44 protein-coding genes and 1 tRNA gene (1 of these 45 running past the window's edge) are annotated in these 57,671 nt (G+C 61.3%); 13 read left to right on the forward strand and 32 right to left on the reverse strand.

Annotated elements, in window-relative coordinates; translation table 11 throughout:
• Positions 1-262 precede the first annotated feature (262 nt).
• From ACEXKH_RS05705 to ACEXKH_RS05750, 10 genes are all read right to left on the reverse strand, one after another.
• A complete protein-coding gene (locus ACEXKH_RS05705) occupies positions 263-730 on the reverse strand; it encodes a YfcE family phosphodiesterase (protein ID WP_373573413.1) in 468 nt (155 codons plus the stop codon).
• A gap of 90 nt (positions 731-820) precedes the next feature.
• Positions 821-1,537 (reverse strand): LytR/AlgR family response regulator transcription factor, encoded by a 717-nt coding sequence (locus ACEXKH_RS05710; RefSeq protein ID WP_099432562.1) that lies wholly within the window; start codon positions 1,535-1,537, stop codon positions 821-823.
• A 72-nt stretch (positions 1,538-1,609) separates the two neighbouring features.
• Positions 1,610-2,953, reverse strand: coding sequence for a histidine kinase (locus ACEXKH_RS05715; protein WP_373573414.1), 1,344 nt, complete (start codon positions 2,951-2,953; stop codon positions 1,610-1,612).
• Positions 2,950-4,137 (reverse strand): glycosyltransferase, encoded by a 1,188-nt coding sequence (locus ACEXKH_RS05720; protein ID WP_373573415.1) that lies wholly within the window; start codon positions 4,135-4,137, stop codon positions 2,950-2,952. The genes ACEXKH_RS05715 and ACEXKH_RS05720 overlap by 4 nt, the downstream gene beginning before the upstream one ends.
• A 182-nt stretch (positions 4,138-4,319) precedes the next feature.
• A complete protein-coding gene (locus ACEXKH_RS05725) occupies positions 4,320-5,570 on the reverse strand; it encodes an MFS transporter (protein WP_373573416.1) in 1,251 nt (416 codons plus the stop codon).
• A gap of 101 nt (positions 5,571-5,671) precedes the next feature.
• Positions 5,672-6,616, reverse strand: coding sequence for a zinc dependent phospholipase C family protein (locus ACEXKH_RS05730; RefSeq protein ID WP_373573417.1), 945 nt, complete (start codon positions 6,614-6,616; stop codon positions 5,672-5,674).
• A gap of 92 nt (positions 6,617-6,708) precedes the next feature.
• A complete protein-coding gene (locus tag ACEXKH_RS05735; protein WP_373573418.1) occupies positions 6,709-7,443 on the reverse strand; it encodes a LytR/AlgR family response regulator transcription factor in 735 nt (244 codons plus the stop codon).
• Positions 7,444-7,481: 38 nt separating this feature from the next.
• A complete protein-coding gene (locus ACEXKH_RS05740; protein WP_373573419.1) occupies positions 7,482-8,867 on the reverse strand; it encodes a sensor histidine kinase in 1,386 nt (461 codons plus the stop codon).
• A 117-nt stretch (positions 8,868-8,984) separates the two neighbouring features.
• On the reverse strand, positions 8,985-10,262 hold the full coding sequence (locus ACEXKH_RS05745; protein ID WP_055310078.1) for a metal-dependent hydrolase family protein: 1,278 nt from the start codon (positions 10,260-10,262) through the stop codon (positions 8,985-8,987).
• A gap of 131 nt (positions 10,263-10,393) precedes the next feature.
• Positions 10,394-11,845 carry an APC family permease gene (locus tag ACEXKH_RS05750; protein WP_373573420.1) on the reverse strand — a complete coding sequence of 484 codons (1,452 nt, stop codon included), beginning with the start codon at positions 11,843-11,845 and terminating at the stop codon, positions 10,394-10,396.
• 564 nt (positions 11,846-12,409) lie between these two features.
• Between ACEXKH_RS05750 and ACEXKH_RS05755 the strand changes: the two genes are divergently transcribed.
• Entirely contained in the window at positions 12,410-13,240 is an 831-nt protein-coding gene (locus ACEXKH_RS05755; RefSeq protein WP_373573421.1) for a C39 family peptidase, read from the forward strand.
• Between the two features lie 384 nt (positions 13,241-13,624).
• Here the strand turns inward: ACEXKH_RS05755 and arcC are convergent, their stop codons facing one another.
• The 7 genes from arcC to ACEXKH_RS05790 form a co-directional block, all read right to left on the reverse strand.
• Positions 13,625-14,587 (reverse strand): carbamate kinase, encoded by a 963-nt coding sequence (gene arcC / locus ACEXKH_RS05760; RefSeq protein WP_006235166.1) that lies wholly within the window; start codon positions 14,585-14,587, stop codon positions 13,625-13,627.
• Positions 14,588-15,272: 685 nt separating this feature from the next.
• A complete protein-coding gene (gene nifJ / locus ACEXKH_RS05765) occupies positions 15,273-18,812 on the reverse strand; it encodes a pyruvate:ferredoxin (flavodoxin) oxidoreductase (RefSeq protein ID WP_373573422.1) in 3,540 nt (1,179 codons plus the stop codon).
• A gap of 479 nt (positions 18,813-19,291) precedes the next feature.
• Positions 19,292-20,230, reverse strand: a complete 939-nt coding sequence (locus ACEXKH_RS05770; protein WP_373573423.1) for an FHA domain-containing protein — start codon at positions 20,228-20,230, stop codon at positions 19,292-19,294.
• A gap of 3 nt (positions 20,231-20,233) precedes the next feature.
• Positions 20,234-22,075 carry a serine/threonine protein kinase gene (locus tag ACEXKH_RS05775; protein WP_373573424.1) on the reverse strand — a complete coding sequence of 614 codons (1,842 nt, stop codon included), beginning with the start codon at positions 22,073-22,075 and terminating at the stop codon, positions 20,234-20,236.
• Positions 22,072-22,980, reverse strand: coding sequence for a hypothetical protein (locus ACEXKH_RS05780; protein WP_373573425.1), 909 nt, complete (start codon positions 22,978-22,980; stop codon positions 22,072-22,074). Before ACEXKH_RS05780 ends, ACEXKH_RS05775 begins: the two co-directional genes overlap by 4 nt.
• Positions 22,981-23,224: 244 nt before the next feature.
• Complete coding sequence (gene recR / locus ACEXKH_RS05785) at positions 23,225-23,821, reverse strand: recombination mediator RecR (RefSeq protein ID WP_006235173.1); 597 nt, start codon at positions 23,819-23,821, stop codon at positions 23,225-23,227.
• Positions 23,822-23,834: 13 nt separating this feature from the next.
• Entirely contained in the window at positions 23,835-24,155 is a 321-nt protein-coding gene (locus ACEXKH_RS05790) for a YbaB/EbfC family nucleoid-associated protein (RefSeq protein ID WP_006235174.1), read from the reverse strand.
• A gap of 340 nt (positions 24,156-24,495) precedes the next feature.
• Between ACEXKH_RS05790 and ACEXKH_RS05795 the strand changes: the two genes are divergently transcribed.
• Entirely contained in the window at positions 24,496-25,005 is a 510-nt protein-coding gene (locus tag ACEXKH_RS05795) for a hypothetical protein (RefSeq protein WP_373573426.1), read from the forward strand.
• Here ACEXKH_RS05795 and ACEXKH_RS05800 read toward each other — a convergent pair.
• Genes ACEXKH_RS05800 through dnaX form a run of 3 tightly spaced genes read right to left on the reverse strand, consistent with a single transcriptional unit; the run spans position 24,996 to position 27,999 of the window.
• The gene (locus ACEXKH_RS05800) at positions 24,996-25,331 is read right to left on the reverse strand and encodes a DUF4160 domain-containing protein (RefSeq protein WP_373573427.1); all 336 of its coding nucleotides are present in this window, start codon (positions 25,329-25,331) and stop codon (positions 24,996-24,998) included. The genes ACEXKH_RS05795 and ACEXKH_RS05800 overlap by 10 nt on opposite strands.
• Complete coding sequence (locus ACEXKH_RS05805) at positions 25,261-25,521, reverse strand: hypothetical protein (protein ID WP_373573428.1); 261 nt, start codon at positions 25,519-25,521, stop codon at positions 25,261-25,263. The genes ACEXKH_RS05800 and ACEXKH_RS05805 overlap by 71 nt, the downstream gene beginning before the upstream one ends.
• 54 nt (positions 25,522-25,575) lie before the next feature.
• Complete coding sequence (gene dnaX / locus ACEXKH_RS05810) at positions 25,576-27,999, reverse strand: DNA polymerase III subunit gamma/tau (RefSeq protein WP_373573429.1); 2,424 nt, start codon at positions 27,997-27,999, stop codon at positions 25,576-25,578.
• A gap of 115 nt (positions 28,000-28,114) precedes the next feature.
• Here dnaX and ACEXKH_RS05815 point away from each other — a divergent pair, with 115 nt between their 5' ends.
• From ACEXKH_RS05815 to pknB, 7 genes are all read left to right on the forward strand, one after another.
• Positions 28,115-28,831 carry a hypothetical protein gene (locus tag ACEXKH_RS05815; protein ID WP_373573430.1) on the forward strand — a complete coding sequence of 239 codons (717 nt, stop codon included), beginning with the start codon at positions 28,115-28,117 and terminating at the stop codon, positions 28,829-28,831.
• Positions 28,832-28,972: 141 nt separating this feature from the next.
• The gene (locus ACEXKH_RS05820; protein ID WP_373573431.1) at positions 28,973-30,826 is read left to right on the forward strand and encodes a serine/threonine-protein kinase; all 1,854 of its coding nucleotides are present in this window, start codon (positions 28,973-28,975) and stop codon (positions 30,824-30,826) included.
• On the forward strand, positions 30,823-31,833 hold the full coding sequence (locus tag ACEXKH_RS05825) for an FhaA domain-containing protein (RefSeq protein ID WP_373573432.1): 1,011 nt from the start codon (positions 30,823-30,825) through the stop codon (positions 31,831-31,833). The genes ACEXKH_RS05820 and ACEXKH_RS05825 overlap by 4 nt, the downstream gene beginning before the upstream one ends.
• 6 nt (positions 31,834-31,839) lie before the next feature.
• Positions 31,840-32,256 (forward strand): FHA domain-containing protein, encoded by a 417-nt coding sequence (locus ACEXKH_RS05830; RefSeq protein WP_006235180.1) that lies wholly within the window; start codon positions 31,840-31,842, stop codon positions 32,254-32,256.
• Positions 32,253-34,151, forward strand: a complete 1,899-nt coding sequence (locus ACEXKH_RS05835; protein WP_373573433.1) for a Stp1/IreP family PP2C-type Ser/Thr phosphatase — start codon at positions 32,253-32,255, stop codon at positions 34,149-34,151. Before ACEXKH_RS05830 ends, ACEXKH_RS05835 begins: the two co-directional genes overlap by 4 nt.
• 16 nt (positions 34,152-34,167) lie before the next feature.
• Positions 34,168-37,038, forward strand: a complete 2,871-nt coding sequence (locus ACEXKH_RS05840; protein ID WP_373573434.1) for an FtsW/RodA/SpoVE family cell cycle protein — start codon at positions 34,168-34,170, stop codon at positions 37,036-37,038.
• 132 nt (positions 37,039-37,170) lie between these two features.
• Entirely contained in the window at positions 37,171-39,108 is a 1,938-nt protein-coding gene (gene pknB / locus ACEXKH_RS05845) for a Stk1 family PASTA domain-containing Ser/Thr kinase (protein WP_368141516.1), read from the forward strand.
• Between the two features lie 545 nt (positions 39,109-39,653).
• On the opposite strand, the gene ACEXKH_RS05850 is transcribed toward pknB, so the two are convergent.
• The 8 genes from ACEXKH_RS05850 to ACEXKH_RS05885 all read right to left on the reverse strand — a co-directional run bounded on the left by ACEXKH_RS05850 (position 39,654) and on the right by ACEXKH_RS05885 (position 47,410).
• Positions 39,654-39,779 carry a hypothetical protein gene (locus ACEXKH_RS05850; protein ID WP_255413117.1) on the reverse strand — a complete coding sequence of 42 codons (126 nt, stop codon included), beginning with the start codon at positions 39,777-39,779 and terminating at the stop codon, positions 39,654-39,656.
• Positions 39,780-40,265: 486 nt separating this feature from the next.
• Positions 40,266-40,341, reverse strand: a tRNA-Arg gene (locus ACEXKH_RS05855).
• A 114-nt stretch (positions 40,342-40,455) separates the two neighbouring features.
• Complete coding sequence (locus tag ACEXKH_RS05860; RefSeq protein ID WP_238022763.1) at positions 40,456-40,854, reverse strand: DUF956 family protein; 399 nt, start codon at positions 40,852-40,854, stop codon at positions 40,456-40,458.
• Positions 40,855-40,974: 120 nt separating this feature from the next.
• The gene (locus tag ACEXKH_RS05865; protein WP_271739910.1) at positions 40,975-41,895 is read right to left on the reverse strand and encodes a PTS system mannose/fructose/sorbose family transporter subunit IID; all 921 of its coding nucleotides are present in this window, start codon (positions 41,893-41,895) and stop codon (positions 40,975-40,977) included.
• Between the two features lie 16 nt (positions 41,896-41,911).
• Positions 41,912-42,730 carry a PTS mannose/fructose/sorbose transporter subunit IIC gene (locus ACEXKH_RS05870; RefSeq protein WP_271739911.1) on the reverse strand — a complete coding sequence of 273 codons (819 nt, stop codon included), beginning with the start codon at positions 42,728-42,730 and terminating at the stop codon, positions 41,912-41,914.
• 18 nt (positions 42,731-42,748) lie between these two features.
• Positions 42,749-43,738 carry a PTS sugar transporter subunit IIB gene (locus ACEXKH_RS05875; RefSeq protein ID WP_006235196.1) on the reverse strand — a complete coding sequence of 330 codons (990 nt, stop codon included), beginning with the start codon at positions 43,736-43,738 and terminating at the stop codon, positions 42,749-42,751.
• 375 nt (positions 43,739-44,113) lie between these two features.
• A complete protein-coding gene (locus tag ACEXKH_RS05880; protein ID WP_373573435.1) occupies positions 44,114-44,542 on the reverse strand; it encodes a hydrogenase maturation nickel metallochaperone HypA in 429 nt (142 codons plus the stop codon).
• A gap of 90 nt (positions 44,543-44,632) precedes the next feature.
• Positions 44,633-47,410: an FAD-dependent oxidoreductase gene (locus ACEXKH_RS05885; protein ID WP_373573436.1), complete on the reverse strand. Its 2,778-nt coding sequence runs from the start codon at positions 47,408-47,410 to the stop codon at positions 44,633-44,635.
• A gap of 189 nt (positions 47,411-47,599) precedes the next feature.
• Here ACEXKH_RS05885 and ACEXKH_RS05890 point away from each other — a divergent pair, with 189 nt between their 5' ends.
• The 3 genes from ACEXKH_RS05890 to ACEXKH_RS05900 all read left to right on the forward strand — a co-directional run bounded on the left by ACEXKH_RS05890 (position 47,600) and on the right by ACEXKH_RS05900 (position 51,069).
• Positions 47,600-48,262: a TetR/AcrR family transcriptional regulator gene (locus ACEXKH_RS05890; RefSeq protein WP_373573437.1), complete on the forward strand. Its 663-nt coding sequence runs from the start codon at positions 47,600-47,602 to the stop codon at positions 48,260-48,262.
• A gap of 63 nt (positions 48,263-48,325) precedes the next feature.
• Positions 48,326-49,333, forward strand: a complete 1,008-nt coding sequence (locus ACEXKH_RS05895) for a DUF5692 family protein (RefSeq protein ID WP_373573438.1) — start codon at positions 48,326-48,328, stop codon at positions 49,331-49,333.
• A gap of 233 nt (positions 49,334-49,566) precedes the next feature.
• On the forward strand, positions 49,567-51,069 hold the full coding sequence (locus ACEXKH_RS05900; protein ID WP_373573439.1) for a hypothetical protein: 1,503 nt from the start codon (positions 49,567-49,569) through the stop codon (positions 51,067-51,069).
• Positions 51,070-51,201: 132 nt separating this feature from the next.
• Here ACEXKH_RS05900 and ACEXKH_RS05905 read toward each other — a convergent pair whose 3' ends face one another.
• From ACEXKH_RS05905 to ACEXKH_RS05915, 3 genes are all read right to left on the reverse strand, one after another.
• Positions 51,202-51,408: a hypothetical protein gene (locus ACEXKH_RS05905; RefSeq protein ID WP_373573440.1), complete on the reverse strand. Its 207-nt coding sequence runs from the start codon at positions 51,406-51,408 to the stop codon at positions 51,202-51,204.
• Between the two features lie 133 nt (positions 51,409-51,541).
• The gene (gene clpB, locus ACEXKH_RS05910; protein WP_373573441.1) at positions 51,542-54,169 is read right to left on the reverse strand and encodes an ATP-dependent chaperone ClpB; all 2,628 of its coding nucleotides are present in this window, start codon (positions 54,167-54,169) and stop codon (positions 51,542-51,544) included.
• Between the two features lie 367 nt (positions 54,170-54,536).
• A complete protein-coding gene (locus tag ACEXKH_RS05915; protein WP_373573442.1) occupies positions 54,537-55,208 on the reverse strand; it encodes a hypothetical protein in 672 nt (223 codons plus the stop codon).
• 532 nt (positions 55,209-55,740) lie between these two features.
• Between ACEXKH_RS05915 and ACEXKH_RS05920 the strand changes: the two genes are divergently transcribed.
• Positions 55,741-56,388 carry a hypothetical protein gene (locus tag ACEXKH_RS05920; protein WP_373573443.1) on the forward strand — a complete coding sequence of 216 codons (648 nt, stop codon included), beginning with the start codon at positions 55,741-55,743 and terminating at the stop codon, positions 56,386-56,388.
• Between the two features lie 451 nt (positions 56,389-56,839).
• Here ACEXKH_RS05920 and ACEXKH_RS05925 read toward each other — a convergent pair whose 3' ends face one another.
• Positions 56,840-57,671: the final stretch of a hydratase gene (locus ACEXKH_RS05925; RefSeq protein WP_373573444.1), read on the reverse strand. 1,469 nt of this gene lie beyond the right edge of the window; only the last 832 of its 2,301 coding nucleotides appear in the window; the start codon falls outside the window, past its right edge; it ends in the stop codon at positions 56,840-56,842.

Below are 57,671 nucleotides of genomic sequence, written 5' to 3' on the forward strand. Positions count from 1 at the left end.
TGCTCTACAGTCCTGCGCAAGACGGAAAGCACATTAAGTGCTTTCCTTTGCGTGCGGAACTCGCGACAAACTTAACCCCCGCCCCCAGCCCCGGAGACCCTCCCTGCCGTCACTTTGTTCGAGTCGTTGTTGTTCCTCGCCGCTTCCGCGGCTCGAGGTCCCCGTTCTCCTCGGCGGGGTTGTCTAAGGTTGTCGCTGAAGCTCTGCCTTTGGCTCAAAGAAAAACGGGAGATGCAATCTGCATCCCCCGTTTTTGTTGCGGTTACTCCAAGTCAATAAACTTGGTGCTTATAATCTTGCCGTCTTTTACGAGCATTCTGGCCATGGTGGGGCCTCGGCTGCCTCTGGGGTAGCTGGCGCTGCCGGGATTGAGGACCAGGCAGCGGCCTACTTGGGCCTCTTTGGTTACGTGGGTGTGACCGTTGATGGCTACGTCTACGGATCCCACGGGTAGGTCTTCGCGGTAGTGGGCTACGGCGAATTTGAGGCCTTCGTAGGTGAAGAGGGCCAGACGGTCTACATCCGGGCCGTAGTCGCGGTAGTAGTCGTTGTTTCCTAGGACCGCTCGCACGGGGGCGATGGTGCATAGATGCTCGTAATCCATCTCTGAAGTGAGGTCTCCGGCGTGGATGATCAGATCTGCACCCTTGAGCTCGTCCAGAAGCGCGGGCGAAAGATAGCCGTGGGTGTCCGAGATGATGTCGATGCGCTTGGCGCTTGCACTGTTCATGGGATCCCTTCTTCAAAACCGATTCGACGTATATACAAAAAGCCCCACGGCTCCGCAGACAATTGTCTACAGGGCTGCGGGGCCAGCGTGCTAGAGGCTCAGGGCCTTCTTGAGCGGCACAACGCGGCGGCGCGAGACCGGCACGCGTTCGTCGACGCCCGTAATGCCCAACTGGATAGCGCCCGAGGGCACCGTCTCGACATCTGTGACGCACGCCAAGTTGACGATATAGCGGCGATGAACGCGAAAGAAGCCAAAGTCGCAAAGCTTGGCCTCGAACTGCGCCAGCGAAGTCGTCGATAGAAAACGATCATCGACGGTATAGATACAGGAGTAATCGTCCTTGGCCATGATGAAGCGAATGTCATCCACGGGAATGAGGACCTTGCGGCCGCCCTTTTCCACCGGAATGCGCTCGATGGTGGCCTTGCTGTCCGTGACGGGCTTGGCGCGCTGCATGACCTTCTCGATCGCGCGATCCAGGCGTGCCTCCTCAACCGGCTTCATTAGGTAATCGACGGCATCTACGTCGAACGCCTCGACAGCATGATCACTATACGCGGTCACAAACACAATCGCCGGCGGATTCTTAAGCTTATGCAGTGCCTCGGCAAGCTGCAGGCCAGAAGCGCCGGGCATCGAGATATCGAGAAATACGACATCGACGCGGCTTTCCATCAACATCTCAATGGCGGAGCGGACGCTCGACGCCTCAGTGATCGTGCCGATCTTGCCCGTCTGCTCGAGCAAGAAGCGAAGTTCCGAACGGGCCGGGGCCTCATCATCCACAATCATCGCACGCAGCATAGGGATTAAACCTTTCGTCAACAAACTAGGCTGGGCATCCGCCGCTTGGCGTTGAGCCCATAGCCTTTTATTTTACTCTTGAATGTCAAAGATGCTCTCTGACAAATCAAGATGCAGGAGCACTTTGGTGCCCTTGCCCGGCGCCGATTCGACGCGCGTATAAGAGTGCGGTCCATAAAAGCGATGGATGCGCTCAGAAATATTGTGCATGGCCACGCCGGCGCCGCCGCCTTGCGGGGAACTGGCATCGGGGCGGGCGGAGCGCTCATCAAACAGCCTGGCGGCGGTGCCCTCGTCCATGCCCACGCCGTTGTCGGCCACGGCAATCAGGATTGCGTCGTCGCCGTCTTGATGGACGGTCACATCGATCCGCAGGGCATCGTCATCGCCCATGCCATGCCGCACGGCGTTCTCGACGATGGGCTGGATTACAAAGGCCGGGACCAATGTGTCCTCGATATCCTCGGAGACATCGAAGGTCGCCAGTACGCGGTCCTCGCCAAAGCGCGCCTTCTCAAACGTCAGGTAGCGCTTGGTCTGGGCAACCTCGCGCGAGACCGGGATAAGCGACCCCGAGTTGTCGAGCGTGGCGCGATAGAACGAGGAGAATTCGCGCAGCAGCTCGCGGGCACGTAGCGGATCGGTGCGCGTAAACGACGCGATGGTGTTGAGCGTGTTGAACAGAAAGTGCGGATTGATCTGCGCTTGCAGGGCACGAACCTCGGCACGGGCCGTGAGTTCCTTTTGCACCTCGAGCTCGTGGATGGCGAGCTGCGTGGACAGAATCTCGGCAAAACCCGAGGCGAGCGCATACTGGGTACGGTCGACGGCGCGCGGGGTCTTGTAGTAGAACTTGAGCGTACCGACGGTGCGGTCGCCCACCTTGATGGGCGCGATGATACCGGCGGGGACATGGTTGTGCGAACCATCCGAACCCACCACGTCCACCACGCGGTTGAACGACTGCACGATGCCGTGCTCAATGACGTAGCGCGTGGCAAGCGTGTGGATGGGCGAGTCGGGCAGCAGCTTTTCCTCGAACTCGCCCGCGCAGGCCAGCACGTTGCTCTCATCGGTGATGGCAACGGTCATGGCACGTGTCTCGGGCAGGATACGCCGGCACACCAAAAGCGCCGATTCCTGCGTCAGACCGCCCTTAATGTCCTCGAGCATGGCCGAGGCAACCGAGAGCGTCTCCTCGGTGTACTGGGAGCGTACCGAATCGGGATTGAGCGTCAAATAGATAAAGATGCACAGGAAGATGCACAGCAGCGCACAGGCGATCACCGTGGCAATCGGCTCAATGCCAGTCGCCAGGGCAAAGATAAAGTACGCCAACACGCAAACGGCGCAGACAACGGCGATGATGCGAAAGATTGAAATTGAATTATCGCGCTGGGCGCGGCGGTCGATCATTCAGCCCCCTCCAGGATGCTAATCAGTTGTGCGTCGCGCCAAAGTTCGTCCATAATCTTGGGCCAGAAACTCTGAAAACGCAGGTAGCTTGCGGCGTTTTGGCGGGCATAGGTCTTGGCCTCGTCAATACCGTGACGCCAGATGCGCAGATACCCCTCGTGCTCGCGGGTAAACATGCTGCGAACCATGGCGGTCTTGCGCACGCGGTCGTCGAGCTCGCGCGAGATCCACGGACCCGGATAGGGCATGAGTGATGCGGCCGTAACCGGAATGAGCTCCTTTTGGTGCGCAGCGAACGTCAGCTTGGCCCGCTCGTAGTACCAACGGTACACGTCCTGCATAAAGCGCGGCGAGCGCTTCTCGGACTCGGGCGGCAGGTGGCGCACAGTCCACTCGTTATCGAACCACACGTCATAGCCGAACATTCGCATGTTAAACAGGTAGTCCAGATCCTCGCCGCGGGTGATAAACGGGTCGAAGGCCACGCGCGTAAAGGCGCGGGCGTGCAGGGCCATCAGGCCGCCGCACACGTAATTGGAGCGCGAGATGCGGGTACCCGAGAGCGCCTTTTTCATCCAGCGATTGAACTCGATACGCTTGGTCCACCAGCGATGGCAAATGCCCGCTTTGTCCGTGGGAGCCAGCGGCGACCCGTCGCGATCGTAAAAGTATCCGCTCTTGACTAAAATCGGCAGGCCCTGACGCGTCTGTTGGCCCAGTGCATAGGTCGCACGCTTCATAAAGTCGGCATCGATGACGGTCTCGTCGTCATCCAAAAACACAACCGCGTCGTGCCCCAGCACCGCCGCGCAGGCAAGACCCATGTTGCGGATGGCGCCGTAGCCGCGCAGGCTCACGCACTCGCCCGAGCCTTTAGGCGCAATCTGTGCCACGCGGTCGGCAACACGCGAAGCCTGAGTATTGGTAACAACGGTGACCTTAAGTGTGGGATGCGCATTAACGATTTCGTGCACGCGATGGGATACGTCGGCCGTGGCAGAAACCGGACAGACCACCAAGAGAATGATACGCGGAATGTCGCGCACCTGTTCGAGCGAAGTCAGGCAGCGATCGAGTTCCGGGTTGGCGGCATTGAGCGACGTCGAGTGATCGTAGGTGCCGGGAGCGTTTGCTTGGGTATCATCGCCCGCCCAATATGTTGGGATCACAACCGTGGCGTTCATACCTTTACCCTCCTTGCAACACAAAAACGGGGCGCCGCCAAACACAGGCGACGCCCCGCGACCTAGCTGATTCCATCATACCCACTTGGGCTAAACATTGCTCGGAAGTCAGAATGATTTATGCGGCTACTTCCAAAAGAGTACTGCAGATAGGCACAGTTGCTGTACTGAGCCCGGTTGCCCTACGCCGCCGTCTGAGCCATGCGGGACAGACGGACCAGCAGCATAAAGCCAACGATCAGCAGCACGCCAATGGAAAGGACGCCCAGCGACGGGTTGCCGGTCAGCGAGGTGACAACCGACACCAGAAAGGTGCCCATAACGCTTGCGTAACGGCCAAAGATATCGAAGAAGCCGTAGTACTCGTTGGACTTTTCCTTGGGGATGATGCGACCAAAATAGCTGCGGCTGAGCGCCTGCACGCCACCCTGGAACAGGCCGACCAAAATGGCAAGCACCCAGAACTCAAAGGCAGTCTTTAAGAAAAACGCGGCAAAGAGCACGATGCCCATGTAGGCGGCGACGGCCACCATGATCATGTTGAGCGTACCCACGCGACTGGAGAGCTTGCCGTAGATGATGGCGGACGGGAAGGCCACAAACTGCGTAACGAGCAGCGCCAGCACCAGCTGGGTCGAATCGATACCCAGAGCCGAGCCGTAGCTGGTTGCCATGGAAATAACCGTGTGCACACCGTCGATGTAGAAGAAGAACGCGATCATGTAGACCAGCACGGTCTTGTTGTGGGCGATCTCGCGCATAGTGTGTCCGACCTCGGAGAACACGCCGCCCACGATGTGGCCGATGGTGTCCTGGGGACCGCGCTCGCGACCGTACTTTTGCTTATAGGTGCGAATAAGCGGCAGGGTAAAGATGAGCCACCAGGCACCGGTGATGATAAACGACAGACGCGTTGCCAGCATGGTAGGGACGCCAAGAGCGGGGCCACCCATGATAAGCGCCAGGCAGATGATGAACGGCACGGTGGAACCGATGTAGCCCCAGGCATAGCCCGAGCTGGACACGGCGTCCATGCGCTCGTCGGTGGTAATGTCGGGCAGCATGGCGTCGTAGAACGTCATAGAAGAGTTAAGGCCGATGGTGCACAGCACGTACACGGTCAAAAATGCCATGGCGGACATGGGGATAGCCTGCGCCAGGCAAAGAACCAGGCCCGTGAGGAAGAAGCCCAAGAAGAACTTGATCTTGTTGCCGGCGTAATCGGCAAGCGCGCCCAGAATGGGCATGAGCATGGCAATGACCAGCGAGGCAATCGTCTGCGCGTTGCCCCAGGCGACCACCAGGTCTGCCGAGGAAGCACCGGTATTGATGGCGTTAAAGTAGATGGGCACCACCGAGGTATTGAGCAGCACGAGGGCCGAGTTGCCCACATCGTACATAACCCAGTTACGCTCGAGCTTGGTGTATTTCATGGACAGGGCCCCTTCGTATTCGCCCGATATGCAGTTAGTTCATCGTACCCCAATTGTCCAGAGGCGCCGGTAAGGATTCGGCAAAGGGGCACGCACGAGCCCTACTCCTCGCGGTCGAACTCTTCGTCGGCGCCGAGCACGCGACCGCTGTAATTGACGTGGTTGGTCACGGCTTCCATATTGCCGGTCTCGATAAAGCGGGCGACGGTGAGCTCGTAATCGAGCAGTGCGCGATCAAAGACCTCGGGGAAGCTCTCGGTCGAGACCTCGTCGGTAAAGGGGCTCTTCCATGCCAAGTGGCCCAGGTTGCCGGTACGCTCGGGCAGCTCGGTCGTCACGCGGTGCGCAAGGCCGTCGAGCAGCGAATAATCGTGCACCAAGCCCTCGAGCAGGGCAATCGCGCGCGTCTTGGCCGAACCGGCCGGCTCGATAGTGCGGTAGAGCAGCTGCATGTCGGCTACGGCGCCGGCGTACTCTCCCACCGGGATATCGATGCCGTACACGCGCCCGGCGACGTAGCTCATCAGCACACCGGCAACGCGATTGATGCGGTCGGTAGTGACGATCTCGCCCGCCGGCGGATAATCCTCGACCGTGGCCCCGTCACGTTTAAGCTGCAGCATCAGCACGTCCAGGTCGCTTTCGAGCACGGCGTGAACTTGACTGCCCGAAGCCTCGAGCTCGGGATCGGACTCGACAATGCCAAACTGCTGCTCGTAGACAAAGGGATGGGCATTGCGATCGAGCACATAGTGTGACAACAGGCCCAGCGCAAAGGCGCGACCCAGATTGGCATCGCGCGGCTGCAGGTGCGACACGCCGTCGCGCAGGCACGAGAACTGGCGCGACATGCGCGAGCGGTGCATGACCTGAGCAAGCGACATACAGTCGGAAATGCGCGGCGTGAGCATGTGGAAGAAGAACGGGTCGGGACCCTGGTTGCCCAGGATAAAGGCGATGCGCTCCTCGTCGGACGCGATAACGCCCTGCGGAAGACGGTCGATGCTTTCCTCGCCAAACAGATGATGCGTAATGAGCGCGGGCATATTGTTCCTTTCGATTTCATTCGATGCCACCCATTATGCCCACCGCACGGCCATGCCAAACCTACGCCGGTAAACGTTGGCATGCGAACCGTCTACGCAAGCCCCAGGTGCGCCTTAACCTCGGCAGCACGACGACGCGATACGGGCACCGTCGAGTTCACACGGTCGAGTCTGAGCTCCATCAGGCCCGTGGAGCCGATCTCGACATTGTGCACGTCTTCCAAATTGACCAGATAGCTGCGGTGGACACGGATAAAGCCCTCGGAGGCCAAGCGACGCTCGAGCGAGGAAATCGACTCATTGATCAGATACGTCCCCTCGGCGCAGACGGCGTTGCAAAAATCGGCGCGCGCCTCAAAGTAGCAGACATCCGCCACGGGAATGAACACCTTTTTGCCCCCGCGATCCACCGTCAGGCGCAAAGGCTGGCGCGGAGCATGGACAACACGGCGAGCACCCAGGGCAGTCTCGATCTTGTCGAGTGCCTTTGACAAGCGGGCATCCTCGACCGGTTTGACGACGTAATCGACAGCGTCGAGGTTATAGGCATCGGCCGCATACTCGGCAAATGCCGTCACAAACACCACGACCGGCGGCGTCTTTAGGTTCTGCAGCGTCTCGGCAAGCTCAATTCCCGAGCGACCGGGCATGGTAATGTCTAAAAACAGCACGTCGGGCTTGTTCGACAGAATCGACTCCACGGCTTCGGTGACATTGCCCGCCTCGGCAATCTGACCCACACGCGTATCCTTTTCCAACAGATAGCGTAGCTCAGCCCTAATTGGAGGCTCGTCATCAACCACCAAGATGTTCCAGCCTTCGGACATATGCGCTTCCCCTCTTTTTCTCTCAATCCAACCGCGTGCTACACCGTCAACGGCGCCGGCTCATGTGGCTCGCCGTTCAACTCAACGATGACCTGCGTTCCCACGCCCTCCTGGGACTTCACGCGCATGCCGGAATCTTCTCCGTAAAAGAAATGGATGCGCTGAAGCACGTTGAAGAGCGCCAGGCCGCAACCTCGCTTGACGGAGCCGTCGGCGGTAATGCTCTCGGGCTCCTCTCGGCGATGCTGCTCAAACAGATGCGCGCAGACTTCTTCGCTCATCCCGATGCCATCATCTTCGACGATGATCTCCAAGCCGTCATCGGTCTCAAAAGCCCTAACACGAATAGAAAGCGGCTCGGTCTCGCGCTGCGCGTGCTTGATGCAGTTTTCGAGCAGCGGCTGCAAGATAAACGGCGGTACCAGGCTGTCGCGCACCTCAAAGTCGATGTCGACCGAGACGCGCAGACGGCCGTCGCCATACCGGGCCTGCATAAGATTGATATAACGAGTGCCCTGTTCCACCTCGTGCTCGAGCGTGGTGAGCGTATCGGAGTCAGAAAGCGTCTGACGATAGTAGTTGGAAAAGTCGATGAGCAACGATCGCGCCTTGTCGGGCTCGGTTCGAACGAGCGACACGATGGTGCTGATGGTATTGAATAGAAAATGCGGGTCGACCTGCGACTGCAGGGCGCGAAGCTCAACGCGGGCCGTGAGTTCGTCCTGGCGCTCGAGCTCAAAGCTGGCGAGCTGCGTGGAGATGAGATCGGCAAAGCCCGAGGCAAGGGCCGTCTGGCGCATATCGATGCTGCTTAGGCGGGGATAGTACAGTTCGAGCGTACCTACGCAATGCCCGCGCACGGTAAGCGGCGCAACGATGCCGGCGCGCAGACGGGGAAAATAGCCGCCCGTCTCATTGGAGGCGTCGCGCGAAAATACACTCTGTTCGCCGGACTCGATCACGTTGAGCGTGGTCTTGAGCACGACCGGGGTGCCGGCAGGGCACTTTGCCGAGTCCTCGCCCCAGCTTGCCAACACCTGTCTGCCATCGGTAAAGCAGATGGCCGAGGCGATGGTCTCGGACAGGATAATTTTAGAGGCGCCCAGGGCCGCTTCGGGCGTAAGGCCGCGCGACGTGTAGGCGAATATTTTTGATGCGATGGCAAGCGTACGGTCGGTTGCGCTCGACGTGAGGTCGTCGGGGACCACAAAGACATACGAGAAAAAGAAGCACAGCATGACCATGCCGGCAATAACGACAACGCCCGGAACGGGATTGGGATTATCGGTTAAATCCCAGATAAGCAGCAGGATAAGCGCCGGAACGACAACACCGAGCAGGATGGCCTGGACCACATGCTGAGCCGTACGAAAGACCTTGGTAGAGTTGTAGCTCTTGCCCAGAATCAGCCTGTTTAAATCCACCGTCATCCCCTTTTATCTATCGCACCCATAGCAATAAAGAGGGCCGCAAGCGACCCTCTCCATTGCATTATGCAATCAAAAACTGTGTTTTACATCCAGTCGTCGATGAACGGTAGTTTAGGCGCTGTATTTGTTGGCCTCGCCAAAGGTGCCAGCCTCGACGATCCAGCCGTCCTTCATGATAACGTCCATGTTGTCGGTGTTGAGCACGTGAATGTCGGCGGCGACGTCACCGTTGACGACCAGCAGGTCGGCGCACTTGCCGGCCTCGATAGAACCGGTCTCGTCCTCGATGTGGCACATCTTGGCACCGTTGAGGGTGGCGCAGGTGATGGTCTCGACCGGGGTGAAGCCGATCTTGTCGACGAACTCGTACATCTCCTCGATGGAGCAGGTGCCGTACGGGGTGACGAAGGAGAAGGAGTCGGAGCCGATCGTCATGACGACGCCGCGCTTCTTGGCCTCGCGCAGGCAGTCGTAGTTGCGCTGCAGCTCCTTCTCGACCAGGGTGCCCTCGTACTTGTCGTGCAGCTCGGGGACGTAGACGGGCGGATAGGTGGCGTACCAGGTGGGCAGGAAGGCGATCGTCGGGGTGAAGAAGGTGCCCTGCTCGGCCATGAGGTCCATGGTGCGCTCATCGATATCGAAACCGTGAATCAGCTGCTCGCAGCCAAAGCGAACGGAATCGTAGGCAGCGGCGTGGTTGTTGTAGCAGTGGCTCCATACGGGGATGCCGACCATCTTTGCCTCTTCGACCACGGCCTGAATCTCCTCGGAGCAATAGTGCTGGTCGCGACCGGAGTCCCAGCGCCAGATGCCGCCACCGGTAGCCCAGATCTTGATGGCATCGGGGTTCTCACGCAGGCGACGACGAACGGCCTTGCGCAGATCCCAAGGGCCGTCGACCTGGTCGCCCCAGGGATGGGATTCCTTGTTGAGCTCCTGGGTGCAGTGGTGGGAGTCACCGTGGCCGGCAACGCGGCAGAAGCCGAGGCCGGTGGCCAGAACGCGCGGGCCCTTAAAGACGCCCTTGTCGATGCAGTCACGGATCTGGATACCAAAGCGGCCGATCTCGCAGACGGTGGTGAGGCCGTGGGTGAGGCAGTCGTAGGCCTGCTTGACGGCGACGGCCTGCTTCTCGAGGAGCGGCTGCATGACCCAATCGGTATCATCGTCGGTCAGGTTGCCCGAGAAGTGCAGATGGGTGTCGATCAGGCCGGGAAGGACGGTCTTGCCGGCGGCGTCGATGACCTCAACGCCCTCGGGAAGGTCCTGCATAGTGCCGGCGTACTCGATCTTGCCGTTGTCGTCGACGAGAACGAGGGAGTTCTCGACCGGCTCGGCACCGGTACCGTCGATGAGCTTGCCGCCAACGATTGCATACTTAGTGGACATGGTTCCTCCTTATGGATCCATATAGTGGGCGAGGCCGTGTTGGGTTAAGGCCTCACAAAGCTACCCAAGTGGTGCCGGGTTCGGTGCGCGGGAGAGAGGGCCCCGCGCACCCGATCCGCCCCGGCTAGGCGTTACTTTTTGCGGGAATTGGTGAAAGCCATGAGGGCCAGGCCAATAGCCAACCAGCCGATCACGATGCTCCACTCCACCATGTTGAGGGAGGCGGGAGAGAACGGAATCACGAGCAGGCCGATGATGATGGCGCAGGCAGCGATAGCGAGGCCGATGCCAAACTTGCCGCCGGGCACCTCGTAGGGACGAGGCAGGTCGGGCTCGGTGAAGCGCATGCGCAGGCAGGCGAGGGCGACCATACCGCAGGAGAAGATGAAGGCGAGGGCCGACACGTTGGTCAGAGGAATGAGCATGTTCTTGCCCAGGAACGGACCGATGACGGTGATGACGCCCAGCACGACGCAGGCGAGCTTGGGAGCGCCGGACTTGGGGTCGACCTCGGCGAATTTCTCGGGCAGCTGGCCCTTGCGGCCCATGGCAAGCATGATGCGGCTCGTGGCGCCGTAGAAGGAGTTCATCGGGCCCATGGGTCCAAGCGTGGCGATGACGAGCATGGCCAGGTACAGAAGCATGTTGATGCCCTTGAGGCAGGCAAGCGCGGGAACCGGGCTCTTAACAAACTCATGCCAGTCGAGGATGGTGCCGAACGAGTAGATGCAGACCATGTAGAAGCCGCCGGCGGCCAGCAGGGCCAGGGAGATGATCTTGCCGAACTTGTTCCAGTTGAGGCCCTCGGCCGCTTCCTCAGCCTGCTGAGGAATGGTGTCGAAACCGGCGTAGAAGAACGGGGTCAGAACCAGGACCGACACGATACCGGCGAACAGGCTGGTGCTCTCGGTAGCGGCCTTGCCGCCGCCAGCGCCGGTGACCTGGGAGAACACAGGCATGGCATTGTCCGGCGAGCCAGTGAACAGCGAGACGCCCATGGCGAGCAGCATGCCGCAGAGCAGGGCTTTGGTCAGGAAGGCCTGGAGCTTGGCGGCCGAGCTGGCACCACGGAAGTTGAGGAAGATGACGTAGACTGCAAAGCCGAGCGCGATCAGCGTCGGGAACAGGTAAACGTCGGCACCCAGGATGGTGTAGAGCTTGACGGCACGCAGCCACTCAAGACCGGGCAGGCTGCCGAACATCTCGGACACGAGGGTCGAGATGGCGATTGCCTCCCACGGGCACAGGATGCCGTTGCCCAGGGCCAGGAGCCAACCGGTGATGTAGCTCAGCGTACGGCCAAAGCTACGATCGACATACTCGACGATGCCGCCCGAGATGGGGATAGCAGCCGTGAGCTCACCGAAAACAGCTCCGACGGGCACGAGGAAGATTGCACCCAAGAGGAATGCGATCATAGCGGGAACGGGACCGCCGCCCACGACCATCCAGTCGCCGACCTGCAGAACCCAACCGGTACCGATGATGGCACCGAAACCGATGGTGAAGAAGTTCCAGAGCGAAAGCGTTTTCTTCATGCCACCGTTACCTTCGACTGCAACTTCTGCGTTCTTGTCCGCCATTGTTCCCCTCCTTTCCTTATTGACGCCCCTTGACGTCACCCCTTGCGCGGTCTGTTTTGCCGCGCGCTTTTATTTCGTGGCTTTAAGATACGGCCTTGGCACAGCAGCGCCGCTTGTGGCTCGACCGAAGGCAGAACTGCAAAACGAGCGGCGCCGTTTTTGGGACGAACGGCACGGTTTGCCACTCATTGTTGCCGCCCGCCCGACGGGCGTACGCTCATCGGACGCATATAGAGATGTTTTTGAGGCCGTGTGTTTTGCGCCTTTCGTACCGTTTACCGAGCTTTTGACGCGCAGACCCCTTTGTTGCACATCTTTTTTGTAGGATAGACAGGTTATACATGAGACAAGGCGGTACGAATGGCATACGGATACAACGACGGTGATCAACGGCGACAAAGTGTTCGCCTTGCTGGCCGTACCACGCCGACGCCCAGAAGGGCCACGAGCAGCAATCCGCAACGCCCTCAAGAGCAACCCAGACCTTCGTCTCGGCAGCAGACAAGCAGAGCACGGCAGAGCGGCCGTCCGAGTACGGCCACAAGCGCGCAGCAAGATAGCCGCTTGGGCGCGCGCACTCGACAGCGTCAGGCCGAGGTTCCGCAACTGCGCCGCAACGGCGCACGTCAGCCCGGCATCCATATCAACCGCTTCTTTTCGCATCCCCAAGGCGGACGCGACGGCAAGCCTTACCGCTCGACATCGTACGTGAATGCCCCCGCCCTGTCAGCTCGTCGACTTCGCCTCGCACTGTGCTCTATCCTCACCTGTCTGGTCTTTGTGCTTATGAGCTCCTGTATCTCCCACGGCTCGGCCGGTCTCGAGCCCACCGCCGAGGACAAGCTGCTCAAGGCCCCCGTCGCACCCGGTTATTCTTTCGCCTTTTCGACCCCACGCTCGCAATGGCAAGCCGGCACGATGCCCCATATCTATCAGATCGACCCTGCGTGGTCGGAGCTGCCTTACGCCGGCGGCACCATCCGCCAAAATGCCTGCGGGCCTACGTGCCTCACCATGGTCTACATCTTTAAGACGGGACGCACCGATATGACCCCCGTCGATATGTGCGCGCTTTCCGAGGCGGGCAATTACGCCCCCACCGGTGCAACCGAATGGTCGTTTATGACGAGCGGCGCGTGGCAGTTGGGACTTAACGGAACTGAGCTCCATATCGATCGCGACTCGATGACTCAGGCGCTGCGTTCGGGAGCGCCCGTCATCGCCGCCGTTCGGCCGGGCACCTTTACCAGCGTTGGACACTACATTGTGCTTTACGGTATTGACGACGCCGATCAGATTGGAGTCTTCGATCCCAACTCGGCCAGCCGCAGCGCCCGCCGCTGGGGCGTCGTAGAGGTCCTTAACGAAGTCGAAGCCATGTGGGCCTACTACTAGTCATTGGGGACTCATTGGGGACAGACTTAAATGAGTGGTCTCTGGCTGTCCGGAACTGCTGGCACGGAAATTGCACCCCGCTTTGAAGTTCGATAGCGGGATGCAATTTCCGTTAGCGGCCTGTTTGGGAAACTGGAGGCCACTTTTCGGCCAAATTCCGGGATGTACTTTCCGGTTGAGGGCCCCGGGGAAACTGTGCCCCGTTTTGGATGCTCATTCTGGGATGCATTTTCCGCAGTTGATTGGTGCTACTCATTTAAGTCTGTCCCCAATGACTACCGATAGCAAAAGCCCCGCAGTCGGAGCGGACCGCGGGGCTCATGAAGAGAGGCTAGTTTGTGGGCGTCTTGCCTGGCGCCCACGAGAGAGGCAATGGAGTAGAGACTACTCGTGGATGCGGGTACCGGAGAGACCGGCCATGGTCTCGGCGGCCTTGTCCAGAGCACCGATGATGCAGGTGCGGCCCTTGCGGGAACGGGCGAACTTGATGGCAGCGCGGACCTTGGGCTCCATGGAACCCTTGCCGAACTGGCCCTCGTCGGCCAGGCGCTCGGCCTCGTCGGCGGTGAGGTCCTCGAGCTCCTCCTGGTTGGGCTTGCCAAAGTTGATGGCGACATGCTCAACGGCGGTCAGCAGGAACAGAACGTCGGCGTCGCAATCCTCGGCCAGCAGCTCGCCGCCCAGGTCCTTGTCGATGACGGCAGGAACGCCCTTGTAGCAGCCCTTGTTCTCGTAGTCGCGGACGACGGGGATGCCGCCGCCACCGCAAGCGATGACGATGAACTCGTTGTCGAGCAGGTTGAGGATGGAGTCAGCCTCGACGATCTTCTTGGGATCGGGGGAAGCGACGACGCGACGCCAGCCGCGACCGGAATCCTCGACGAAGACCTTGGAGGGATCCTCGGCCATGAACTCCTTGGCCTGTTCCTCGGTGTAGAAGGGGCCGATCGGCTTGGTCGGGTTCTTGAACGCGGGATCGTCCGGGTCGCACTCGATCTGGGTGACGACGGTTGCGGCGTGCCAACGCTTATAGCGCTTGTGCATCTCGCGGCCGATGCCCTGCTGCAGGTGATAGCCGATGTAGCCCTGGGACATGGCGCCGCACTCGGGCAGCGGCATCTCGGGGGTGCCGATGGCGTCGTGGGCGGCGGCGAAGGCGTTCTGGATCATGCCGACCTGCGGGCCGTTGCCGTGGGTGATGATGATCTCGTTACCCTGCTCGATCAGGCCGAGAAGAGCGTGAGCGGTGTTGCTCACGGCCTCGATCTGCTCAACGGGGTTGTTGCCGAGGGCGTTGCCGCCAAGGGCGACGACAATACGATCGGGCTTGCCAAGAGGCTTAGACATTGCTGGAATCCTTTCTGTAAAAGGCCTACAACCCATTAATAACCCGCGTCCGTGCAATACGCGAGTTTATTAAGGTTTATATTCTCTTTATCGCTCATTTTATTCATTTTGAAAATAGTTGAACGGTGAACGGTCGTTTTTATCCGCTCAGCGTAAAGAATGCCAGCTCAGATATGTTTACGCCATTTACGTGCGACTTTATTTAAATGGAGCGAGGATTAGGCTGGATTATGCAAACTATATCTTTGCTAAACACAAATCAGATAGCGCAAAATCTTACTCGCACTATACGAGATTCTATGCACTTATTGAACGAGTATGCAACCCTGCAATAACATGGCGTTTTTCATCCAACTTAAGGAATATAGATGAGCTCCGAAAAGGCAACCAGCCCCAAAGCACGGGGGCAAAAGACGGCAGCAACCCTGTCCTCCCCCGCATCCCAAAGCAGCGCGAGGTTTCGCGGCAAAGCCGCGAAACAGCGAAGGGGACGGAATACCCGACCAACTACGTCCTTCATTCAGCCCCACAATCCGAGGACGTAGTCGTAGCAGGATCTGAGGGCTGACCTTCGCGGACACTCCGCAGGACGAAAGAACCCCCGCCGCACGTAGTGCGCAGCGGGGGTTCTTTCATGTCCGAGGACGTCCGCGAAGGTCAGCCCTCAGATCCTGCGGTGGGAGACCTAGGCCTCGTTGTACACCGTCTTGAGCTTCAGCAGGTGAGCGTAGCGGTCCATGGCAGCCTGCTCGTTCTCCTTGAAGAGCTCCTCGGCGCGCTCGGGGAAGGAACGCGTCAGCGAAGCGTAACGGGCCTCGTTCATCAGGAACTCCTGATAACCGCCCGCGGGCTCCTTGGAATCGAGCGAGAACTTCTTGCCGGCAGCAGCCTCGGGGTTGAAGCGGAAGAGGTTCCAGTAACCGCACTCGACAGCCTTCTTCATCTCGGCCTGGCAGTTCTGCATGCCGCCCTTCTTGATGGAGTGCATCTCGCAGGGGCTGTAGCCGATGATGAGGGACGGGCCGTCGTAGGCCTCGGCCTCGTGGATGGCCTTGAGGGTCTGAGCCGGGTTGGCGCCCATGGCGACCTGCGCCACATAGACGTAGCCGTAGCTCATGGCAATCTCGGCCAGGGACTTCTTCTTGGTCACCTTACCGGCAGCGGCGAACTGAGCGACCTGGCCCAGGTTCGAGGCCTTGGAGGCCTGACCACCGGTGTTGGAGTAAACCTCGGTGTCGAAGACGAAGACGTTGATATTGTGGCCGGAAGCCAGGACGTGGTCCAGGCCACCGAAGCCGATGTCGTAGGCCCAACCGTCGCCACCGAAGACCCAGAAGGACTTCTTGGTGAGGTAGGCCTTGTCGGCGAGGATCGCCTTGGAAGCATCGCAGCCGCACTTCTCGAGCTCGGCAACGTAGGCAGCGGCAGCGGTCTTGGAAGCCTCGACATCGTTGACGGAGTCGAGCCAAGCCTGGCCGGCGGCCTTGAGCTCATCGGACGGACCGTCAGCGGCGATGATCTCCTGAGTAGCGGCGATCAGCTTGCGCTGAACGGCCTCGTAACCGACGGCCATGCCCAGACCGTGCTCGGCATTGTCCTCGAACAGGGAGTTGTTCCACGCCGGGCCGTGACCGTCCTTGTCCTTGCAGTAAGGAGCGGTGGCAGCGGGGTTGCCCCAAATGGAGGAGCAGCCGGTGGCGTTGGAGATGAACATACGGTCGCCGGCGACCTGGGTCACCAGACGTGCATAGGCGGTCTCGGCGCAGCCGGCGCAGGAGCCAGAGAACTCCAGGTAAGGCTGCTTAAACTGGCTGCCCTTGACGTTGGCCGCGATGAGCTCCTTCTTCTCGGAGACGTTCTCGACCATGTAGTCCCAAACGGGCTGCTGGTTCATCTCCTGCTCGGTGGGAACCATCTCGAGGGCGCCCTTGGGGCAGACCTTGACGCAGTTGGTGCAGCCCATGCAGTCGAGCGGGGACACGGCCATGGTGAACTTCATGCCCTTGGCCTTGGGACCCATGGCGTCGAGCGTGCGAGTAGCCTCGGGCGCGGCGGCAGCCTCGTCCTCGGTCATCGCGAACGGACGGATGGTGGCATGCGGGCACACATAGGCGCACTGGTTGCACTGGATGCACTTGGTCTCGTCCCAGTGGGGAACGACCACGGCGACGCCGCGCTTCTCGTATGCGGAGGCACCCAGCTCAAACTGGCCGTCGGCGCAATCGACAAAGGCGGAAACGGGCAGGCTGTCGCCATCCATGCGATCGATGGGCTCGAGCAGGTTCTTGACCTGCTGGGCGATGGCGGACTTGGTCTCCTCGGAGAGCTCGACGGGGGCGGCATCCTCGGCAGTTGCCCAGTCGGCCGGAACCTCGAACTTGCGGAAGGCGGTAGCGCCGGCATCGATAGCCTTGTGGTTGGCGTCGACGATGGCCTGGCCCTTCTTCATGTAGGACTTGGTGGCCGCGTCCTTCATGTACTGCAGGGCGTCCTCGGCGGGCAGGACCTTGGCCAGTGCGAAGAAGGCGGACTGGAGCACCGTGTTGGTGCGCTTGCCCATGCCGACCTTGGCAGCCAGGTCGATAGCGTCGATCAGGTAGACGTTGACGTTGTTGTTCGCGATGTAGCGCTTGGCCACGGCGGGCATGTGCTCGGCGAACTCCTCGTCGCTCCACTGGCAGTTGACCAGGAAGGTGCCGCCCGGCTTGACGTCGCGGACCATCTTGAAGCCCTTGACGATGTAGCTGGGGTTGTGGCAGGCGACAAAGTCGGCCTTGGTCACGTAGTACGGCGAGCGGATCGGAGAATCACCAAAGCGCAGGTGCGAGACGGTGACGCCGCCGGTCTTCTTGGAGTCGTACTGGAAGTAGGCCTGAACGTACTTGTCGGTGTGGTCGCCGATGATCTTGATCGAGTTCTTGTTGGCGCCGACGGTACCGTCGCCACCCAGACCCCAGAACTTGCACTCGATGGTGCCGGGGGCTGCGGTGTTGGGCGCATCCTCGGCCTCGGGCAGGCTCAGGTTGGTCACGTCATCGACAATGCCGATGGTGAACTCGCGCTTGGGCTCGTCCTTCTTAAGCTCCTCGAAGACAGCAAACGCGGACGCGGGAGGCGTGTCCTTGCTGCCCAGGCCGTAACGGCCGCCGACGACCTTGATGCCCGTCTTGCCGGCCTCGTAGAGAGCGGAGACGACGTCCTGGTAGAGCGGCTCGCCGATGGAACCCGGCTCCTTGGTGCGGTCCATGACGGCGATCTTTTTGACGGTCTCGGGGAGAACGTCGACAAAGTGCTTGATGGAGAACGGACGGAACAGGCGAACCTTGACCAGGCCGACCTTCTCGCCGTGAGCGTTGAGGTAGTCGATGACTTCCTCGAGCACGTCGCAGAAGGAGCCCATGCACACGACGACACGATCGGCATCGGGAGCGCCGTAGTAGTTGAACAGGCCGTAATCGGTGCCGAGCTTTTCGTTGATCTTCTTCATGTAGCCCTCGACGACGGCGGGAAGCTCGTCGTAGACCTTGTTGCAGGCCTCGCGGTTCTGGAAGAAGATGTCGCCGTTCTCGTGGCTGCCGCGGGTATGCGGGTGCTCAGGGTTGAGCGCGTGATCGCGGAAAGCCTGGACGGCGTCCATGTCGCACATCTCGGCCAGATCCTTGTAGTCCCACATGGCGACCTTCTGGATCTCGTGGCTGGTGCGGAAGCCGTCGAAGAAGTTAAGGAACGGGGTCTTGCCCTCGATGGCGGCAAGGTGAGCCACCGGCGAAAGGTCCATGACCTCCTGGACGTTGCCCTCGGCAAGCATGGCGAAACCGGTCTGGCGGCAGGCCATGACGTCGGAATGATCGCCAAAGATGTTCAGGGCGTGGGAAGCGACGCAACGCGCGGAGACGTGGAAGACGCCCGGGAGCTGCTCGCCCGCGATTTTGTACATGTTCGGGATCATCAGGAGCAGGCCCTGAGAAGCCGTGTAGGTGGTGGTCAGAGCACCGGCGCCCAGCGAACCGTGAACGGTACCGGCTGCACCTGCCTCGGACTCCATCTCGACGACCTTGACCGGGGTGCCGAAGATGTTCTTGCGACCCTGGGCCGCCCACTGGTCGACATGGTCGGCCATCGGGCTGGACGGCGTAATGGGATAAATTCCCGCTACCTCGGTGTACGCATACGAAACATATGCGGCCGCCTCGTTGCCGTCCATAGACTTAAACTTACGCGCCATATACCCCTCTCCTCTCATATAGGTATACAGGCCCCGGCGATCGCCGGGATGTTGGCGTGATGGGATTTTCGCTGTTGCTTCCAATCATCTGGCAGGCGAACTCAGCAGCAGGTACATGGCGTGGAGAGAAGGCATGCCGAGGCGAGGAGGGCTGCACGCGCTCCACAGGCCCAGCTACCCGTCTTGCACATGACCGAGCGCCGCAAAGGCCGCATGCCGGATGCTCCCGGGCACGCCCCGGCGATGGGAAGCGCCCGCAACGGAAATCCGCATGCGGGTTTATTGTACCCCGCCGTCAAGTGTAATTTCGGCAAATATAGGTGGCCGGTAAAGGTTTACCTCGGGTGACTATTGTGCGCCCGGCACCGACGGGCACAGTCCCCTGGAACCCCACAGCAGTTGCGGTGAAATAGGGAGTGTTTTTGCTGTTAACGGCCTTAATCAGTCCCTATTTCACCGCAACTCATTGAGGGGATGAGTTAGAGGGCGCCGAGGAGGATGGCGTAGGTGGTGGATTCGCCGAGTTTGAGCTCGTCGCCGGGGTTGAGCTGGGCGGAGCGACCGGGCTCTACTTGAACACACACACTCGTGGCCCCGTTTACCACCACGGTGCCGTTGGTGGACGCCAGGTCCTCGACAAACCATGTGCCAGAATCATCGCACCAGATATGGGCATGGCGGGCCGAGACGTCGTCGCCGACGTCGGTGATGTCGCCCTCCCCCGTGGCCAGCGCGCCGATCTCGACGCCCTCCTCGCTCGGTTGAATCCAGCGCGGGGCGCTCACCACGTAGCCGTTTTGCACGCGCAGCAGTCCCAGCGGATGCGCCGGCGAAGCCTCGTGCTCGCCCGCGACCGAAGATGTGCTCAGCGAGCGCGGCGTCGACGTGGCGCCGCCACAGGTCGCATGAGCGTAGTCGATGGCATAGGTCACCGACGAGCGGACATCTGCCGAACAGCCTACGGCGACGAACAGCACCAGGATGGCCTCGGCGCGCTCGGCGGGCATGAGCTCAGCCGCCTGCGACAGGCGCTCGAGCGCATTGCGATAGAGATTCGTGTCCTGATGGCATTCCTCGAGTGCCCGCACCATGGGCTCGCCAGCCGGACCGCACACCATATTGGTCACGGCCGCGGCGTCCATGGGATTGCGACGGCGCAGGGCCAGCTGCGACATAATGCGCGCGGCCGAGGTGCCGTAATCGGCAAAATAACGTTCCTGCAGCGTGCCGACCGGCGCGCGCACGATAAAGCGCGAAACCCAGGAGCGATCGGCGGCACGGCTCTGCGGACTACGGCCGTCGGCGAGCGGGCGGCTCGAGAGCACCAGGCCGCACAGTTCGATATGGCTCAGGTGCGCTGCGCGCTTAAAGATGTCAAACATTGCCCCGCACGGGGTGAGCTCAGCTTGAGAAGCCATGGCTTAGCCCTCCTTGGTCGCAGAGATAGTGTCGGATACTTCGGCCGGCCCGCCAAAGGCGCGGGCAGCCGCGGCTCCGCCGGCAAGCGGCGTCGCCATGGGAATTTTCGCACGTCGTGCTGACACGACGGGAAGCTCAAAGGCAAACCCCATCGCCAGCAAAAACCACGTGAGCGCATAGGTTGCAATTATGGCGGCCACCAGGCCACCCGCCACGGCATGCTGGGAAAACACAGCGCATGCAAGTGCGGCCAGAGCCGGGACCTCGCAGGCGGAAAGGGCCAACACGCCCTGCAGGAATCCCGCACGGCGATCGCGCGCCAAGGCCCCGGCGGCAATGCCCGCCACGCCCGGCAGCGCCAACGCCAGCGCGGCGATAATGGCCGGCAGCTTCCCGGACCACATAAGCGGTCCCACGACGAGCGTCACATGGGCGCCCGACGCCAACAGTGCCGTTGATACCACGACCACAGCCCAAAGCACGCCGCATACCACCGTCGACGCAATCATCGCCGCGCGCCGGGCTGTGTGCCCCGATACCTCCATCGGGCACGGCATGAGCGGCTCGGCGCGAAGCGAGCGGGCGACATTTTGCGCATAGTGGTCGCAAAATGCCGAGAGCGCCGCCTCCACCGCAGCCGGCTCGGGACGATCTTCCTGATGGCAGGACAGGCAGGCCATCACCACATCGAACAGCTGAGCGTCGACAAACGCCAGCGCATCGCGCAGATCCTCGGAATTTGGATCGAGCCCCAGTTGCTGAGCCTGCTCGGCCGCGGCAAGTGCCACATCGGGCTCGCGTCGCAGCAGTTGCGTCAAGTCGCAGCCGGGCGCGTGGGCGCCGACGGGATAATCGGGCAGCGTATCCATCTTGAGGCGATAAGGGCTGGCGATATCGCGCGTCTTTTCGCGCGATCCCGAAGTACCCGACGCACCCGGCGCTACTTCGTACGGCGCGACACCGGCGATGAGCTCGTAGACCGTACTCGCCGCCGCATAGACATCGATTGCCGACGACATGCGAAGCATGCGCAGGTCGGGAATATCGTCGGTGAGCATCTCGGGCGGGGCGTAGGCCACCGTCGCGCGACGCAACGTGGCATAGCGCTCGGTAAACGACGCCTTGCCGCCGGTACCGGCCACCGCAGAGGCGGGCTCGAGCGCCAGCGACGAGCCAAAGTCGATCAAGCACAGGTCGAAGGTGCCTTCGGCAAGCTGTCGGTCGAGCGGCAGGCGCGCCGTGCGCACCATAATATTAGAGGGCGAGATATCGCGATGGACGAACCCCTCGCCTACCAAGCTCATGCGGCAGAGCAGATCGAACAGGTCGCGACCCAGACGCGCCGCCACGAGCGGCGACAGACGCCCGGCATCGTCCACGGCAAGGCGCGAGCGCAGGCGAGCGAGCGTCTCGCCCTCGACCCACTCCATGACAATCGCGGGCACGCCATCGACCTCGCCCCACCCGTATAGGCGGGGAAAGCCCTTAAGGCCCGAAAGGGCACGATGGCATTCATATTCCTCGCGAAACGCCGCCTTGAACTTGGTGACCAGCGCCTCGTGGGCGACATCGTCATCAAATTCGTCGCGCGCCGGCAAGATGAGCTGCTTGAGCGCCACGGCCTCGCCCTGGGCGTTGACGGCACGCGTCACACGGCCGATACCGCCGCGGCGCATGGTGGCATCATCGGCAAACAGCATCGTAAAACGGCGCAGGTAGGCGGGAAGCTCGTCCGTGCCCAGGGCGACGGCCGGCTCAAACCCGTCGACGCGCGCCAGGCGCAGGCCCACCATGGGATCACGGTTGAGCGACTGGGCTGCCGTAGAAGCGAGGTCGTTCGTCATAGGGCGATCGCCGCCACATTGTTATTGAAATTACTGAGCGCGACGTCGTCGTTGCCGTAGTGCCCAACCCATTGACACAGGTTGGTATAGCAGCCCCACAGATTGGCATACTGCCGATACCATTTTGATTTGGTCGAAAACCTTTGTCGGCCGAACTCGGCGCGGATAACAAACATGTCATTCGCCAGGGTGTCGCACGGTCCGGTATCGCCCGTAGCGTTATAGGTCGAAACCACGCTATTGGCGCGGGCGACATAGCCATCGAGCATGTTGTATTTGGTCACGAGCCAGCTGTGGATACTCTCCTCCTCGGCAGCCGAGAGGCCACCCGAGCCCGTGTCGCCGCCGGCGCCGCCATCCGTCGAGCCACCACTCGAAGATCCACCGCCAGAGGCGGAGCCCGAACCGGAACCGCCGTCCGAGCCCGCCGAACCGGTGCCAGAACCGGACCCGTCCGAGCCGCCGGGCTTACCCGCCTGCTGCGTATCCTGCTCCTTCTGCTGCTCTGCCTTGTTAACGACAGAAGCCACGCTGTTATTGGAAAGCTTCGTGATGATCTTGGTGTTGGTGAGCACGATGGTCTTGCCGTTTGCCAGCGTAACCTCGTTGTCCGATGTTTCGGGACTGTCCGCATCGTCGCCACCGAACACAACATGCGAGACCACACTCGCCCACGCATATCCAGTTGTCGTTCCCAAGTCGCTTTTGGCCTTGCGCCCAATATGCAGCTCGCGCGCAGCATGCGCCTGCACCATGGACGGCACCGTCATGCCATAAGCCGAAACACCGGCTATGACCAGCACGAGCGAGCAAGACAGCAGCACATACGCCCGAGGCGCCAGCCCCAACCGGCGTCGCATGCGCACCGCGGCGCCACGCTTTGTCTGAGTGCCCCCGGGCCGCATGCGTTCTCCTCCAACAAAAACACGCCGCTTAAAAGCGGCGCATTCTTTCATATCCACATTTCGAGTGTATCAGCGAACCCAAAAGGTTGCGCAACGAATGGGCAAATACGAGGTGCGAGCGGACCCATCCACGCGATAAGCGGATGAAAAGCAGGTTTGTTGCACAACAAATAAATGAACGCGCGCCCAATTATGAGTGCCCCGTGCGGCAGGCCGACGGAACATGCCGCGGAGCTGACACCGCCTAGATCGCGCGGCGGGCCTCGATAGCGCGGCCAAGCGTAAGCTCGTCGGCATACTCCAAGTCGCCGCCCACGGGAAGGCCGCTCGCAAGACGCGATACCTCAACGCCCAATGGCTTGATGGTGCGAGCAAGGTAGCTCGCCGTGGTCTCGCCCTCAATGTTGGGATTGGTGGCGATAATGACCTCGTGGATGTCCTCGTGGCCCAGGCGCGCCAGCAGCTCGCGGATATGCAGCTGCTCGGGACCGATCTTGTCCATGGGGCTGATCACGCCGCCCAGCACATGGTACAGGCCATGGTAGCTGCCCGTACGCTCAATCGCCTGGACGTCGCGCGGCTCGCCCACCACGCAAATGCGAGTGGTATCGCGCATCGGGTCCTGGCAGATGGAGCACTCGTCGGCCGTGGCGTAGTTAAAGCAACGGCTACAAAAGTGGACCTCCTGCTTGACCTCCAGGATGGCCTCGGCCAGGCGGCGGGCCTCCTCGGCATCGGCCTCGAGCAGGTAATAGGCTATGCGCTGGGCCGACTTGGGACCAATGCCCGGCAGACGGCCCAGCTCATCGAGCAGTTTTTGCAGACTGTGATTCGCACTCATATATATGCGTGTCTTAGAACGGCATGCCCGGGATGTTGAGGCCGCCGGTGATGGCGCCCATCTGCTTGTTGGCGAGCTCGTTGACGCCGCGGACGGCCTCGTTGACAGCAGCCATGATCATGTCCTGCAGCATATCGACGTCCTCGGGATCGAGGGCATCGGGATCGATGGTGAGGTTGACGAGCTCCATCTCGCCGTTGACGGTCACCTTGACCATGCCGCCGCCGGCAGAGGCGTCGACGGTCTGGGACTTGAGGTTCTCCTGCGCGGCGGCAAGCTGCTCCTGCATCTTGCGAGCCTGCTTCATCATCTGCTGCATGTTCATACCGGCCATAATGGCTCCTTTGCGTGCGGCCGCGCAACGAGCTGCAAGGGCAGCCGGGACGCGGCGGGACTTTCAAACTCAAAAATCGTACCACGGCGCGCGGCCAGCGAGCGGGGCAGACACGCTACCTCAGTCGATATACATGCCCTGGAGTGCAAGCCGCACCCAAAGATTATGCAAAGTTGAATAATTCGCGTCTGCATAATATCGAAAGCTAAATCTTGTGGAGCCGGAATCCAACATTTTATGCGTACCACTAAATGGCTAAATGCCGAACCGCTGCTCGAGGTGGCGCGCATGACGGCAGGGTATAATTTGATTGTCACAGACAGCAATTTGGAGGTGCCCCATGAACGCCCCCGACGTGCTCCAAAACATCCGCTCAAAACACCCCGTTGCATATGTGGTTCTCTATCTCTTTGTCGGCTGGGCATTGCTGGTTGTCATCACCCATGTCATAGCCTTTGGAGCAGAACTGCTGGTAGCCAGCTCGGACCAGCCCGTCGTCAAATGGGAAGCGACCGATGAGTGCACCGATGGAACCCGAACTGTTTACTACAACAGCCCGTCCCTCTACCAAGAGTTCAAGGTCAAGATAAAGGACTTCAAGATTGTCGATGCCAAACCGGGCTCTTTATTTACAATCGGGGCAACCATCAACGCCGAGCAAGTCGAGTACACGGACAGCCACGCGACGTATCGCATCGACCTCAGCATCCTAGGCCGACCGTCACGCACCTGTCTGCTCGAATGCGATATACGCGACACCACACTACACATGTCCGAAATACAGATGTGCCCGGACAAAACCCCTGAAGAGCTAGGAGTCCTAAGCCCGGCGAGCGATTCTCAGCAGTAGAACGATAGCCCGCCGGTTGTTTCTTTCCAACGTTTGCAAATCAGCGCATGGTTAGATGAAACAAACTGCATGATATCGCGTAAATCCCGAGCAGGAATATCGCCCTTGTTATGGGCCAGCTTGCATCCGCCGGAGCGAGTAAGCCATATCTTGGTCGCCTCGGCAGTGGGGCGCTTGACCGCTATATGAACATGGACGGGTTCACCGTTCTCCCCTGTCCAGAAAAAGATGACGTACGGCCCGAGTCGGAAGAGACTAGGCATAGACTCGTCCGCCTTCGTAAGCAAAACGCAAGATAAGCGGGGCGTTATTACGCACAAAATCATCGAGTTCTTTGAGGTCCGCTTCGCTAAAGCCCTCGTGCGACACCCAATTGAATGCCGGCAAGATACATTCCGCCGTGTCAAAGCCCCAATCGCGTGGGCGCTCCACAACGATCTTCACCGTGTTGTCCTCGCGGACTTCGGAATACGAGATTTGCGTATCGTCCTCAAGACGGACATATTCCCACATCATAAGCTCGCTCCGTTCAAAGAGATCTCTTCTTGAGCAGTATACCCGCCCGCGCAGCTACTCCACCGGTTTGAAGATGGTGGACTGGCCGAAGACACTGCGGATGAGGGCTTTGGCCTCGTCCTCGGTCTGCGGAATGCTTGGAGCTGCGCCTTGATGGCCGAAGGGGCTGCCCGCGCCGGGGTTGGACTCCCAGGGAGCCACAGGAGCGTCCTGATCTTTGGGGACAGTTGCAGCGGGCTTGGACGCGGGCGCCGCACCCGGCACGTCGAACGGGGGCAGATCGTCCCCGCCGGCATCGACAGCAAAACCGCCGACCATGGCGTCGTCATAGGGCACCTGCTCGGATTCCCACGGCGCAGACGGCGCGGCGGGCTGAGCCTTGGGGGCGGACGCGCGCTCGGGCGCTCGGGGTGCAGGCTCGGTCGGGAGCTTGCCCGTGGCAGGAGCGCCAGCGGGGTTGTCGGAGCGCAGCCAGGGGGCCTTGGCCAGGTCGGATGACTTGGGCGCAGGCGCGGCGGCGGGCTTGGGCGCGGGAACCGGAGCAGCCGGTTTGGGCGCAACGGGTTCAGGCGCCGACGGGGTCGGTGCCGCTACCGGTGCCGCTTTTGGCTGCGTCGCGCTGACGCTCGAGGATGCAGGGGCCGCCGAGGACACGGGTTGCGGGTCCGCAGATGCCGCAGCCCGTGCAGATGGAGAATGCTCCTCATGTTGAGGAGCCGGCGTGCCACCCCCATCCAAGACATAGTCGACGGTACGACGACCGAAGACCGCACTGACTGTCGGCAGGACTACCGACTGCGTGTCGGCGCGTCCGAGCATCTTGATGGCAAAGGTCGAGCCCGCGGGGAACGAAACCGTGAGCTTGGAGCCGTCATCTGCTGTGGCGCGGGCGTTGAGCAAAAGCCCTGCGTAGGAGGCCTGACGAGCCTTGACGCGTTCGACGACCTCGGCCCATTTGCGCTGGAGCTCACCGGCATCCTCGACCGCGGGGGTCTCGGCGGCGCCGGCGGCAGCAACCCGAGCGGCAGTGTTGGGCTTGGACACCGGCACGGTCGATGCAGCAGGCGCGGGAGCCGGAGCCGTGGACTTGGGCGCAGGCTGGGCTGCCGGAACAGCAGCGCCGCGGTCCCAAGGCATGCCACCCTGATGCGCGGACGTAGCAGCGGGTGCGGCGGTCGCCGCAGGAGTAGCAGCTCGGGCACCCGAGATCAGCGTCGGTTGTTGTGTCGGCGCGGGTGCAGCCGCGACAGCCGCAGGCGCACTCGCTTGAGCAGCAGCCACGCTCGCCGGCACGGCGCCGTTGGCAACCATGGCCTCCAGACGCGCCACGCGCTCGGCCAGAGCCTCAATGGTCAGATCGGCCTCGGGACGTGCCAGACGCGTGCAGGCGATCTCGAGCACCAGGCGCACATCGCTCGCACCCCTCATCTCCAAGGCGGCATCGTCGAGCACCGTCAGCACGCGGGCCAGACGGTCGGCAGGATGCTCGCCAAAGGCAGCGGCCTCGGCAGCGAGTGCCTCGGCCTGCTCGGCACCGCCCTCAAACAACTCGGCACGGGCACCGGCAACGCAGGCAACATACACATCGCGCACATGCGCCACCAGGTCGCGCGTCAGCTCAAGCAGGTCATTACCTTCCTCGACCTGTGCGCGAATAAGCCCATACAGCTCGGCGACATCACGATCAGCAATGGCGCGCGCAAACTCGCCCAGAATCTGGTCCGAAACTTCGCCCAAAAGCGAGCGGGCATCGTCCGCATGCACGGTGCCGTTGCCGAAGACGCTCAGCTGCTCCAGCGTGGAGAGCGCGTCGCGCATGCCGCCCTTGGCATGGCGAGCCACGATGGCAAGCGCCTCGTCGTCGTAGTCGAAGCCCTCCTGCTCGCACACGTATGCCAGACGGCGCTCGATATCCTCGTTACCGATGCGGTGGAAATCGAAGCGCTGGCAGCGCGAGAGGATTGTCTCCAGAATCTTTTGCGGGTCGGTGGTGCACAGCACAAAGATCACGTGCGCCGGCGGCTCCTCGAGCGTCTTGAGCAGCGCGTTAAACGCCGCCGTCGTGAGCATGTGGACCTCGTCGATGATATAGATCTTGTACTTGCCGCGCACCGGGGCAAAGTTAACGGAGTTGATGATCTCCTCGCGCACATTGTCTACGCCGGTACGGCTTGCGGCATCGAGCTCGTAGACGTCTGGGTGGTTGCCCTCGGCGATGAGCTCGCATTCCTCACAGGTGCCGTCGGGCATGCAGCCGCTCGCACCCTCGCCGCGCGCCGCCTCGGCATTGCGGCAGAGCAGCGCCTTGGCTAGAATACGCGCCATGGTGGTCTTGCCCGTGCCGCGCGGACCGCAAAACAGGTACGCGTGGGACAGGCGCCCCTCGGTAATGGCGTGTTCGAGCGTCGAGACGATATGTTGCTGGCCCACCACGGAGTCGAAGGTGAGCGGGCGATACTTTCGATACAACGATTCCATGGGTGCTCCCCCGGGTATACTGAGTCTTGTTGCCGCGGCGGCCATGCGGTCGCACGGCATACTGCATCCATAATAACCCGTACGGCGAGCCCGCCGCGATAGGAGTCCAAAGAGCATGGCAGACGCAGAGCCCAACCTCGTCCCCTCCGAAGCAGCCGACCAGGTCGAGGTCGCGCTCGAGACGCAGGCAGCAGCCGATGACGGCATCCTGTACCTCAACGAGTATCAGTACGAAAACGACCTCGTCACCGACTTCGCGCGCCTGGTCGCCTCGCCCAGGCGCCGTGGCTCCCTGTACGTCGCCGCTGGGATTGCCGCGCTCATCGGCATCGGCATGCTGGTGGCCGGCGGCAACTGGATCAAGTTCGGCGTCGTCCTGATCGTATTCGGCGCCTTTTTGGCCTGGTGGAGCAAAAATCTGCACCATACGCTCGCACGCGACTTTATCGAAGCCGTCGAGGCCGACGAGTCCATGGGCGGCCGCTACCGCCGCGTCGCCGCCAACGAGGACGGCCTGATGGTCTGGGGCAAGAGCGGCAAGTCGCAGTTCTTCCCGTTTGAGAAGCTCGACCACGTACTCGACGGCGAGCGCATCTTTGTGGCCATGTTCGCCGACCAGGGCGTGACGATTCCTAAGGACACCTTTGTACGTGGTGATGCCGAGCAGTTTGGCTCCTTCCTCAAAGCGCGCATCAACAAAAAACTGCGCATCGAGACCAAACGCAAGAAGATGAAGGCCGAAAAGGCCGCTGCCAAAGCCAAACAGGGCGACCAGCCCAAAAAGGACGCTCCCAGGCAACGTAAGCAGAAGAAGAACAAGAAGAAGCGCTAAGGCCAAGTCAGACAGGCCACCTCGCCCCGCTACCTTCACCATGCGCCCGAGCGTGCTAAACTAGCAGCATCTATGCCACCGCGAACGGCTTGACTCCGGCCCGCCGCTCGCAAACGAACTTTAAACGCACGAGGGTTGGCCATGCCGCTTTTCTCGCAACATACCGCCCGGTTCTCGCCGGACGCTCCCTTGGAGGGCACCAGCTCTCGCGAGCTGCTCAAGCGGTACCAGCCGCTCGAGACGCTTGCGACCGGCGGTTTTGGCTCCATCGAGATTTGCCGCGACACGCACCTGCGCCGTCGCGTCGCCATTAAGCGCATCCCCCTTATCAACGGTGCCGGCATGCCCGCCAGCGACATCATGGATGTCCTGCGCGAGGCGCACACTGCCGCCATGCTTCAACATCCCAATATCGTGCAGGTTATCGACTTTACGCACGATACCGCCTATGCCTACCTGGTCATGGAGTATGTCGACGGCATGTCCCTAGCCGAGTTTTTGCATCGCGTGGACGGCCATTCGCTCACCTTTGACGAGGCCGCGGCCATTGCCGACGCGCTGGGCCAGGCGCTCACCTTCGCCCATAGCAACGGCGTGCTCCACCTGGATATTAAGCCCGCCAACGTGCTCATCGACCACTCGGGCAATGTTAAGCTCACCGACTTTGGCATGGCGCGGCTGTCGTCTGCCGGCGGCTTTGGCGGCTCGCGCGGCGGCACCATCGGCTACATGCCACCCGAGCAGCTCGACATCGAGACTGGCACGGTTGACGAGCGCGCCGATGTCTTTGCCCTCGCCTGCGTGATCTACGAGGGCCTGTGCGGCAGCGCTCCCTTTATGGCCGCCACGCCCGGCGACTCGCTCGGCCGCATCATCGGCGGTGCCACCTACCCCAGCGAGCTCATCCCGCACTTTCCCCCAGGAGCCGAGGCTGCGCTCATGAGCGCCCTCTCCCCCATGCCGCAAGACCGCCCCAGCAGCATCGAGGCATTTTGCGACCAGCTGCTCGCCGGCTTGGGCAGCGTGCGCGAGGGCCGTCGCAGCCTGGAGCAGATGGTGGGCGAGCTGTCGGATGACGAGCACGCGGCAGACGATATCGAATCGTTGCCCTATGAGGACGACACCATCGAGGTCGACCCCGCGCTTGGTTGGGCCGGCACGCGCTGGAGCCACGCGCGCGATTACACCATGCGCGCCATCTCGGCGCTAACGTGTGGTGCCTTTAGCTTTTTGATCATGCAGACGGCTGGCGTCGCGGCGCTTCCCGGACTTATTGCCGCGGCCATCGCGATTGGGGCGGCCGCCGGCCTGGCCCCGCAGATTGGCTCGGCTATCTCGGCCGTGGGCTTTTTGGTACTTATGGCTAACGCCACCATGCAGGCGCAGGGCATCCTGTCGATGCTGCCCGTCGCGGTGCTCTTTGCCGCCACCATGTCCGGTTGGTGGATCGCCTGGGGCCGCACCGAAGCCGCCGCGAGCGCAGCGCTCACCTGCGCGGTGGCACTTGGCTGTCTAACGGGCGACGTCCTCCTTGCCGCCGGGGTCGCCGCCGGCATCGCGGCCTTTTGGCTCGGCCCGGCAAGCGCCGCGGCCGCCACGGGAATGGGCGCGCTTTTTGGCCGCCTGGCTACGGTTGCGCTTTCTGCCGGAGGCGTGCTGGGGCTCGGCAATGTTGCCGCAGCGCTGGGAGACATGCTCTTCTGGGCTGCCGTTGTGCTCGTCGCGACGACAGCTGCATTGACATCTCTGCTGCTCAACGCCCATGCCAAGCGTGCTGAGCAGGGCTCGAACCTGACTGCAATCGCTGCCATCGCCGGCTGCGGAATAGGCTCCGCAACGTCGCTCTGTCTTGCACACCATATGGAAATTGCCAGCCTTGCGGCCGCGGTCGTCGTCAAGGCGGCGGTTGCGGGAACCCTATCCTCTATAATCGTTGGGATATGCCTATATTTGCTCGGATACCAAAGAACCTATACGGAGAGTGATCTTTCGTGAACTTCCTGAACATCTTCGAGGACCACGTGGCCGGCATCTTCGGTGCCACCCGTGCCCCGTTCTCCTTTAAGAAGCTTGCCAAGCAGGCCGCTCGCGACATGGAGGATCAGACTCTGGTGATCAACGGCGTCAACACCGCGCCGGCACTCTATACCATCCTGATCGCCGCCGACGACGATCCCATGCTCGCCCCGTTCTACCCCGAGCTTTCGCGCGAAGTCCGCGAGTTTGTGAAGGCACAGGCCGAAAAGCGCCGCTATGTGTTTGTCGGCGAGCCCCTCGTTCGCTTTATGATCGACCCGCAGCTGCGTGCCGGTAAGTTCTCGGTCTTTGCCGAGAACGTCGACGCCCCCACGCTCGGTCGTCTGTACGAGGAGGAGCGCGCCTACCAGAATGGCCTGGGCCAGAACAACTCGGCCGCAAGCCGCGCTGCCAGTGCTCCCCGCGCCGGCAAGCAGCAATTCGCCGCTCCGCAGCGACAGCACCCCGCCGCCATGCCCCAGCAGCCGGCGCCCCGTGCCGCCGCTCCCGACCCGCTCGCCGTGGCCGATCCCTTTGCGCCCAACGTCCCCGACCCCGCCGCAGCGCCCATCCCCGTGCCGCAGACCGTCTCTCGTGACGCCCTCGCCGGTATGGGCGGAGCCGCCGCGACCGGCGCCGCCGTGGGCCTTGGCGCCGCGGCCGGTATTGCCTCCAACATGGCGAGCACCCGCGCCCCGCAGCGCCCGCTCGCCCAGCTCGTCGACGTCGTGAGCGGCGAGAGCCACAGCATCACTTCCGCGCAGGTGACCATCGGTCGCGAGCGCTCGGTTTCGGACATCGCCCTGCGCGACCCCAACGTGTCGCGCCGCCACGCCCAGCTCACCTTTACCGGATCGGACTGGTCGATCGAAGACCTCAACTCCACCAACGGCACGCTCGTCAACAACCGCCGCATCACGCGCTGCCCGCTGCGCAACGGCGACCTGCTGACGTTTGGCCTAAGCACCTTTGAATTTAGGGGATAGTCGCTTATGAACATCGATATCGTCCTTTTTGCAGGCCGCATCGTCCTGGTCGCCCTGCTCTACATCTTCCTGTTCGCCGTCATGAAAACCGGCGTGGGACTCGTACGCGGCCAGCGCCGTGACTCCGCTATCTGGACGATCGATGTGGACAAGGGTCCGCGCGGCATCCGTGGCATCCATGTAGACATGCTCGGCCCCGTCATCGTAGGCCGCTCGCCGTCCTCGGACATCTGCATCAACGAACCGTTTGTCTCGGCCTCGCACGCACGCTTTTCGCTGCAGGGCCCGGCACTCATTATCGAAGACCTCAACTCGCTGAACGGCACGCTCGTTAACGGCCGTCAGCTGGTGGAGCCCGCAACGCTGCGCGAGGGTGACGAGGTCCAGATTGGCGACGTGGTCATGAAGGTGAACCGTCGATGATCGACGAGGAGAACAAGTCCGCAGCCATGCCCGAAACGCCGACTGCCCCCGCAGCCGCGCCGGCTCATGCCGCTCCGGCGCGCCCTGTGACCGTGGAGCCCGAGGACACCGTGTTCTCCCTGCCTCTTTCGCATGTAACTCAAGAATATCCGGCGCTCGTCGATGACGAGGACGCCGACGCCGAGCAGCTCGACGCCCCCATCGGCGCGCACGCTGCCGAGCAGTCCGCAGAACCGGAGGCAACGCCCGCACCGGCTCACTTTGCCGAGCCCGTCGCCGAGGCGATTAACGAGAGCGCTGCCGTGTTTGCAGCCCCCGAGCCTGCCGCGCCGGCATTCCCCGTCGCCCCGGCAAGCGAGGCGGTGCCCGCATCCGCAACGCTTGCCGAAGTCGAGCAGCCCGTTGCCGCGCCCGCCGCAGCTCCCGAGCCCTCCGCTCAACCCCAAAGTACGCCCGCGCCGTCGCACTTTGCGACGCCCGAGCCGACGGCTGTCGAGCCGCAGCAGGGCGGCGATCCCGCCGACCGCGTAACCGAAGATCTCAACCTTCCGGACGTCTCCGACGCCGAGTCGGGAGACGATGCCGACGCCGTCTCCCCCGGCGACACCGCCGAGATCGATGTCGCCGCCGTGGAGGCAAAGCTCAAAGATCCCGGCTCGACCATGAGCTTTGAGCCGCTGGCCGACGAGCGCATCGAGACCGACTCGACCTACGACGCCGGCACCACCACGCAGCTTATGTGGGGCGCCCGCTCCGACGTCGGATGCGTACGCCCGCACAATGAGGACTCCTATCTGGTGCAGTCGCCGCTCTTTTGCGTGTGCGACGGCATGGGAGGACACGCCGCCGGCGAGGTAGCATCCTCCATCGCCGTCGAGACCATCGCCAAGACGGCGCCGCAGTCCGCCGACGCCGCGCGCCTGGCCGCAGCCGTCGAGGCCGCCAACGCCGCCGTGATCGAGGCCGCCCTCAACGGCCTGGGCAAACCCGGCATGGGATGCACGGCCACCTGCGCCTACATCGAAAACGACACGCTCGCCATCGCCCACGTGGGCGACTCGCGCGCCTACCTGCTCCACGAGGGTACGCTCATCCGCGTGACCCGCGACCACTCCTACGTGGAGGAGCTCGTGGATGCCGGCGAGATTACGGCCGACGAGGCCCGCGTCCACCCCAACCGCTCGGTCATCACCCGCGCGCTGGGCTCGGATCCCGCCATGTATGCCGACCACTTTACCCTGCACATCGAGGAAGGCGACCGCCTGATCCTGTGCTCCGACGGCCTTTCGAGCATGATTCCCGATAGCGATATCGAGAACATTGCTACGCAGTCCTCGAGCGCACAGATCTGTGTCGACAACTTGGTGGACGCGGCGCTCGCCGCCGGCGGCCACGACAATGTGACCGTGGTGGTCGTCGACCTGGTCGACGACGGCGTCATGCGCGAGGCAAAACGCGTCCGACGCCGAAATGTCACCATCGCCACCGTCTTGGCCCTTGTCTTTGTGCTGGTAGCAGGCATCTGGGCATACACGGGCGTCACCGGCTCCTATTACTTGGGAACCTACCACGGCAATGTCGCCGTCTGGCGCGGCCTGCCCGGCAAGACGCTCGGGGTCGAGCTCCACTGGCTCGAGAGCGAAACCAGCATCAAGCTGTCCGACCTGCCCGAAGACACGCAAAACCGCCTGAAGGCAGGCATTCCGCAAACGAGTGTCGACGATGCGCAGGACACCATTTCCAAGTACCGCCATCAGATTGACGAGGAGCAGACCCGTCAGGTGATTGACGCGCAAACGATTCGCAACAACACCGATCAGGAATCCACCTCCGAGTCAGATTCCGAGAAAACCGCCGAACAGTCAGCCGAGGCCGAAGCCTCTGATAAGAATTAGAAAGGGAGTGCCGCTTATGAGTCGCCGCAACACCGAACTGCTCTTGCTCATCGCCTCGGCGTTCCCCGTCATCCTGCTCTATGCGATGTACGTGCTCACCGCGGGTGCCACGATTTCCTTTGAGACGCTCGCCGTGCCGATCGGCCTGTTCGCCGCCTTCGCCGCGGCGCATATCGCCGTGCGCATCCTGGCGCCCGGCGCCGACCCCGCCATCCTGCCCATCGTCTTTGTGCTCTCGGGCATCGGCATCACATTCGTGACGCGCCTGGCCCCCGACCTCGCCATCTCGCAGCTCATCATCTTGTTTGTCTCGGTGGCGCTCATGGTGGGAACGCTCGCACTGGTCAAGAACCTCGACGTGGTCATGCGCTACAAGTACACCTTTGGCATTATCGGCATCATCCTGCTGATGCTGCCGATCTTTATCGGCACCACGATCTCGGGCTCCAAGCTGTGGATTCGCATCGCGGGCTTCACCATCCAGCCCGGCGAGTTCGCCAAGGTCTTCATCGTCCTGTTCCTGGCAGGCTATCTGGCCGAGAACCGTGAGCTGCTCTCCATCTCCAACCGCAAGATCCTGGGCCTCAAGATTCCGCGCCTCCGCCTGCTGCTGCCGCTGTTTGCCGTGTGGGGCGTGTGCCTGCTCATCGTCGTCTTCGAACGCGACCTGGGCTCGGCCGTCCTGTTCTACACCATCTTTTTGCTGATGCTCTATGTTGCCACGGGACGCTTTTCGTACGTCATCATCGGCCTTGCGCTGCTGGCCGTTGGAGCCGTGGGCGCCTACAAGTTCCTGTCTCACGTGCAGGTGCGCTTTCAGGTCTGGGTCGATCCGTTTAAGGACGCCCAGGGCCAGGGCTACCAGATTGTCCAGTCGCTCTTCTCGCTCGCCGACGGCGGCCTGGTTGGCGTCGGCATTGGCAACGGCATGGCAAACAACATCCCCGTCGTCGAGTCCGACTTTATCTTCTCGGCCATCGGCGAGGAAATGGGCCTTTTGGGCGGCGGCGCCGTGCTCATCCTGTTTATGCTTTTTGCCGTGCGTGGCCTCACCACGGCCGCCCGCGCCAAGTCCGACCTTGCCGCCTTTAGCGCGACCGGCCTTACGGCGGCCATCAGCTTCCAGGCATTCTTAATCGTTGGCGGCGTAACCCGCCTGATCCCGCTGACCGGCGTCACCCTGCCCTTTATGAGCCAGGGCGGCTCCTCGCTGCTGGCGAGCTTTATCATCGTCGCGCTGCTGCTGCGCGCCGGCGACGAGGCAACCGGACGCGAAGCCGAGCTCACCGGCACCGGCACCATGGCCGCCATCACCGATGATCAGGTCGCATCCGCCGCTGCCCCGACCGGTACGCGTTTTGCCAACGCACCTTCCTACAGCCACGGCAACCACTCTGCGGGTTCTCGCATACGTCGTCGCCTGCTCGACACGCCAGAGTCCGGCGTGCTCGGCCGCGTTGCACTTGCCAACCGTCTGACTCGTGCCGTGTTTGCTTTCACGGCGCTGTTCGCCATCCTTATCGGCAACCTCACCTATGTCCAGGTCATCAAGGCGAAGGACTATCAGGACATGCCGACCAACAACCACACCATCGCCCGCTCCAAGTACATCCAGCGTGGCTCCATCATCACGTCCGACGGCGTGACACTAGCCGAGTCGCTGCAGCAGGAGGACGGCACCTACGCCCGCTCCTACCCCAACGGCAACATGGCCGCGCACGTGGTGGGCTACGTGAGCCAGCAATACGGCACCGCCGGCATCGAGAGCGTCATGAACGATACGCTCACCGGCTCCAAGGATTACTCCAGCTGGAACAACGCCATCGCATCGCTCGCGGGGCAGACCCAGCCGGGCAATACCGCCAAGCTCACCATCGACTCGCGCATCCAGACGGCTGCCGAGCAGGCACTCAAGGGCTTTAAGGGCGCTGTGGTGGTCATGGATCCGCGTACCGGTGCGGTCCTCGCGTGCGCGAGCTCGCCCACCTATGACAACACCAACATCGATGCCCTGATGCAGTCGGGCGGTGGCGAGGACGGCTCCATGTACGACCGCGCCATGGACGCGCTCTACACCCCGGGCTCGACCTTTAAGGTCGTCACACTCTCCGCGGCGCTCGAAACCGGCACCGCCAGCCTTACCAGCACGTACCAGGCGCCCGGCTCCATGGATATTGGCAACGCGCCGGTCACCAACTATGCCAACGAGAGCTACGGAACCATCAGCCTGCAGCAGGCCTTCGCCGTGTCGTCCAACGTCGTCTTTGGCCAGGTGGCCAACGAGGTCGGCGCCAACTCGCTCGTCCAGTTTGCCAACGCCTTTGGCTACGGTCAAAAGCTCGGTCAGGATCTGACCACCGCGGCTTCCATCATGGCCGACCCGTCGCTTATGACCGAGTGGGAGACCGCTTGGGCAGGCGCCGGCCAGCCCGTCGGCATGGACCACACACCTGGCCCGCAGACCACCGTCATGCAGAATTGCGTGATCGCTGCCGCTATCGCCAACAGCGGCGTGGTCATGGACCCGTTCTTTGTGTCCCAGATACTCGCCCCGGACGGAACCGTGGTTAAGACCACGCAGTCCCGCTCGCTGGGCCAGGCTGTCAGCTCTGCCACGGCCGACCAGGTCAAGCAGGCCATGCTCGCCGTCGTCCAGTCCGGTACCGGCACCGATGCCCAGATTCCGGGCGTCAAGGTTGCCGGCAAGACCGGTTCGGCCGAGATCGGCGGCACCAACGTCAACTCTATGTTTGTTGGCTTTGCGCCTTACGATTCACCCACGGTTGCCATCTCGGTGGCCCTGGAGGATTACGACAAACACGACGTCGAGGCGGCCAAGATTGCCGGCATCGTCCTGACCGCGGCGCTCGCCGCACAGGGAGCGTGATGCCCGTGATCAAAGCGGATACTTGGGGCGCGCCGCGGCCGATGAGCTAGCGGCAACGCGCCACACGGCCCCAGCGGCCACACATTTGGTACTACACACATCGTTGAGCGAATAGTTATGTTAGGAGCAGGAATGGAACAGAGGGTCCTCGGGGGAAGATACCTCCTCAAGGATAAGGTGGGAACGGGCGGCATGGCGACCGTCTTCCGTGCACAGGATCAGGTCCTCGACCGCACGGTTGCCGTCAAGATCATGCTGCCGCAGTATGCCGGCGACGCCACCTTCGCCGCCCGCTTTAAGCAGGAGGCCCAGGCAGCTGCCGGCCTGTCCTCCCCCTATATCGTGGGCGTCTACGACTGGGGCAAGGACGGCGACACCTATTACATCGTCATGGAGTACCTGCGCGGTACCGACCTTAAGAGCGGCATCAAGAGCCACGGCGCCCTCGATCCCAAGAAGGTCGCGCAGATCGGCTCGCAGATCAGCTCCGCGCTTTCGGTCGCACACAAGCACGAGATCATCCACCGCGACATTAAGCCGCAAAACATCATGGTGCTGCCTGACGGCAACATCAAGGTAATGGATTTTGGCATCGCACGCGCCAAGAACAGCCACCTCACGCAGGATAACAACGTGCTGGGCACCGCCCACTATGTAAGCCCCGAGCAGACCCGCGGCCAGGACCTCGGCCCCACCTCGGATATCTACTCGCTGGGTGTCGTCATGTACGAGTGTGCCACCGGCCGCGTACCCTTTGACGGCGACGACGCCATCTCGGTCGCGCTCAAGCAGGTCAACGAGCTCCCCATCCCGCCGAGCCAGATCAACTCCGGCGTCGATGCCGACCTGGAGCGCATCATCCTCAAGTGCATGGAGAAGGACCCGGCAAACCGCTTCCAGACGGCCGACGAGCTGCGCCAGGTGCTCAACAGCTACCTGTCCGGCCGTGCCGTCAACGTCTCGGAGCCCACGCGCATCATCGGTGCCGCCGGCGACCTGGGTGCCACCAAGACCCGCGAGCTTTCCGACTCAACGCGCGCTATGGTTCGTCCCGTCTCGGGCGTGAGCGGTCAGAATACCGCCCGTAGCGCTGTCTCGGGCTCCACGGGCTCCTACGAGGTCGAGAAGCCTAAGTCCAACAAGAACAAGATCATCGCCGCCGTGATTGCCGCCGTCGCCGTGATTGGCGTGGTGGTGGCCTTTGCCACGGGCATGTTCAGTGGCGAACAGGTCACGGTGCCCGACGTGCTGGGCAAGGACCAGGAAACCGCTATTGAGCTGATCAAGGAAGCCGGCCTTGAGGTTGGCACCGTCGACCAGAGCTACAACGACGATGTCGACGAGGGAAAGGTCGCCGAGCAGACCCCCAACGGCAACACCAAGAAGGCCAAGGGCACAAGGGTGAACCTGGTAATCTCCAAGGGCCCTAAGCCCTCCGAGAAGGTTGAGGTTCCGCAGCTCGTCGGCCTGACCAAGGACCAGGCCGAGGCCGCACTGGCAAGCGTGGGCCTGAAGGGCAGCGCTTCGGAGGAAGCCAATGAGGCCGAAGAGGGCCAGGTCTTTGAGCAGAGCACTGCTGCCGGCAAGGAGGTCGAGAAGGGCACGACTATCTCGTACAAGGTCTCTGGCGGCCCGGACACCACCTCGGTGCCCGATCTGACCGACATGACCGAGGCCCAGGCGCGCAACGCTCTCGACATGGCTGGCTTTGGCGTCGACGTGAGCTACCAGGAAAACGACTCGGTTACCGAGGGCACCGTAATTAGCTGGAACCCCAGCGGCAAGCAGAAGCCCGGTGCCACGATCACCGTCGTCATCGCCAAGAAGTCCGGCAAGGCCAGCGTCCCGGGTAACCTGTACGGCAAGAGCATCTCCGCCGCCGTCACCGCGCTCAACAACGCCGGTTTCTACAACATCGCATTCTGCGATCAGAACGGCAACCCCGTGAGCGGCAACGAAAACGCCACCGTTACGGGCGTCTCCCCCACCGGCAAGCAGTCCACCGACAGCACGATCACGCTGACGGTTTCCATCTCCGGTTCCGGCGACGACTCCGAGTCTAGCAACTAACGTCGATCGCTTGTTGCTCCGAGCGGCTTAGACCGCAAACACATTCGCTCAGAAGCGCCCCCTTGCTCCCCCAGCAAGCGGGCGCTTTTCTTTTGATGTGGGATTGCCGCCCATGGATGAACGCGGCTTTAAACCAGAAGAGCCCGGCACCATGGCGGTACCGGGCTCGATAAATCTCTGGTGCCCCCGGGCGGATTCGAACCGTCGGCACCCGCTTTAGGAGATATGATTTAATGCTACCCCTACTATTCACCAAGCATCATTGAACACCATATAACTGCAGATAAAAGGCCCACTTTGCTTGCGTCCTACTGCTGGGCCTTTCATGAAAATAGGGACACCGAGCGCAACGCGTTGCGCTGAGTCCTGAGGCTGTTGCAATGAAAATGAGAATCAAGGCTTCGATAGCAGGATGACAACGCGGGCACAATTTGATTTTTGAAATATGGACGAATTCCTCGTCAGGAGGGTAAAATGATGCCGACGGCAGCCCAAGTTGTGATGAGCTGGGCAGAGCCGTTGCTTAACGAAGTTAGGTCATCGTCTTAGCGACGGTGGCCTTTCTTTTTGGGCTTCGAACCCTGCTTGAGTGCCTTGGAAAGGCCGACAAGGGCCGTGAGGAGCGAGACCATAGCGGTCAGGAGCTTCACGAGCTCGGTGAAATCGGTCATGGGCATCACCTCCCATCGGATGGAGGGCTCTGCCCGGCACGAGGACTGCCGACAGCGAGGATGATTTTATCAGAGTGGTTGGCCCTCTCCGATCAATTCACGCTCCTCACCCTCGCGAAGAGTGCGGGCATGGCAGAATCGGCACTAAACGGCAGTGCGTTAGGGCACCGACGACGAGCTTTCAAAACTAGCAAGGCGTATCGCCGTTGCGGTACCGGGATCGGCAAATCTCTGGTGTCCCCCGGGCGGACTCGAACCCCCGCGGGGAAATTGGTGACGCGGGTGTCGACGGCCCGAATCCGCCGGCGGCCCCCACAAACCAGAAACGGCGCCGCTCTCGCGACGCCGTCATATTCCCTGGTGCCCCCGGGCGGATTCGAAAACTCCCCCCGCGGGGAAATTGGTGACGCGGGTGTCGACGGCCCGAATCCGGCCCTTAGACCAGAAGAGCCCGGCACCGTGGCGGTACCGGGCTCGATCAATCTCTGGTGCCCCCGGGCGGATTCGAACCGTCGACACCCGCTTTAGGAGAGCGGTGCTCTATCCCCTGAGCTACGGAGGCATGTCGTACTAGTGTAGCAGATTTACGCCACTACCATGCAGCGCATAGCCGCTCTTCGAGATAGTCATCTGCGACGTTCTTTAATGACTGGTCGTTTAAGAACGTCGCAGGAGACTAGTTGCCTTTGTGGAAGAGGCTTTTGATGACGGAAGGGATGCTCTTGGCGCCCTTGGCGGTCACATCGATAAAGTCGGGCGAACGCACGAGCTTATCCTCGTCGACGTACTTGCGGACCGCACGAAGCGTCTCTTTGTCGTCGCGCGTCGAAAACGTAAAGTGACCGTTGTCCTTGGTGAAGATGGCAAAACGCGTAATCTTCTTGGTGCCGCGTAAAACCTCGGCGGCAATATAGTCGACCTCGTCCCACGGGATTTGAATATAATCCTCGGGATTGCGCTCGTTATAGTACTCAAACGCCTTATTGCCCACCATCACGTTACCGTGGCTGGTAAGCCCCATCAGGCAGGTTGCCGGCGTTGCCAGATCGACCGTGCTGTTCTGAGATTGCGCCATACGCGCCTCGCCCTCCAATAAAAACAATCGGACCGCATCCAGTGTACCCACCGGGTGCGGTCCGTTTCAATGGCTCAAAAGCCCTTGCCTAGCAACTCTCGGTCTTAAGCCGAAGCGTGCTTACATGAAGCCGCAGACGCGACCGATGATGCCGACGGCGAAGAGAGCCAGGATGATGACGATCGGGCTGACCTTCTTCTTGAGGAGCTTGCAGACCAGCAGGGTCAGGCACACAGCGGCAAGGCCGGGGATGAGCTGATCGAGGTTAGCCTGAAGCGTGGTGACCTTAACCTGATCAAGGGCGGTAGCACCGATGGAGTTGTACATCGTCAGCGCTTCCTTGACGCCCTCGGAGCCGGAGGGCAGGCTAGCCCAGTCGATAAAGGCGCCAGCAGACTGCGTGACCTTGGAGACGACCGGGGTGAAGGAGATGGACACCCAGCGCTCGACCAGGGCGCCGATGATGAACATACCCAGGATGGAAGCACCCTCGGTGACCTTGCCCATCAGACCGCCGGAGAGGTCCTTGGCGATGGAGGAGCCGACCTTGTAGCCAAACTCCTGCGTGTACCACAGGAAAGCGTAACGGATGATGTTCCACGCAAAGAAGAACAGCAGCGGACCGGCGATGCTACCGGACAGGGCCATGGAAGCGCCCAGAGCGCCCAAAATCGGGCGAAGGGTGAACCAGAAGGCGGGGTCGCCGACGCCGGCGAGCGGGCCCATCATACCGACCTTGACGCCCTGGATGGCGACGTCGTCGATCGGAGCACCGTTGGCGCGCTCCTCCTCGAGGGCGAGGGTAACGCCAATGACGGGGGCGGAAACATAGGGGTGGGTGTTATAGAACTCCAGGTGGCGCTTAAGAGCGGCAATCTGGTCATCCTTGCTGGTGTAGAGCTTCTTGATCGCAGGGATCATTGCGAAGCACCAGCCGCCGTTCTGCATACGCTCGTAGTTCCACGAGCCCTGAAGGAACTGATGACGGAAGCAAACCTTCTTGCGGTCAGCCTTGGTGAGCTGAATCTTGTTCTCTGCCATATGTATCACTCCCCTCCTACTCGTAATCGTTCAGAATGTCGCCGAGCGGGTCGCCGGAGCCACCGCCCATGCCGCCACCCTGCTTGGCCAGATCCTTAAGGCCAAGGTAGATGAGGGCAAGGGAGATGCCGATGAGGCCAAGAGCGATCAGCGTGAGCTGAGGGATGGCAGCAAGGACAAAGCCGAGGATGAAGAACGGCCAGGTCTCCTTGGTGGCCATCATGTTGATGACCATGGCGTAACCGACGGAAGCGACCATGCCGCCGCCGACAGCCATGCCGCCGGACAGCCAGTCGGGCATAGCGTTAAGCGCGTTGGTAACAGCCTCGGCCGGGATGATGCACAGAAGTACTGCCGGAATGGCGATACGAAGGCCCTGCATAAGAATGGCAATGTACTGCCAACGCTCGATGCCGGCGAAGTCGCCCTTCTCGGCGCAACCGTCCATGGCGTGAGCGATAGCGGTAGCCAGGGTACGGCAGATCATGGTCAGGAACAGACCAGCGACCGACAGCGGGACAGCGACGGCGATAGCGGCGGTAACGGCCTTCGACGGATCGGTAGCGCCGCCGTTGAGGGCGAGCACCATGATGATCGAAGAGGCGACCGAGGCCAGAGCGGCGTCAGGCGCGACGGCGGCGCCGACGTTAGCCCAGCCAAGGGCCATCATCTGGAGCGAACCGCCCAGGAGGATGCCCTCCTGAAGGTGACCGGTTACGAGACCGATAAGCGTGCATGCCACGAGCGGCTGATGGAACTGGAACTCATCCAGAATGCCTTCCATACCGGCAAGCAACGCGACAATCGCAACAAGCAGAATAGTGATTGCAGACATGTATCGGACCCTCCTTTACTATGCTTGAGCGGCCAGTTCGGCCTTAGCTTTCTTCAACATGGCGTCGAGATCCTCGGAGGAATCCGAAGGAACCTTGCGGACCTCGAACTTGACGCCCTTAGCCTTGAGGGCCTCGAGAGTCTTGACGTCGTCATCGCCCATGGCGACGGCGTTGGTGACGACGACCTTGCCCTTGGAGTGAGCCATGGAACCGATGTTGACTTCCTTGATGTCGACGCCGGCCTCGATGGCCTTGAGCAGATCCTGCGGGTTCTCGAAGAGCAGCATGGCCTTGGTGTCACCAAAGCGCGTGTCCTTGACGACCTCGGCCATCTTCTTGATGGGCACGACGTTGGCATGGACTCCCGGAGGGGCAGCCTGCTCGATCATGGTCTTGCGGAGCTCGTCGTGAGCAACGCCGTCGGAAACCACGATGATGCGGTTGGGGTTGATCTGCTTGGTCCACGTGGTGGCCACCTGACCATGCAGCAGACGGGTGTCGATACGGACGTGGGCAATCTTGATGTGCCCGTCGCCGATGACCGTTCCCGGAGGGATGGCGCCTGCAGGAGCAGCAGCGGCCGCAGCCGGCTTCTTCTCCTCGGGCTCCAGAGACTCGGGCTTGACGCGCACGCCAGCCTTAGCCTCAGTCACGAGATGTTTTGCGATCGCATGTGCAGTGTTCTTTGCGTCAAAGCGCTGCGAATATGCCTCGATGAGCATAGGCAGGTTGACACCGGTGACGATAGCCCAGGAATCGTGGCCCTCGATGAGCCCGCTGATCTGGTTGAACGGCGTGCCGCCCCACAGATCAACGAGGAAGAGCACCTGCTCCTGGTCCTCGAAGGAAGCGATTGCTTCCTCGACCTTGGCACGGAAGTCGTCGGGGCCCATGCTCGGCTCGAGCGAGACCACGGCTACAGACGGCTGATCGCCAAAGACCATCGAGCCCGTCTGCTTGATTCCAGCAGCCAAGTCCCCGTGGCTAGCAAGAACAATACTTACCATCACATAACCTCCTTTTTGTCTACGTATTTCCTACACGACATTAAGGAAGTATACCTGTTTGGTTTGTGGAATTATAGCTAAATTCGCAAAAGGTTGGTTTATTTGTTTAAACGTCTATGTTTGTTACAAATTGATTACGTTACCGCTTTTTGACTCATTACACGCCAAGGCGTCGCACATCAAGCCATGCATTTTACAGATACAAACAGGCTGTTCATTAATATCGATTTTGGCAAGCGCGAATGCGCTTGTACTGCCGCTATTTTGTTTAAACAGACATGACTTGACTATTATCGTGACTTATGCTCTAGCGCAAGTAGTCATTGGGGACGTTCTTAAACGACTAGTCGAACAAGAACGTCCCCAACGACCAAGTTAGGCGATGTGGAGGGGGTTGGCGGCGTCGACGGCGTCGGGAGCGTCGGAAGGACCGTCGGGAGCAGCGTCTGCCGGGTCCTCGTCGGGGGTCTCGATCTGCTTGATCATGACCTCCTGGCCCTGCAGCAAGTATGTCTCGCCGCTGCCGCAATGGGGGCAGGTCTTGCCGTGCTCGACCGTCACGTAGTCGCAGCCGCACGCCTCGCAATGCGTCACGGCCTCGACAGGCTCCACAATAAGCTCCGCACCCTCGGTGATGGACTTTTTATCTGCCGCCCAGCGCCAAGCGTCGAGCAGCAAGTCGGGAACGACGCCCGAGACCTCACCCAGCAGCAGCGTAACGCTCGAAACGTGGCGCACGCCATTGGCGCGCGCCACGTTCTCAACATCGCGAATGATGTGATAAACGATTCCCAATTCGTGCAAGGTAGAAACCTTTCCACAACGGTTGATGCGATGTCAGCCAAACGTAAGTGAGCGACGCCCCCGCGCCGCTCACTTACTTGTTAGGTTCTTTTACTTCTTCCCGAATTTAATCTTAATGGCACGCTTGAGCGCGTACTTGCCGAGGCTTGGGAGCTTTTGCTCGTATTTGACCATCGTGGAGCACTCGGGGCGGTCGCGATCCAGATGGATGGCGTCGAACGCGCACTTGGTGGTGCACAGGCCGCAGCCGATGCACTTGTTGGGGTCGACGATCGAGGCACCGCAACCCAGGCAACGGGCGGTCTCGGCGCGCACCTGCTCTTCGGTAAAGGTCTCGACGTACTCGCTAAACGGCGCGGCCTTCTCGCGCTCGCGGTCCACGTGGGCAGCCTCGCGGCTCGCGTTGTCGTAGCTCTCGATCACGACATCGTCGCGGTCGAGCGCGGTATAGCGGCGCTGGTTGCGGCCGATGGTGAGCGTGGAGCCCGGCTGCACAAAGCGATGGATGGAGACGGCGGCCTCGTGACCGGCGGCGATGGCGTCGATGGCAAAGCTCGGACCGGTATAGACGTCGCCGCCCACAAAGATGTCGGGCTCGGCAGTCTGATAGGTCTGGGGATCGGCAAGAGCACCCTGGCCGCGGCCAAGCTCCACCTTGGAGCCAGCCAACAGGTCGCCCCACACAATGGACTGGCCAATCGACATGACGACACGGTCGGCATCGACACGACGCAGATCGTTCTCGTCGTACCCGGGCGCAAACCGGCCCTCGTCGTCAAAGACGCGCGTGCAGCACTTGAAGGTGATACCGCACACACGGCCGGACTCGTCCAGGTGAACCTCCTTGGGACCCCAACCACAGCTGATGTGCGCGCCGTCCTCGATGGCCTCGCGACGCTCTTCCTCGCTGGCGGGCATCTGGGCCTCGCTCTCCAGGCAGAACATCTCGACGTGCTCGGAGCCCAGACGGCAGGCGTTGCGGGCCACGTCGATGGCCACGTTGCCGCCGCCCACCACGATGGTGCGGCCGGGCAGCGCGTCGATCTTGCCGCTGTTGACCTCGCGCAAGAAGTCGACGGCCACGGTCACGTCCTCGGCATCCTCGCCCGGAATACCGGCAAGGCGGCCGCCCTGGCAGCCGATGGCAACATAAAAGGCCTTAAAGCCCTGCTCGCGCAGCTCATCGAGCGTCACATCGCGACCGACCTCCACGCCATAGCGGAACTCGGCACCCATCAGGCGAATAACCTCGACCTCGGCCTCGATAACGTCCTTCTGCAGCTTAAAGCTGGGAATGCCGTAGGTGAGCATGCCGCCCGGGCGCTCGTTCTTCTCGAACACGACGGGCTTGTAGCCCTTCTCGGCCAGGTAGAAAGCGCAGGACAGGCCGGCCGGACCGGCACCGATAATGGCGATCTTCTGGTCGAAGCCGCCAGCGCGCGTCGGCGTCACCACGGGCGGGACATAGCGGGTCGCGGCATCAAGATCGCGCTGGGCGATGAACTTCTTGACCTCGTCGATGGCCACGGCGGCGTCCACACGGCCGCGGGTGCAGGCATCCTCGCAGCGGCGATTGCACACACGGCCGCAGATAGCGGGCAGAGGGTTCTCGCGCTTAATGAGTGCTAGGGCCTCGTCATAGCGACCCTGAGCCGCGAGCTTCAAATAGCCCTGAACGGCAACGTGCGCGGGGCAGGCCGTCTTGCAGGGCGCGGTGCCGGACTCATGCGTTTCGATACGATTATCGTTGCGGTAGTTGGGCGACCACTTAGTGTGATCCCACTTGGTGGCATCGGGCAGCTCCTGGCGCGGATACTCGGGCACCTGTCCGCCGGCCTTTTTGCTGCAGAGCTTCTGGCCCAGCTTAGCGGCACCGGCCGGGCACACCTCAACGCAGCGACCGCAGGCCACGCACTTGTCCTTCTCGACCTTGGCGACATAGGCCGAGCGCGACAGGTTGGGCGTGTTGAACAGCTGCGAGGTGCGCAGGGCATAGCACACGTTGACGTTGCAGTTGCAGATGGCGAAGATCTTGTTCTCGCCGTCGATGTTGGTGATCTGGTGCACAAAGCCGTTGTCCTCGGCCTGGCGCAAGATGTCGTAGACCTCCTCGCGCGTCACATAGTGGCCGCGGTCGGTCTCAACCACATAGTCGGCCATATCGCCCACGGCGATGCACCAGTCGGCGGGGTCGTCGGCGCAGCCCTCGCCCATCACGCGACGGCTCGCGCGGCAGCTGCAGGTACTAGCGGCATACTTGCCCTCGTATTTGTCGAGCCAATGCTCGATATGCTCAATAGGCACCGAGGTGCTCGCGGCATCGATGGCCTTCTCGACCGGAATGACGTGCATGCCGATACCGGCGCCTCCGGGCGGCACCATCGGCGTGGCCTTGGACAGCGGCCCCTTGGACGCCTGCTCAAAGAACTTGGCATAGACCGGATGCTCCTCGAGCTGGCTCACGCGCATGTTGAGGAACTCGGCAGAACCCGGCACCAGCATGGGCAGCACCCACTGCTTGGCGCGCTCGGGATTTTCCCAGTTGTACTCGAGCAGACCCGTGTAGCTCATGTCGTCGAGCATCTTCTCGATATCGGCCTCGGGCATGCCGGTGAGCTTGACCATCTCGGGCAGCGTATAGGGACGACGCATCTTCATCTTGCAGAGCACTTCGGCCTGCTCGTCAGTCGCGGCCTCGGCAAACGACCAGTACTCGTAGCCCAGCAGCTCGTCGCGATGCAGCAGACGGTTAGTGCAGTGCTCGCACAGTTTGACGATGGCCTCGCGCGGATGCTCCGGCAGCGGCGGTACGAACTCCGAGCCGATGTCGGGCTCGGTGTAGCTAATTCCCGGTCCGTTGAGAATCATGGTTGTCCCTTCTCTTGCCACAGCCCGGCGAGACCGCGGCACCCCTCTTTTTTGCAGGTCGGGCATGCCCCCATGCCGTTTACCCGCCATTGTTGACATTGTGTCAAAAATAGTATTGACGAACCGTCAACAATATTCAAGACTGTTAGGCGAACGGTCAGGCAAAAGAGGATGAAAGGCGGCAAACGCATGGGCAACAACACAGCAGATACCTCTGCGGTCAATGCCGTCCCCGCATCCGACAGCGCGGCAAAGCGCTTGACGGGCGACGAACGCCGTCGCGAGATCCTCGCCGCCGTGCGCACCGTAAGCTCCGAGCTGGGCGTGTCCCACCTATCGGTATCGGCCGTAACCAAGCGAGCCGGCTGCACGCGCTCGCTGTTCTACCACTACTTCGCCGACATGGACGCCGCCGTCACCGCTGTTATGGACGAGGCAATTGACGGTTTTATCTCCGAACTCGAGCAGTGGAACGCCGACCGCACCGTCGGCGATATCGAGGGCGCACTCGACACCGTCGCCCCGCTCTTTAAGCGCCTGGTCGCCAGCGGCCACGAGCTGCCGAGTACCCTGACCTCGAGCAGCGGCGCGCTCTACGGCGGCTTTTTGCACAACGTGGTCCAGCGCGTGGCGCAGTACATCTGCGACACCACCGTGGTTGATTTTGTCGCCCATCACGAGCTGCGCATCGACCATGTCTACGAAACGTTCTATACCCTCATCATGGGTCTTTTGATGTATATCCGCACGCACCCCGATGTGCCCGACGAGACGGTCAAGGAAATCATCGCCTCGACGCTCCACATCGAGGGCTATACCGCCAAGTATCCGGAGCGCAAGCCCCAGAACTGACGACATTTGGCCAAACTGCCCGCGATCGGAAGAGGGGCCGCGGGCGTGTGAAAGGAGAGCAGCATGCTGTTCGATGTTTGGGGTAGCGATACCCTTATCCACTGGGCCGGCTGGGCCATGGTCTTTATTGGCCTGATCGTGCTCAACGAGGTCGGCCGCCGCACCAAGCTGGGCGCGGCCATCATCTTTGGCGTGGCTCCGCTGGCCATGACCATCTACTGCGTCGCCATCGCCATCGGCGTCTCGCAGGGCGCCGAGTGGGCGCTCATCAACCCCACCCATGTGTACCAGAACAGCTGGTTCCACTACGCCAAGGTATACGCGGCGCTGGCCGGTTGCTGGGGCTTCATTGCCATTAAGTACCAGTGGGGCAAGATCGGCAAGGCGCATTGGTTCCGCGCGTGGCCGTTTGTGATCGTCGCCATCAACATCATGATCGCCGTCGTGTCCGACTTCGAGAGCGCTTATCACTTCTTTGTCCTGGGCGAGTCCACCTGGGTCACCTCCGAGGGCGCCACGCAGCTGGCCGGCTGGAACAACGTGTTCAACGGCATCGCCGGTATCATCAACATCTTCTGCATGACCGGTTGGTGGAGCGTCTACGCCTCCGAGGATCAGACCGACATGCTGTGGCCCGACATGACCTGGGTCTACATCATCGCCTACGATATCTGGAACTTCTGCTACACCTACAACTGCCTGCCCACCCACTCCTGGTTCTGCGGCTTTGCGCTGCTGCTGGCGCCCACCGTCGCCGCCTTTATCTGGAACAAGGGCGGCTGGATTCAGAACCGCGCCTTTACGCTGGCCATTTGGTGCATGTTTGCCCAGGTGTTCCCGTACTTCCAGGAGGAGTCCATCTTTGTGACGCACTCCACGCTCGATCCCGGCGCCGCCACCGCGGTCTCGGTCGCCGCGCTAATCGCCAACATCGCCGCGATCATCTACGTCGCCTACCGTGCCAAGAAGCTCGGCCGCAATCCCTACAAGCAGGATGTCTTTGAGGGCACCAGCGATTGGGAGAAGGCCACTGCCCGCCGCGCCAAGGTTGATTACGCGCACGCCGAGTAACGTGCCTGGCGCAGACATCGCTTGAGCGCGAAGCAGCATAGCCGGCTCCGCGCAACTCAACGCATTGCAGAGCCCCCGGAATGTGATTCGTTCGCGTTCCGGGGGCCTTTTGCTGCCGCGAGGATGCGGCCGAACGATGCGCTCAGGTTAAATCAAATCTTATATTTCATACGCGCTTTATATGGCTCCATTTTTGGGTACAGTGTTGAGCCGATATTGAGCTTGGGGGATATATGAAAGATGAGACGATGGGCCAAGAGGATGCGGCCCAAGATGCAGAAGCGTGTGCCGAGGCCCTGGAGAGCCTAGACCAGATCGCACTGGCCGAGATTGCGTTTGACGATTCGAGCGTTGATGTGCGGGATGAGCCGGAAATCGAGGCGCAGCCCGATAATCAGGATGCAAAAGACGATGGCGCCGCGCCCACCGAGGACGAGGCGGGGCACGAGGAATCCGAATGCGAGGCCGACGACCAGCCCGAATCCGACACGAGCGAGGAAACCATCTTGCTCGACAGCTTGCCGGCCGAAGATTCACTGACCCGCGAGCTTCCCGGCCTGGGCTCCGCGCCTGCCGTGGACGAGACCATCGCCATGGGCGATATTCCCCTACCGTCCGTTCCTTCGGCACGCGAAGCCGAGGTTCGTCATCGCAAGATGTCGCCCAAGCGCCGCAACCTGATGGTTGCCGGCGTTGTGGCCGTCGCGCTCGTCGCCGGCGGCGCAGGCTATGCCGCCTGGAACGGATATCAGCAAGAGCAGGCTGCCGCTGTCGCCGCCAGCGCGCACACGATGATGTCGGTGCAGATTGGCGTGCATGCCGCGGACCTCGACTGCTCAACCGGCTCCAAGATTCCCGTACAGGTGAGCGGGCAGGATTCCGACGGTTCTTCCGTGAGCGAAACACTCTACGTTGACGAGCATGGTCGTGGCATTAAGCTGCTGCCCGGCGACTATACGCTCTCCATCGCTGGGTCCCCCATCGCAGCCGACGGTACCATTTACACCGTGCCGACCACCAAGGCGCAGGTCACCATTAAGAGCGATGGGCAGGATTTGAGTGCCCAGGCCACCTTTAAGCTCAAGGTGCCTTCGGCCGACACGGTGACTGACGACCAAATCGATGCCGCCGCCAAGTATGCCGAGGAAGGCGGGGTGAACTCCGCCGCGGTCGCAAAGGTGCTCCAGCAGGCGGCAACCGCGCGACGCGACGCCGCAACCAACGCCGTGAGCTCCCGCAAGGCGCAGGCGGCCCGCGACGCCGATGCTCGACATAAGGCAACGGACCTGTATCAGCTCGATATCCCCGTCGAGTGGTACGGCAAGGTCGAGACTTGGCAAAATGGCAGCACGCTATGCATCTATCTTGCCGGCGACACGAACACGCCGCTTGTGACGCTTGTCACGGTGCGCGACGGCGAGAGCTTTACGCCCGATGAGGGCGACGCGGTTTTGGGTGCGGCAAACCTCGGCAACGGCTACACCGTCTACGCCAGCGGCCCCGTCTATCCGTACGTGGTGCCCCAGACCATCAACGGGCGCACGCAAGACCCCGTGTCGACCTACCCCATGGACACGGCCATTGAGCTTGTCGAGCTCACGACCGGCAACCGCTACACCTATAGCCAGATCAAGAACGTGCTGGTCGGCAAAGACGGCAAGGCCGACGCCGCCACCAAGCTCGAATGCGACTACCTCGCCCAGATTCTGATGCCGAGTATCAAGGCCCAGGACTAGCCGGCCCAAAGACAGCCGCCCAACACCCACATCCCTAACGCAGTTGCGGTGAAATAGGGATTGTTTTTACTGGTCAAACCGCAAAACAGTCCCTATTTCACCGCAACTTATTGGTGGCCTTTTGGGTGGCACTCAGCGCCAGGGGTCGGCTTCGAACATTGGCTCACGCTCGGGGCGTCGGTCGCTGTAGGGATCGTAGCCGTCATCGTCCTCGTTCTCGGCACGGATGTAGGGGTCGCGCGGCTTGGGTGCCGGCTTAGGTGCCGGCTTAGGTGCAGGCTTGGGTGCGGCGGGTGCAGCATCGGTCGCCGACGTGTTCGTCTTGTTCTTGTCTATCATCTGCATATCTCCTTGCCATGCAATCGTGCTCAACATCATCGATTGTCGCACGAAAAAGGGTGGCGGACCCAATTGGATCCGCCACCCTTGGCGTTTAGAGGCGGCTGGCAGATTTTAAGGCATGGCCCAAAATCTACTCGGCGTCGGGAACCTCATAGGTAGCCGCCGGCGTGTTGTCGCAAACGACGGTAAAGCCGCCGTCCTTGTCGACATCGACCGTCACCTGATCGCCCTCGCGCACCGTGCCGTCGATGATGGCGGCGGCGATGGCGTCCACGACCTCGCGCTGGACCAGGCGCTTGAGCGGACGGGCACCGAACACGGGGTCCAGGCCACCCACGGCGAGCATCTGCTTGGCCGCCGGGGTGATGGCAAGCGTCATGCGCTCCTTGGCCAGACGCGCGCGGACGTCGGCAAGCTGGATGTCGACGATCTTCTCGATCTGCGCCATGCCGAGCGGATGGAACACCACGATGTCGTCGATACGGTTGAGGAACTCGGGGCGGAAGGTCTGAGCCATGGCAGCGTCGACCTGATGGCGCATCTCCTCCTCGTCCTTACCGGACAGATCGGCGATGGCTTTGGAGCCCACGTTGGACGTCATGATGATAATCGTGTTCTTGAAGGACACCTGGCGACCCTGGCCATCGGTCAGACGGCCGTCGTCGAGCACCTGCAACAGCACGTTAAAGACATCCGGATGGGCCTTCTCCATCTCGTCGAGCAAGATCACGGAGTAGGGACGACGGCGCACGGCCTCGGTGAGCTGGCCGCCCTCGTCGTAACCCACGTATCCCGGGGGCGCACCGATCAGACGCTGGACGCTGAACTTCTCCATGTACTCGGACATATCGATACGCACGAGCGCGCGCTCGTCGTCGAACAGGCACTCGGCAAGCGCCTTGGCGAGCTCGGTCTTGCCCACGCCAGTGGGGCCCAGGAAGAAGAAGCTGCCGATGGGCTTGTCCGGATCGGAGAGGCCCGCACGGCTGCGGCGCACGGCTGCGGCGACAGCGGAGACGGCCTCGTCCTGGCCGATGACACGCTTATGCAGCTCGCCCTCCAAGCCCTTGAGCTTGTCGAGCTCGCCCTGCATCATCTTGGACACGGGCACGCCGGTCCAGGCGCTCACGACCTCGGCGATCTCATCGGAGGTCACCTGTTCGTTGAGGCCCTCGCCGTCCTGCTGCTTTTGCGCCTCGAGCGCGGCCTCGGAATCCTGAATCTGCTGCTGCAGGCCCGGAATCACGGAGTAGCGCAGCTCGGACGCACGACCCAAATCGCCGTTGCGCGTCGCGCGCTCCTCCTCGCTCTTGGCCTCGTCAAGCTGGCTCTTAAGCTCCTGCACGTGGTCAATGGCGTTCTTCTGGTTGAGCCAGCCGGCCTTTTGCACGTTGAGTTTTTCCTGGACCTCGGCAATCTCCTGGCGCAGGGCCTCCAGACGCTCCTTGGAGGCGTCATCGGTCTCTTTCATGAGCGCCTGTTCCTCGATCTGCAGCTGGGTGAGCTGACGCGTGGTGGCGTCGATCTCGACCGGCATGCTGTCGAGTTCCATGCGCAGGCGGCTTGCGGCCTCATCGACCAGGTCGATGGCCTTGTCGGGCAGGAAGCGGTCGGCGATGTAGCGATCGGAGAGGTCGGCGGCGGCCACGAGCGCGCTATCGGTGATATGCACGCCGTGGAAGATCTCGTACTTCTCCTTGAGGCCACGCAGAATCGAGATGGTGTCCTCGACGGTAGGCTCGGAGACCATCACGGTCTGGAAACGACGGGCGAGCGCCGCGTCCTTCTCGATGTACTTGCGGTATTCGTCGAGCGTGGTCGCGCCGATCGCGTGCAGATCGCCACGAGCGAGCGCCGGCTTGAGGATGTTGCCGGCGTCCATGGAGCCCTCGGTGGCACCCGCGCCCACAATGGTGTGGAGCTCATCGATGAACAGGATGACCTTGCCTTCCGATTTTTGCACTTCCTTGAGTACGGCCTTCAAGCGGTCCTCGAACTCGCCACGGTACTTGGCGCCGGCGACCAGCGCGCTCATGTCGAGCTCGATGAGGTCGCGGTCGCGCAGCGTGCTCGGCACGTCGCCGGCCACGATACGCTGGGCGATGCCCTCGACGATGGCCGTTTTACCGACGCCCGGCTCACCGATGAGCACGGGGTTGTTCTTGGTGCGACGGGACAGGACCTGGATGGTACGACGGATCTCGTCGGTACGGCCGATGACCGGGTCGAGCTTGCCGGCGCGGGCCAGGTCGCAGATGTTGCGACCGTACTGCTCCAGTGCCTCAAACTGCGTCTTGTCCTCGGCAGACGTCACGCGGTCATCGCCACGCAGCTCCTCGTAGACCTGCTCGATGCGCTCCTTGGTCACGCTGGCATCGCGCAGCACGCGGCCCGCCTCGCCCTTGTCCTCGGCAAGTGCCATCAGTAGATGCTCGGTCACCACAAAGCTGTCGCCCATCTTGGTGGCCTTCTTCTCGGCCTTTTCGATGACGCGGACGAGCTCGTTGGAAAGACCCATCTGCTGGCCCTCGCCCGACACCTTGGGCGCATGGTCGATGGCATCCTGTGTGGAGCGTGCAAGCTGGGCCGGGTCGGCACCGATGCGCTCGATGATCACGGAGATATTGCGCTCGCCGGCGCCGAGCAGGGCGGACAGCAGGTGAATCGGCTCCACCGCGCCGGCCTGCGCATCGGCAGCCGTGCTCATGGCGGTCTGCAGCGCCTCGCGCGACGTCATTGCTAGCTTATCGATTCTCATGGAATCACCTCTCTTGGGGTGGCCGCCCTACGGGGCGGCTTCACGTTGTTCGAGAAGTATTGTTGCCAGCTTTGCGCGATCTTATACACAAATCTAAGTCTCTATATATAAGATTTTCTGAGTGATTGAAAGATAGGGAGCAGGTGCGCTCACCCGCTACGGCCTCGTCCCCTTACTATCTCAATCTGTAACATCTAGTCAGCAAATAGAGCTCTATCTGTTACAAATCGAGACGAACAGAAAACACTCGGATCAAAAATCTAAATCTGTAACACCAGGCCCACTTTCAGCGGCCAAGATGTTACAGATCGAGACAGACCGAAAACCACCACAAAGAGGACAGGCACCTTTGTGGTGGTCGCGGTCTCTACTCCTTCGCCGAGCCCGTGCTTCCCGATTCGGCGTTCCAGGGCATCTCATCCTCGAACAGCCATGTACGGGCAGACCCACTATCGCGTGCAGTCTGCGGGTCGGGCAAGCAGGTCTGTTCATAGGCATCCTGAATGCACTGACCCATAAAATCGTTGAGCTCGGTCTGGTCGCCCTCCATGACATAGGCGACATCGCCGTCCATGATGTAGATGCCCGGACCCTCATTGCCCTCGTAGCCCGGATCGTACGAGACATCACATAACTTTGCGCCGTTTGCAGTGTCCAGCTCGATGGAAGAGTGGCATCCGCCAACCATGTCGTTCGCTTTTGCCCGATAGGACGCATATCCATACCAGCGCTTAAAGGTTTTGCCCTTGAGCAGCTCAGACGCCCTGTCGATCAGCCCAGAATCCATGGTATAGCGCATAGCCCCAAGCTGAATACGCGGATAATTACTAATGCCCAGTGCAGCCGGTTGCTCATCAAAATCAACGGTAATGGTCTCAGGCTTGTCGTCGCCGGTCAGAAGTTCGACAGATTGCGTCACAGGCTTAACCACCGGCTCCGTCACCGCAGCAGGTAGAAACGCCATGCCGACAGCGCCCATGCCAACCACGGTGATCGCAAGCGCCAAAACAATCAATCCAATACGGGCAGGACTTCTCACAGCAAAGCACCTCACAATGCAAGCCTTCGCCACCTGCACTAATGATATCGCAGCCAGCACTATTACCAAAAGGAGCTACTCGTAACCCACCACCACAAAGGTGCCTGTCCCCTTTGTGGTGGTGCCAGTCTTTTTTAGCGTCCTTCAAGACCCAACGAGAACACAGCGACGAAATCGAGAGCCACCGATAGCCCGTTCGCGCAGATATAGATGGAGATTCAAGACAAGGGTGCCGGCCTAAACGACTTGGCTATCGTACGCCACAACTTTCTCGTCATCGTCCCTGTCGTTTTTATAGTGCTTATAGTGAAAATAGCGAGTTTAGTGAGAATAGTATTGCGCAAAACTCGTGAACTCATTTTTTGACCCCTCGCCCAGAATGAGGGGAGGCAAATATTCCTATTAGAGATCAAATCGAAGCCCAATAGGGCCTTTTAGCCCTCTCATTCCGGGCGGTCGCTTTCTTTTGAATATTGTCGTAAGCTGGTATCACTTATCTTAATGAATGCATGCTGTTTGCGAGGTACCCGCCGTGAAACGCTCCACCTATATCGGCCTGCTCGTCTTAGCGTTTGCAATTACCGCAGTCGGCGTGGGCATTATCTATCTCGCATTTCTCCCTGCCTCGGCAACGCAGGCGGCGGTTGAAACCGTAAGCTACCCCATCGAAATCCTCACCGATATCGTCAAACCCGATTCAATCACCGTCGATTTCGACGGTACGCCCGCAGCGCTTGGGGTCAGTAACTATCCCAGAATCGAACTTGGAGCCACGCGCTATACCCAAGATGAGCAGCTTATCGGCAAGGCAACCAGTTTACTCAAAGGCAAGACGTTTAAGCGATGGTACGGCGCCGCAATATATCGAGCCAAGAAAGGCCAAATGAATGGCGGGTATTATTCGACCCTTGAACTCGATGCGGCAAACGGGAGCAGACTGTGCAACGTTTCATACGACCCCGGCTACGTGGACAACGAAGGGCCGGGAGTCTATATCTCGGATGGCAACGTGATCTACGTCATGGAAGGCGACCAGACGGCAGTCGTCGATTTTATGGATCGGTGTACCGAGGATGCCTACGAACAAACTTGCGAGCCCGATCCACAGACAGCGCGCGACAGTGGCTCAGCACGCACTTGGCTATTTGACGATGAAATAACCTGGACCCCATCGAAATAAGAACCCGCCGGACAGACACCTTCGTGGTAGTTTTCGGCTCCGGCGCTCCGCTGTCTCAATCTGTAACAGCTAGCGGCCCTTTTGGATCCTTGGTGTTACAGATTGAGATGAAATGACCGACGGCAACCGTTTGTCTAAATCTGTAACAACTACTCGGCAAATTGGGGCCTAGATGTTACGGATCGAGATTGGCCGCGAAGCCCCGTCCGAAAATCTCGACCTGTAACATCTAGCGGCATATTTTGCCCCTAGCTGTTACAGGTCGAGATAAACGGGACCACCACAAAGCTGCCTGTCCCCTTTGTGGTGGTCCCAGTCTTTTTTTAGCGTCCCTCAAGACCCAACGAGAACGCAGAAATGTAGCCCGGGGCTTACCCTTTCCCGAACGCGACCCTCGCAAAGCGCGTGAGCGGGCGGGAAAGGGTAAGCCCCGGGCGGACAATTAAGTGCGTTACTCGGCAGCGGCCTTGAACTTGTTGTAGTTGATCAGGCAGCCGGCCTTGACGATGGCACGCTCCTCTGCCGTCATATCGGCAATATAGAGCTCAATCTGCTCGACCGCACCATCGGCACGCACCACGTAGGCGGCGATGTTCTTCAAATCGCCATCGAGCGCGGCACGGATACCCGGCACAAAGACGTAGTCGCCCACCTCAAAGTTGGGCTCGGCCTCCATCTGGAAGGGCACCATGCCCCAGTTCATCACGTTGGAGCGATAGCGCTTGGTGGCGTACTCGTGGACGATGTTGGCCAGACCGCCAATCACGCGCTGGCAGCTCGCGGCCTGCTCGCGGGCAGAACCGTCGCCGGGCTTCTTGGCATAGAGCATGGAGCCATACTCGGTCGCCTTGGCATCGGCCGCGACGCCGGCGCCGGCCAGTGCCTCAAACACGCCGGCAAGCTCGGCATCGAGTGCCGCCAGGTCGCCTGCGGCCTCGCCGGCCACGCGGCGCTTTTCCACCGCGTCGACCTCCTTGGAGCGGCCCACGTAGGCAGGGTCGCGGCGGCTGAGCGTAAACTCGGCCAGGCCCAGCGGGTTGGAGCGGAAGGAGCTTGTCTCGCCCGAGGGAATGAGCTCGTCGGTCGTGGTGACCGGGTCCATGATCTTGGAGCACACCTTGAGCAGGATATCGTCGCTGAGAGGTTCCATCGCGGGCCACGGCTTGATGTTGGGACCCTCGACCAGTTCGTCGGCAGGCTCGGCCTTGCCAAAGCCCCAGTACACGCGCTTTTTGTACGGCGCGTCGTCAAAGGTGTACCCGCAGACCTCGTCCCAAGTCTCC

The sequence above is a fragment of the Collinsella aerofaciens ATCC 25986 genome, from assembly GCF_964259375.1.
GTDB classification, from domain to species: Bacteria; Actinomycetota; Coriobacteriia; order Coriobacteriales; family Coriobacteriaceae; genus Collinsella; species Collinsella aerofaciens_BO.

What these genes read in the sequence shown, in the direction of transcription:
- ACEXKH_RS05705 (WP_373573413.1), bottom strand. Translation starts at nt 730, where the DNA reads ATGAACAGTGCAAGCGCCAAGCGCATCGACATCATCTCGGACACCCAC.
- ACEXKH_RS05780 (WP_373573425.1), bottom strand. Translation starts at nt 22,980, where the DNA reads ATGCGGCCCGGGGGCACTCAGACAAAGCGTGGCGCCGCGGTGCGCATG.
- ACEXKH_RS05735 (WP_373573418.1), bottom strand. Translation starts at nt 7,443, where the DNA reads ATGTCCGAAGGCTGGAACATCTTGGTGGTTGATGACGAGCCTCCAATT.
- nifJ (WP_373573422.1), bottom strand. Translation starts at nt 18,812, where the DNA reads ATGGCGCGTAAGTTTAAGTCTATGGACGGCAACGAGGCGGCCGCATAT.
- ACEXKH_RS05715 (WP_373573414.1), bottom strand. Translation starts at nt 2,953, where the DNA reads ATGATCGACCGCCGCGCCCAGCGCGATAATTCAATTTCAATCTTTCGC.
- ACEXKH_RS05750 (WP_373573420.1), bottom strand. Translation starts at nt 11,845, where the DNA reads ATGGCGGACAAGAACGCAGAAGTTGCAGTCGAAGGTAACGGTGGCATG.
- ACEXKH_RS05800 (WP_373573427.1), bottom strand. Translation starts at nt 25,331, where the DNA reads ATGATTTTGTGCGTAATAACGCCCCGCTTATCTTGCGTTTTGCTTACG.
- ACEXKH_RS05850 (WP_255413117.1), bottom strand. Translation starts at nt 39,779, where the DNA reads ATGACCGATTTCACCGAGCTCGTGAAGCTCCTGACCGCTATGGTCTCG.
- ACEXKH_RS05840 (WP_373573434.1), top strand. Translation starts at nt 34,168, where the DNA reads ATGAGTCGCCGCAACACCGAACTGCTCTTGCTCATCGCCTCGGCGTTC.
- ACEXKH_RS05820 (WP_373573431.1), top strand. Translation starts at nt 28,973, where the DNA reads ATGCCGCTTTTCTCGCAACATACCGCCCGGTTCTCGCCGGACGCTCCC.
- ACEXKH_RS05865 (WP_271739910.1), bottom strand. Translation starts at nt 41,895, where the DNA reads ATGGCAGAGAACAAGATTCAGCTCACCAAGGCTGACCGCAAGAAGGTT.
- ACEXKH_RS05795 (WP_373573426.1), top strand. Translation starts at nt 24,496, where the DNA reads ATGAACGCCCCCGACGTGCTCCAAAACATCCGCTCAAAACACCCCGTT.
- ACEXKH_RS05730 (WP_373573417.1), bottom strand. Translation starts at nt 6,616, where the DNA reads ATGCCCGCGCTCATTACGCATCATCTGTTTGGCGAGGAAAGCATCGAC.
- ACEXKH_RS05745 (WP_055310078.1), bottom strand. Translation starts at nt 10,262, where the DNA reads ATGTCCACTAAGTATGCAATCGTTGGCGGCAAGCTCATCGACGGTACC.
- ACEXKH_RS05875 (WP_006235196.1), bottom strand. Translation starts at nt 43,738, where the DNA reads ATGGTAAGTATTGTTCTTGCTAGCCACGGGGACTTGGCTGCTGGAATC.
- ACEXKH_RS05770 (WP_373573423.1), bottom strand. Translation starts at nt 20,230, where the DNA reads ATGGCTTCTCAAGCTGAGCTCACCCCGTGCGGGGCAATGTTTGACATC.
- ACEXKH_RS05805 (WP_373573428.1), bottom strand. Translation starts at nt 25,521, where the DNA reads ATGATGTGGGAATATGTCCGTCTTGAGGACGATACGCAAATCTCGTAT.
- dnaX (WP_373573429.1), bottom strand. Translation starts at nt 27,999, where the DNA reads ATGGAATCGTTGTATCGAAAGTATCGCCCGCTCACCTTCGACTCCGTG.
- ACEXKH_RS05905 (WP_373573440.1), bottom strand. Translation starts at nt 51,408, where the DNA reads ATGATAGACAAGAACAAGACGAACACGTCGGCGACCGATGCTGCACCC.
- ACEXKH_RS05725 (WP_373573416.1), bottom strand. Translation starts at nt 5,570, where the DNA reads ATGAAATACACCAAGCTCGAGCGTAACTGGGTTATGTACGATGTGGGC.
- ACEXKH_RS05775 (WP_373573424.1), bottom strand. Translation starts at nt 22,075, where the DNA reads ATGACGAACGACCTCGCTTCTACGGCAGCCCAGTCGCTCAACCGTGAT.
- ACEXKH_RS05890 (WP_373573437.1), top strand. Translation starts at nt 47,600, where the DNA reads ATGGGCAACAACACAGCAGATACCTCTGCGGTCAATGCCGTCCCCGCA.
- ACEXKH_RS05860 (WP_238022763.1), bottom strand. Translation starts at nt 40,854, where the DNA reads ATGGCGCAATCTCAGAACAGCACGGTCGATCTGGCAACGCCGGCAACC.
- ACEXKH_RS05870 (WP_271739911.1), bottom strand. Translation starts at nt 42,730, where the DNA reads ATGTCTGCAATCACTATTCTGCTTGTTGCGATTGTCGCGTTGCTTGCC.
- ACEXKH_RS05835 (WP_373573433.1), top strand. Translation starts at nt 32,253, where the DNA reads ATGATCGACGAGGAGAACAAGTCCGCAGCCATGCCCGAAACGCCGACT.
- ACEXKH_RS05830 (WP_006235180.1), top strand. Translation starts at nt 31,840, where the DNA reads ATGAACATCGATATCGTCCTTTTTGCAGGCCGCATCGTCCTGGTCGCC.
- ACEXKH_RS05885 (WP_373573436.1), bottom strand. Translation starts at nt 47,410, where the DNA reads ATGATTCTCAACGGACCGGGAATTAGCTACACCGAGCCCGACATCGGC.
- arcC (WP_006235166.1), bottom strand. Translation starts at nt 14,587, where the DNA reads ATGTCTAAGCCTCTTGGCAAGCCCGATCGTATTGTCGTCGCCCTTGGC.
- recR (WP_006235173.1), bottom strand. Translation starts at nt 23,821, where the DNA reads ATGAGTGCGAATCACAGTCTGCAAAAACTGCTCGATGAGCTGGGCCGT.
- ACEXKH_RS05710 (WP_099432562.1), bottom strand. Translation starts at nt 1,537, where the DNA reads ATGCTGCGTGCGATGATTGTGGATGATGAGGCCCCGGCCCGTTCGGAA.
- pknB (WP_368141516.1), top strand. Translation starts at nt 37,171, where the DNA reads ATGGAACAGAGGGTCCTCGGGGGAAGATACCTCCTCAAGGATAAGGTG.
- ACEXKH_RS05815 (WP_373573430.1), top strand. Translation starts at nt 28,115, where the DNA reads ATGGCAGACGCAGAGCCCAACCTCGTCCCCTCCGAAGCAGCCGACCAG.
- clpB (WP_373573441.1), bottom strand. Translation starts at nt 54,169, where the DNA reads ATGAGAATCGATAAGCTAGCAATGACGTCGCGCGAGGCGCTGCAGACC.
- ACEXKH_RS05790 (WP_006235174.1), bottom strand. Translation starts at nt 24,155, where the DNA reads ATGGCCGGTATGAACATGCAGCAGATGATGAAGCAGGCTCGCAAGATG.
- ACEXKH_RS05900 (WP_373573439.1), top strand. Translation starts at nt 49,567, where the DNA reads ATGAAAGATGAGACGATGGGCCAAGAGGATGCGGCCCAAGATGCAGAA.
- ACEXKH_RS05895 (WP_373573438.1), top strand. Translation starts at nt 48,326, where the DNA reads ATGCTGTTCGATGTTTGGGGTAGCGATACCCTTATCCACTGGGCCGGC.
- ACEXKH_RS05720 (WP_373573415.1), bottom strand. Translation starts at nt 4,137, where the DNA reads ATGAACGCCACGGTTGTGATCCCAACATATTGGGCGGGCGATGATACC.